This is a genomic window from Pseudomonas sp. (genome assembly GCF_049300855.1).
Lineage (GTDB): Bacteria > Pseudomonadota > Gammaproteobacteria > Pseudomonadales > Pseudomonadaceae > Aquipseudomonas.
Genome location: NZ_JBAQKH010000008.1, coordinates 114,694 through 170,053 on the forward strand (window position 1 = coordinate 114,694; position 55,360 = coordinate 170,053).

Annotated in this window: 53 protein-coding genes (1 of these 53 cut by a window edge); 31 read left to right on the forward strand and 22 right to left on the reverse strand. The window is 59.8% G+C overall.

Annotation, left to right across the window (positions count from 1 at the left end):
- Window positions 1–274 carry the final stretch of a PepSY-associated TM helix domain-containing protein gene (locus tag WA225_RS02580; protein ID WP_422606752.1) on the forward strand. It extends 1,106 nt beyond the left edge of the window, so only the last 274 of its 1,380 coding nucleotides appear in the window; its start codon lies beyond the left edge, outside the window; it ends in the stop codon at window positions 272–274.
- Between the two features lie 103 nt (window positions 275–377).
- On the opposite strand, the gene WA225_RS02585 is transcribed toward WA225_RS02580, so the two are convergent.
- Window positions 378–5,072, reverse strand: a complete 4,695-nt coding sequence (locus WA225_RS02585) for a DUF4329 domain-containing protein (RefSeq protein ID WP_422606753.1) — start codon at window positions 5,070–5,072, stop codon at window positions 378–380.
- Between the two features lie 310 nt (window positions 5,073–5,382).
- Here WA225_RS02585 and urtA point away from each other — a divergent pair, with 310 nt between their 5' ends.
- The 11 genes from urtA (at window position 5,383) to ureC (ending at window position 16,063) form a co-directional block, all read left to right on the forward strand.
- The gene (gene urtA, locus WA225_RS02590) at window positions 5,383–6,648 is read left to right on the forward strand and encodes an urea ABC transporter substrate-binding protein (RefSeq protein ID WP_064117243.1); all 1,266 of its coding nucleotides are present in this window, start codon (window positions 5,383–5,385) and stop codon (window positions 6,646–6,648) included.
- A 329-nt stretch (window positions 6,649–6,977) separates the two neighbouring features.
- Entirely contained in the window at window positions 6,978–8,480 is a 1,503-nt protein-coding gene (gene urtB / locus WA225_RS02595) for an urea ABC transporter permease subunit UrtB (protein WP_422606754.1), read from the forward strand.
- Window positions 8,480–9,559 (forward strand): urea ABC transporter permease subunit UrtC, encoded by a 1,080-nt coding sequence (gene urtC, locus WA225_RS02600; protein ID WP_422606755.1) that lies wholly within the window; start codon window positions 8,480–8,482, stop codon window positions 9,557–9,559. Before urtB ends, urtC begins: the two co-directional genes overlap by 1 nt.
- The gene (urtD, locus tag WA225_RS02605) at window positions 9,556–10,425 is read left to right on the forward strand and encodes an urea ABC transporter ATP-binding protein UrtD (RefSeq protein WP_007918913.1); all 870 of its coding nucleotides are present in this window, start codon (window positions 9,556–9,558) and stop codon (window positions 10,423–10,425) included. The genes urtC and urtD overlap by 4 nt, the downstream gene beginning before the upstream one ends.
- Window positions 10,426–10,559: 134 nt before the next feature.
- A complete protein-coding gene (gene urtE, locus WA225_RS02610) occupies window positions 10,560–11,258 on the forward strand; it encodes an urea ABC transporter ATP-binding subunit UrtE (protein WP_242208463.1) in 699 nt (232 codons plus the stop codon).
- Window positions 11,259–11,301: 43 nt separating this feature from the next.
- Window positions 11,302–12,141 (forward strand): urease accessory protein UreD, encoded by an 840-nt coding sequence (locus WA225_RS02615; protein ID WP_422606756.1) that lies wholly within the window; start codon window positions 11,302–11,304, stop codon window positions 12,139–12,141.
- Between the two features lie 330 nt (window positions 12,142–12,471).
- Window positions 12,472–12,774: an urease subunit gamma gene (ureA, locus tag WA225_RS02620; RefSeq protein WP_008085431.1), complete on the forward strand. Its 303-nt coding sequence runs from the start codon at window positions 12,472–12,474 to the stop codon at window positions 12,772–12,774.
- A 9-nt stretch (window positions 12,775–12,783) separates the two neighbouring features.
- Window positions 12,784–13,317 carry a GNAT family N-acetyltransferase gene (locus tag WA225_RS02625; RefSeq protein ID WP_422606757.1) on the forward strand — a complete coding sequence of 178 codons (534 nt, stop codon included), beginning with the start codon at window positions 12,784–12,786 and terminating at the stop codon, window positions 13,315–13,317.
- 5 nt (window positions 13,318–13,322) lie between these two features.
- Entirely contained in the window at window positions 13,323–13,856 is a 534-nt protein-coding gene (locus WA225_RS02630) for a GNAT family N-acetyltransferase (RefSeq protein ID WP_422606758.1), read from the forward strand.
- A complete protein-coding gene (locus WA225_RS02635; protein WP_422606759.1) occupies window positions 13,856–14,161 on the forward strand; it encodes an urease subunit beta in 306 nt (101 codons plus the stop codon). Before WA225_RS02630 ends, WA225_RS02635 begins: the two co-directional genes overlap by 1 nt.
- 201 nt (window positions 14,162–14,362) lie before the next feature.
- Complete coding sequence (ureC, locus tag WA225_RS02640; RefSeq protein ID WP_422606760.1) at window positions 14,363–16,063, forward strand: urease subunit alpha; 1,701 nt, start codon at window positions 14,363–14,365, stop codon at window positions 16,061–16,063.
- A gap of 46 nt (window positions 16,064–16,109) precedes the next feature.
- Here the strand turns inward: ureC and WA225_RS02645 are convergent, their stop codons facing one another.
- The 3 genes from WA225_RS02645 to WA225_RS02655 all read right to left on the reverse strand — a co-directional run bounded on the left by WA225_RS02645 (window position 16,110) and on the right by WA225_RS02655 (window position 18,919).
- On the reverse strand, window positions 16,110–17,501 hold the full coding sequence (locus tag WA225_RS02645; RefSeq protein ID WP_422606761.1) for a hypothetical protein: 1,392 nt from the start codon (window positions 17,499–17,501) through the stop codon (window positions 16,110–16,112).
- A 138-nt stretch (window positions 17,502–17,639) separates the two neighbouring features.
- Window positions 17,640–17,945: a chaperone modulator CbpM gene (locus tag WA225_RS02650; protein WP_422606762.1), complete on the reverse strand. Its 306-nt coding sequence runs from the start codon at window positions 17,943–17,945 to the stop codon at window positions 17,640–17,642.
- Between the two features lie 23 nt (window positions 17,946–17,968).
- Window positions 17,969–18,919, reverse strand: coding sequence for a DnaJ C-terminal domain-containing protein (locus WA225_RS02655; RefSeq protein ID WP_422606763.1), 951 nt, complete (start codon window positions 18,917–18,919; stop codon window positions 17,969–17,971).
- 291 nt (window positions 18,920–19,210) lie between these two features.
- On the opposite strand from WA225_RS02655, the gene WA225_RS02660 reads away from it, so the two are divergent.
- Entirely contained in the window at window positions 19,211–20,485 is a 1,275-nt protein-coding gene (locus WA225_RS02660; RefSeq protein ID WP_422606764.1) for an Hsp70 family protein, read from the forward strand.
- Between the two features lie 133 nt (window positions 20,486–20,618).
- Here WA225_RS02660 and WA225_RS02665 read toward each other — a convergent pair whose 3' ends face one another.
- From WA225_RS02665 to WA225_RS02675, 3 genes are all read right to left on the reverse strand, one after another.
- Entirely contained in the window at window positions 20,619–21,632 is a 1,014-nt protein-coding gene (locus WA225_RS02665) for an AI-2E family transporter (protein ID WP_064117232.1), read from the reverse strand.
- A 304-nt stretch (window positions 21,633–21,936) separates the two neighbouring features.
- Window positions 21,937–22,242 carry a PsiF family protein gene (locus WA225_RS02670; RefSeq protein ID WP_007915930.1) on the reverse strand — a complete coding sequence of 102 codons (306 nt, stop codon included), beginning with the start codon at window positions 22,240–22,242 and terminating at the stop codon, window positions 21,937–21,939.
- Window positions 22,243–22,305: 63 nt separating this feature from the next.
- Window positions 22,306–23,100, reverse strand: coding sequence for an AraC family transcriptional regulator (locus tag WA225_RS02675; protein ID WP_422606765.1), 795 nt, complete (start codon window positions 23,098–23,100; stop codon window positions 22,306–22,308).
- 96 nt (window positions 23,101–23,196) lie between these two features.
- Here WA225_RS02675 and WA225_RS02680 point away from each other — a divergent pair, with 96 nt between their 5' ends.
- The gene (locus tag WA225_RS02680) at window positions 23,197–24,084 is read left to right on the forward strand and encodes a DMT family transporter (RefSeq protein ID WP_422606766.1); all 888 of its coding nucleotides are present in this window, start codon (window positions 23,197–23,199) and stop codon (window positions 24,082–24,084) included.
- Between the two features lie 119 nt (window positions 24,085–24,203).
- On the opposite strand, the gene WA225_RS02685 is transcribed toward WA225_RS02680, so the two are convergent.
- The 3 genes from WA225_RS02685 to WA225_RS02695 form a co-directional block, all read right to left on the reverse strand.
- The gene (locus WA225_RS02685) at window positions 24,204–25,082 is read right to left on the reverse strand and encodes an alpha/beta fold hydrolase (protein ID WP_422606767.1); all 879 of its coding nucleotides are present in this window, start codon (window positions 25,080–25,082) and stop codon (window positions 24,204–24,206) included.
- Window positions 25,083–25,173: 91 nt separating this feature from the next.
- Window positions 25,174–25,479: a DMT family transporter gene (locus tag WA225_RS02690; protein WP_422606768.1), complete on the reverse strand. Its 306-nt coding sequence runs from the start codon at window positions 25,477–25,479 to the stop codon at window positions 25,174–25,176.
- A complete protein-coding gene (locus WA225_RS02695; protein ID WP_422606769.1) occupies window positions 25,480–26,118 on the reverse strand; it encodes an FMN-dependent NADH-azoreductase in 639 nt (212 codons plus the stop codon).
- Window positions 26,119–26,227: 109 nt separating this feature from the next.
- Here WA225_RS02695 and WA225_RS02700 point away from each other — a divergent pair, with 109 nt between their 5' ends.
- Together WA225_RS02700 and WA225_RS02705 are read left to right on the forward strand one after the other, a co-directional pair.
- A complete protein-coding gene (locus tag WA225_RS02700) occupies window positions 26,228–27,178 on the forward strand; it encodes a LysR substrate-binding domain-containing protein (protein WP_422606770.1) in 951 nt (316 codons plus the stop codon).
- Between the two features lie 98 nt (window positions 27,179–27,276).
- Window positions 27,277–27,810, forward strand: a complete 534-nt coding sequence (locus tag WA225_RS02705) for a ferritin-like domain-containing protein (protein WP_007915920.1) — start codon at window positions 27,277–27,279, stop codon at window positions 27,808–27,810.
- Window positions 27,811–28,049: 239 nt separating this feature from the next.
- Here WA225_RS02705 and WA225_RS02710 read toward each other — a convergent pair whose 3' ends face one another.
- Window positions 28,050–30,125: an AsmA family protein gene (locus WA225_RS02710; RefSeq protein ID WP_422606771.1), complete on the reverse strand. Its 2,076-nt coding sequence runs from the start codon at window positions 30,123–30,125 to the stop codon at window positions 28,050–28,052.
- Window positions 30,126–30,510: 385 nt separating this feature from the next.
- Between WA225_RS02710 and WA225_RS02715 the strand changes: the two genes are divergently transcribed.
- From WA225_RS02715 to WA225_RS02745, 7 genes are all read left to right on the forward strand, one after another.
- Window positions 30,511–30,927, forward strand: a complete 417-nt coding sequence (locus WA225_RS02715; protein WP_008086187.1) for a hypothetical protein — start codon at window positions 30,511–30,513, stop codon at window positions 30,925–30,927.
- Between the two features lie 168 nt (window positions 30,928–31,095).
- Window positions 31,096–31,728, forward strand: coding sequence for a TetR family transcriptional regulator (locus WA225_RS02720; protein ID WP_422606772.1), 633 nt, complete (start codon window positions 31,096–31,098; stop codon window positions 31,726–31,728).
- A gap of 300 nt (window positions 31,729–32,028) precedes the next feature.
- Window positions 32,029–32,529, forward strand: a complete 501-nt coding sequence (ureE, locus tag WA225_RS02725) for an urease accessory protein UreE (protein WP_160055397.1) — start codon at window positions 32,029–32,031, stop codon at window positions 32,527–32,529.
- On the forward strand, window positions 32,526–33,200 hold the full coding sequence (locus WA225_RS02730; protein ID WP_422606773.1) for an urease accessory protein UreF: 675 nt from the start codon (window positions 32,526–32,528) through the stop codon (window positions 33,198–33,200). Before ureE ends, WA225_RS02730 begins: the two co-directional genes overlap by 4 nt.
- Window positions 33,201–33,211: 11 nt before the next feature.
- Window positions 33,212–33,826, forward strand: a complete 615-nt coding sequence (ureG, locus tag WA225_RS02735) for an urease accessory protein UreG (protein WP_135843456.1) — start codon at window positions 33,212–33,214, stop codon at window positions 33,824–33,826.
- A 27-nt stretch (window positions 33,827–33,853) separates the two neighbouring features.
- Window positions 33,854–34,426, forward strand: a complete 573-nt coding sequence (locus WA225_RS02740) for a HupE/UreJ family protein (protein ID WP_422606774.1) — start codon at window positions 33,854–33,856, stop codon at window positions 34,424–34,426.
- A gap of 200 nt (window positions 34,427–34,626) precedes the next feature.
- Window positions 34,627–35,760: an AGE family epimerase/isomerase gene (locus WA225_RS02745; protein WP_422606775.1), complete on the forward strand. Its 1,134-nt coding sequence runs from the start codon at window positions 34,627–34,629 to the stop codon at window positions 35,758–35,760.
- A 137-nt stretch (window positions 35,761–35,897) separates the two neighbouring features.
- Here the strand turns inward: WA225_RS02745 and WA225_RS02750 are convergent, their stop codons facing one another.
- The 9 genes from WA225_RS02750 to WA225_RS02790 all read right to left on the reverse strand — a co-directional run bounded on the left by WA225_RS02750 (window position 35,898) and on the right by WA225_RS02790 (window position 46,986).
- Window positions 35,898–36,803 carry a cation diffusion facilitator family transporter gene (locus WA225_RS02750; protein ID WP_422606776.1) on the reverse strand — a complete coding sequence of 302 codons (906 nt, stop codon included), beginning with the start codon at window positions 36,801–36,803 and terminating at the stop codon, window positions 35,898–35,900.
- Window positions 36,804–36,978: 175 nt separating this feature from the next.
- Entirely contained in the window at window positions 36,979–37,743 is a 765-nt protein-coding gene (locus tag WA225_RS02755) for an SDR family oxidoreductase (protein ID WP_007915905.1), read from the reverse strand.
- A gap of 840 nt (window positions 37,744–38,583) precedes the next feature.
- Window positions 38,584–39,300 carry an ABC transporter ATP-binding protein gene (locus WA225_RS02760; protein WP_008078275.1) on the reverse strand — a complete coding sequence of 239 codons (717 nt, stop codon included), beginning with the start codon at window positions 39,298–39,300 and terminating at the stop codon, window positions 38,584–38,586.
- Window positions 39,297–40,169, reverse strand: a complete 873-nt coding sequence (locus WA225_RS02765) for an ABC transporter ATP-binding protein (RefSeq protein WP_422606777.1) — start codon at window positions 40,167–40,169, stop codon at window positions 39,297–39,299. The genes WA225_RS02760 and WA225_RS02765 overlap by 4 nt, the downstream gene beginning before the upstream one ends.
- Window positions 40,166–41,467, reverse strand: a complete 1,302-nt coding sequence (gene livM, locus WA225_RS02770) for a high-affinity branched-chain amino acid ABC transporter permease LivM (protein WP_422606778.1) — start codon at window positions 41,465–41,467, stop codon at window positions 40,166–40,168. The genes WA225_RS02765 and livM overlap by 4 nt, the downstream gene beginning before the upstream one ends.
- Window positions 41,468–41,470: 3 nt before the next feature.
- A complete protein-coding gene (locus WA225_RS02775) occupies window positions 41,471–42,385 on the reverse strand; it encodes an ABC transporter permease subunit (protein ID WP_422606779.1) in 915 nt (304 codons plus the stop codon).
- 242 nt (window positions 42,386–42,627) lie between these two features.
- Complete coding sequence (locus WA225_RS02780) at window positions 42,628–43,761, reverse strand: branched-chain amino acid ABC transporter substrate-binding protein (protein ID WP_422606780.1); 1,134 nt, start codon at window positions 43,759–43,761, stop codon at window positions 42,628–42,630.
- Window positions 43,762–44,129: 368 nt separating this feature from the next.
- Window positions 44,130–45,413, reverse strand: a complete 1,284-nt coding sequence (locus tag WA225_RS02785) for an NAD(P)/FAD-dependent oxidoreductase (RefSeq protein ID WP_422606781.1) — start codon at window positions 45,411–45,413, stop codon at window positions 44,130–44,132.
- Window positions 45,414–45,495: 82 nt separating this feature from the next.
- The gene (locus tag WA225_RS02790) at window positions 45,496–46,986 is read right to left on the reverse strand and encodes an aldehyde dehydrogenase family protein (RefSeq protein WP_422606782.1); all 1,491 of its coding nucleotides are present in this window, start codon (window positions 46,984–46,986) and stop codon (window positions 45,496–45,498) included.
- A gap of 162 nt (window positions 46,987–47,148) precedes the next feature.
- Here WA225_RS02790 and WA225_RS02795 point away from each other — a divergent pair, with 162 nt between their 5' ends.
- Window positions 47,149–48,045, forward strand: a complete 897-nt coding sequence (locus WA225_RS02795; protein WP_422606783.1) for a LysR family transcriptional regulator — start codon at window positions 47,149–47,151, stop codon at window positions 48,043–48,045.
- Between the two features lie 51 nt (window positions 48,046–48,096).
- Here the strand turns inward: WA225_RS02795 and WA225_RS02800 are convergent, their stop codons facing one another.
- Window positions 48,097–48,906: a helix-turn-helix domain-containing protein gene (locus WA225_RS02800; RefSeq protein ID WP_422606784.1), complete on the reverse strand. Its 810-nt coding sequence runs from the start codon at window positions 48,904–48,906 to the stop codon at window positions 48,097–48,099.
- A 174-nt stretch (window positions 48,907–49,080) separates the two neighbouring features.
- On the opposite strand from WA225_RS02800, the gene WA225_RS02805 reads away from it, so the two are divergent.
- The 5 genes from WA225_RS02805 (at window position 49,081) to nadE (ending at window position 53,301) form a co-directional block, all read left to right on the forward strand.
- Complete coding sequence (locus WA225_RS02805; protein WP_422606785.1) at window positions 49,081–50,547, forward strand: alanine/glycine:cation symporter family protein; 1,467 nt, start codon at window positions 49,081–49,083, stop codon at window positions 50,545–50,547.
- Window positions 50,548–50,678: 131 nt separating this feature from the next.
- Window positions 50,679–50,948, forward strand: coding sequence for a hypothetical protein (locus tag WA225_RS02810; protein ID WP_422606786.1), 270 nt, complete (start codon window positions 50,679–50,681; stop codon window positions 50,946–50,948).
- The gene (locus WA225_RS02815; RefSeq protein WP_422606787.1) at window positions 50,941–51,195 is read left to right on the forward strand and encodes a hypothetical protein; all 255 of its coding nucleotides are present in this window, start codon (window positions 50,941–50,943) and stop codon (window positions 51,193–51,195) included. The genes WA225_RS02810 and WA225_RS02815 overlap by 8 nt, the downstream gene beginning before the upstream one ends.
- A 50-nt stretch (window positions 51,196–51,245) precedes the next feature.
- Window positions 51,246–52,469 (forward strand): nicotinate phosphoribosyltransferase, encoded by a 1,224-nt coding sequence (gene pncB / locus WA225_RS02820; protein WP_422606788.1) that lies wholly within the window; start codon window positions 51,246–51,248, stop codon window positions 52,467–52,469.
- A 4-nt stretch (window positions 52,470–52,473) separates the two neighbouring features.
- Window positions 52,474–53,301, forward strand: a complete 828-nt coding sequence (gene nadE, locus WA225_RS02825; protein WP_422606789.1) for an ammonia-dependent NAD(+) synthetase — start codon at window positions 52,474–52,476, stop codon at window positions 53,299–53,301.
- Between the two features lie 198 nt (window positions 53,302–53,499).
- Here the strand turns inward: nadE and azu are convergent, their stop codons facing one another.
- Window positions 53,500–53,943: an azurin gene (gene azu, locus WA225_RS02830; RefSeq protein WP_008078296.1), complete on the reverse strand. Its 444-nt coding sequence runs from the start codon at window positions 53,941–53,943 to the stop codon at window positions 53,500–53,502.
- Window positions 53,944–54,283: 340 nt separating this feature from the next.
- Here azu and WA225_RS02835 point away from each other — a divergent pair, with 340 nt between their 5' ends.
- Both WA225_RS02835 and WA225_RS02840 read left to right on the forward strand, forming a co-directional pair.
- Entirely contained in the window at window positions 54,284–54,871 is a 588-nt protein-coding gene (locus WA225_RS02835; protein WP_422606790.1) for a TIGR00730 family Rossman fold protein, read from the forward strand.
- Window positions 54,872–54,938: 67 nt separating this feature from the next.
- Entirely contained in the window at window positions 54,939–55,136 is a 198-nt protein-coding gene (locus WA225_RS02840) for a hypothetical protein (RefSeq protein ID WP_122593797.1), read from the forward strand.
- Window positions 55,137–55,360: the final 224 nt, after the last annotated feature.

The window sequence follows — 55,360 nt, forward strand, 5'->3', positions numbered from 1 at the left end:
CAACCAGATCGTCGTGCTGCTGATCTGCCTGATGATTCTGCTCAGTGCCGTCAGTGGCGTGGTGATCTGGTGGAAGCGCCGGCCACAGGGCAAATTCGGCGTACCACCGCTGCGCCATGACCTGCCGAAATGGAAAACCGGTGTGGTGATCATGCTCGCGCTGGCGGTGGTGTTCCCGTTGGTCGGCGCGTCGCTGGTGGTGGTGTGGTTGCTGGATCGACTGTTGCTCTCGCGCTTCGGTGGCGAACGGGAGTCAGCACCGACTTCATCATGAGCCAGGCGCCGGCAGCCCCAGGCAATGACGCGGCTTAAAGGCTGCCTCTAACCCGCAGCCTTGGGCTGCGGGTTTGATCCCGGCGCTCAGCACACTGCGGGCATTACAGCTCGTCCCGTTCTGCAACCACCTCGAAGTCTTGGGCTTGCTGACGACGCGTTCGCCACGCAGAGCCCATTTGCCCGACCTGCTTCCAGTAATGCCCGGCGACCAACACCCGCAAGTCCCCCTGCTCCATCAACCGGGAAACAAACGCGCCGGGGCTCAACCGACCGACCCACCTGCCGCCCTGAAACACCACCGGTTTGGTCAACAACAGTCGTCTTTCCGCCGGCGTATACACAGGCGTGTACTTGAGCAGCGCGCCGTCGGGGGACGAGAAGTAGCAGTCGCGTATCCCGAAACCCTGGGCTGTCAGTTCATGGGTGTGTGCATGGACCTGAGCGGGCGCCGGGAAGTAGCCATTGATCGCCTCCGGGTCCGGCGCCAGCGTCGTATTCCCCGACAGGTGAAATTGATGGCTGGCCACCAGCGAATACCCCTCAGGGTAGCGCGGTGCCGGATGGCGCCAATTGCTCGAAGGGTCATTGGCTTTGCGAAAGATCCGAATCGCCGGGCTGTCTGCAAACGCCGAATAAGCCAGCGGTTCGAGCGGGATAAATCGATCGCTGGCCAGTTGCGCGAGGATTGCCCCTGCATAACCGGTCTCGACATCCGGTTCGCTGCCGATGCGCTGCTGCGCATAGCGCGCGGCATCGTCACTGTGATGAAACACCGGCCCCAGCGCCGGCTCGTGGCTGGCTACCCATTGCTCCTCGCTGGAGGCCTCGGCCATACGCGGCTGCCAGCGCTCATCGATGCGGCCATGGCGCGACCAGTAATGGCTGGTCTCGATCACTTCTAATTTACCTGCCAACGCCATCCGCCGCACGTAGGCGGGGAAGTCGAACGTACCGTTGGCGAGTTCACGTTCATCGTCAGCGGCCTGCGCAAGAGCAACAAACGCGTTGGGCCGCAGTTCGATCTGGCCGAAACGGTCGTAAAACTCACCCGGTTCGAATGCATGCAGTTCCAGACGCAAGAGCGCACCGTCGGCGCAGGAAAAGTAGATCGGCAAATATCCCTGCGGCGTGTTGGCGCGTACACAGGCCTGCTGCACGTCGTTCGGCGGGATACAGAAATGCTGAAAATCATCGTTCGGCGCGCCCGGAAACAGCAGCGCCGCGCGCAGATAAATCGAGTGCAGGGCAAACCCGGCAGTGAGCTGGCCTTGCGCGTATACCCGATCCAGCGCCAGCAGCGAACCTTGCACCTCGACCGCCAGACTGGCGATGTACACGGCGTCCCGCGAGCGGCAGATGAAACCGAAGGTCTGGGTCTCTCGACTCACCGCGGCTTGATGCACATACCGCGCGGCCGCATCGGCCTGAATGAAGGCAGGACTGCAGGCCGGGGCACCCGTGGCTTTGCTGTAAGGCGACGCGGACGGCAAGACGATCGCCGGGGTTACCCATGCATCCACCGTACGCGGCGCGCCCCACAGCGGGCTGCCGGTCACAACGTAAAGATGACCACTCTTGGCCAGCGCATCGACCCAGGCGGCGGGCTGCAATTCGCCACTGCGTATGCACTGTTTGATTTTCTTCGCATCGAAGGACTCAGGCACCGCCTGGTACTCCGTCAGGGTGAATAGAAAATCAACGAACAGTTGCTCCCAAACGCCGGCGTCGTAGCGAATGAACGAGCCGTCAGGCGCGAACAGGTATTCACTCAAATGCTGTTCCCGCAGGCGAGTGAAGGCCGAATACAGCGTGTCGACCGACAGCATGTTCAGGTAGAGCTGCTTCTGCACGGGCGACAACAGCACGGAAAACTCTCTGGCGACTCTTGATCGATAGCGCGCAATCACTTCGCAGCCGGCCGGAAACAGAGCAGACGCCGGATTGTCATCAGGGAAAATTTCGCTAATGTCGAAATCCTCGCGGGAAACTTCGATGGGGGCAGTGGCGACATACCAGCCATCGGCCCTTTTCAGGATCACGCCGCCCTGGGTCGCTTGCGTCAGGTGCGGCACAAGCCCTCTGGCATACACCGCCGCATCATCGGGACTTTGAAAAACCGGCGTCAGTTCGCGGCGTTGCGGGTGTGCAGCCGGTTGCCAGTCCATCGTCACCCGCCCCGTGCGGTCCCAACAGCGACTGGTGCGCATGACCGCAAGCTCGCCACTGGCAGCGACCATCCGCACGAACTCTTCGGGCAACAGCTTGCCGGCTGCGAGATGGCGCTTGATGGTTTCCAGTGTCAGCTCGGGGGTGTAGTCATCGAACAGTTTGCTGGCGCTGTGCATTTCATATTTGAGCAGTGCGCCGTCCTGGGTGGACAGGTAAAGCGCAACCAGCGCCCGGGATTCTGCGACCGGCCGGCGGCGCGCGTAGTACACCGAGATGGCCAGGTCTTGCGGCGCAATAAAGTACTGCGCCAGCCAGGCCGCGGCGCCTTCTGCCGCAGACTCCACGCGCTGGCACGAGTACACACAGGCATGCGGAAAAAAGCCGTCAGGAAACTGATACCACGGCGGTGAACGTCGAGCACCGAAGACCGCTTGCAGTTGAAAAACGTTGTTGCGCTGATCGCTGACGCCCACCAACTCCGTGGCGACATAGTCGTCGCGATCCTTGTGCTTGAGGATAAAACCGAACCGCACACGCGCCTGATCATGCCGTCGGTTATCGCGCGAATACTGGTTGTGCGCCGCTTCGTCCGCCGACGCAAACACCGCGCCGAACATCAGCGGCTCCGGGCGTCGGCTCGGCATGACCGGCGCCGGCACTGCCCAGGTCGGGAGTACCTGCCCGCGCGCGCCCCACATATCGTGGTCGATCACAATCATCAAACGCCCCGCCGCCGCCTGCTGGCGGATGAACTCTGCGGGCCGTGTGGCGCCGCTACTCAACGCCACAGCCAGTGTCCCCGGATGTTTGTCGGTGCCCAGGCGATTGGCAAGGTCCTGAGCGGCCTTGCTCTGCGCAGGCTCATAGCGCAGCAGGCTGTTCTGCGCACCGGATAAGTACAGGGCAATGCCGTCGATCAGACCCTGCCTCGTTTCCTCGACACTGAGCATTTGCTGGCTCAGCAAGGCCTCCTCCCGCGTCCACTGCAAGCGTTCAACCGTTAATGGATCAAGCCGCGACAGGGCTTCGTGGCAGACATACCGCGCGTGCAATACATGGTCATCGGGAAACACCGCCCGGCCGTTATTGTCACTCGGCAAAAACGTTGCGTGGCTGAGCGCCGCAATGCCACCCTCCAGGGGCTCTGTGACGACAAAACGGCCGTCGCTGCGTTGCAACACATAACCTGCGTACTGACGATCGCGGCGTTTGTCGATCTGTTCGTGGGCATGCCGGGCCGCATCATCGGCGGACAAAAAATCCCGACTGAGTGGCGGCCAGGTAAAGTTGGCGAACGGCGTCCACTCCAGATCCAGCCCCCCCAGCCGCGCCCACAGCGGGCTCCCGCGCAAGACCTGCAGCTTGCCCGCCAGCACCAGCGTGGTGAAAAAATCACGCGGGCGCATCGCTCCGTTCAGCAGTCGGGTTTGTAGGCCACCGTCGCCAATTGTTCCGTCGGGTTGAGGGACACTCAGCGCCGCTTCGATCTGACTGCCGCTGAAGGTGTACTTCAAGAGCGCAGCGTCCCTGGCCAGCATGTACAACGACAGGGGTTCGCCAGCAGCAGACAACGCCTGACTGTTGCCACGACAGGCGATGGCCCAGGCCATTTCCTGCGGCGAGAAGAAGTTTTCGTAGAGCCAATGCTGGGTCGGCGCAAAGTGCGCCGGGTCCGGTCGGGAGGCGTAGTAAAAACCCTCCAGCACATAGCCTGCGGGCAACTTGAGTGACCCGTCCGTGCCGCGCGGAAACAGCTGCGCCGGATCCCAAGACGCCAGCCCGGCCGGGCGCGCCAGGGTCGCGACGTATTCGTCGCCGGCGCGATTGCGCAGCAGCAGACCCGAGGTCTGCGCCCCTTTGGGCTTCAACGCCGCCAGCACCGCCCGCTCGGCAGAAGGACAAACGCGGGTCATCAATGACAATTCGGTCACCACGCCCCTGGCAAACGCCTGACCCGGTCGCCAGTGCGCAGGCACACGACCGACGTCATGGCCCCAATCAGCACTTGAGACAATCACCTTCAGCTCACCGACGGCGGCAAACCTGGCGATGATCGCTGGCACGTCGTAAGTCCCGTGCGGATGATCGGGCGGTGAGCCCGCCTCGTGCCAGCGGTAATAGTCGAACTCCGCCGCGGAACCGCTGGGCGAATATTTCAACAAGGTGCCGTCGGGGCCGGACAGATAAGCGCTGGGAAAGACCTCCTGCCCGGCGACATCACCGATGAAATCGCTGCTGGAGAAAAAGTTGATGAACCGCCGCAGGTTGGTTTCGTCGAGATCCGGATAGAGCTTGCGATAAACATCGTGGCGGCGCGGATGGCTGTGAAGGTTCGCGGCAAAGGTGTAGCCCTTGGGCGCGATAAGGTGACCCGATGCGTCGATCCCGACAATCGTGCTCAAATCAAAACTGCTGACCTCGCCGGGTATCGGTGCAGTGGCAACGAATTTGCCGTCCGGGCGCAGCAAAATCACACTTGCGTACTCCTTGTCGACGTTGTCCGGGATGCGGGCGTGAACCCAATAAGCGGCGTCCTCTTCCGTCAGGAAGGCCGGGCTCAATGCGGGTAGCCGAGGCTTTTTGGCGGGGATTGCGGCACGGGCGAACCGCCCTGGCTGGTCATTCATGATTAAAGTCCTGCGCTGATAAATCGGGATATCTGTCGATCGAGTGTCCCTTTGCGCAGTCCGTCACAGGTGGTGCAGGGTTATCGTTTTTGTATCCACGTCTGATTCAGCGCTGGCGCCCCAATCTGGCGCACCTACACGCACCACTGCCGGCAGGATGTCCGTTACTGGTGCAGGCAATTACCCCGCAACGCCTCTGGAACACGACTTCGCGGCCCGATCCCGACCGGGCACAGCCCTTGCAAAACACACCTTCAGTCGTCCGCATCTGCCAACCAAAAAAACTTCAAACGTTCATGGAGATCGCACAATGAAGCGTCGCAGTTTGATCAAGGCTTTCACACTCACGGCATCCATTGCCGCGATGGGCATGACCTGGACTGTCCAGGCCGCCGAGACCATCAAGGTCGGGATTCTGCATTCGTTGTCCGGCACCATGGCGATCTCCGAAACGTCGCTAAAAGACATGGCGCTGATGACCATCGATGAGATCAACGCCAAGGGCGGCGTCAACGGCAAGATGCTTGAGCCGGTGGTGGTTGACCCGGCATCGAACTGGCCACTGTTCGCCGAAAAGGGTCGGCAGTTGCTGACGCAAGACAAGGTGGCCGTGGTGTTCGGCTGCTGGACTTCCGTATCGCGTAAATCGGTGCTGCCGGTGTTCGAAGAGCTCAACGGCCTGCTGTTCTACCCGGTGCAATACGAAGGCGAAGAGATGTCGCCGAACGTCTTCTACACCGGCGCCGCGCCGAACCAGCAAGCGATTCCGGCGGTTGAATACCTGATGAGCGAAGAAGGCGGCAGCGCCAAGCGCTACTTCCTGCTCGGCACCGACTATGTCTACCCGCGCACCACCAACAAGATTCTGCGTTCGTTCCTGCATTCCAAAGGCGTCGCCGACAAGGACATCGAAGAGGTCTACACGCCGTTCGGTCACAGCGACTATCAAACCATCGTCGCCAACATCAAAAAATTCTCCGCTGGTGGCAAGACTGCCGTCATCTCGACGGTTAACGGTGACTCCAACGTGCCGTTCTACAAAGAACTGGCTAACCAGGGTCTGAAAGCCACCGACGTACCGGTTGTAGCGTTCTCGGTTGGCGAAGAAGAACTGCGCGGCATCGACACCAAACCGCTGGTGGGCAACCTCGCGGCGTGGAACTACTTCGAATCCGTCGAGAACCCGGTGAACAAGAAGTTCGTCGATGACTGGAAAGCCTACGCGAAGAAACACAACCTGCCGGGCGCCGACAAAGCCGTGACCAACGACCCGATGGAAGCCACTTACGTCGGCATCCACATGTGGGCGCAGGCAGTTGAGAAAGCCAAATCCACTGACGTCGACAAGGTGCGTGAAGCGCTGGCCGGGCAGACATTTGCCGCACCGTCGGGTTATACGCTGACCATGGACAAGACCAACCACCACCTGCACAAACCGGTGATGATCGGCGAGATTCAGGCTGATGGTCAGTTCAACGTGGTATGGCAGACCGAAGGGCCGATCCGTGCGCAACCGTGGAGCCCGTTCATTCAGGGCAACGACAAGAAGCCGGATTATGCGGTGAAGAGCAACTGAGGCGGATTCAGTTTTTGAGGTGGGCTTTAGATTTCCCCCCTCACCCCAGCCCTCTCCCTCAGGGAGAGGGGGAAAGGGAGCCGAGCTTCATGCTTTTCAAAGCCTGAGTTCGACTCGAATTCGCAGGTCGCAGCACATCGTCCAAACACCTCGGTCAGTCCCCTCGTTTTCAAGAGGGAGAGGGGGAAAGGGAGCCGATCTTCGTGCTTTTCAAAGCTTGAGTTCGACTCGAATTCGCAGGTCGCAAAATATCGTCCAGACACCTCGGTCAGTCCCCTCTCCCTCCGGGAGAGGGTTAGGGTGAGGGGCGGTTGAACAGGACACCACCAATGCCCACTGCTCTCTACCGCTTTATCTGTGCCATCGCACTATTGCTGCCGATGCTGTCCCACGCCGGCGATGCCGAAGACTTCGTCGCGGCCAATCCCGTGCAACAGGCCAAACTCCTGGAAACCTGGGCCGCGCAGCCCGATCCGGCGCGTATCGAACTGATCAACGCCCTGCAACAAGGCGAATTGACCATCGACGGCCAACCGAAAACCCTGCGCCTGAATAACCGCTTGCGGGGTCTGATCGACACCGCCATGGCCAGCCACCAATTGCTCGCCGCCGACGCCAAAATCCGTCTGACTGCAGCGCAGCAATTGCAGAAAAGCGCGAAACCCGCGCAGCTGAAATTCCTCGACCAGCAACTCGCTGGCGAAAAAGATCAAAGCGTCCACGCCGCCCTGAGCCTCGCATTGGCCAATCTGCAACTGGTCGACACTGACCCTGCCGTGCGCCTCGCTGCAGTACGATTGCTCGGCGAAACCGGCGATCCACTGGCGCGCACGCGCCTCGAAGGTTTGCTCGAACCCGGCGTCGAAGCCGATACCAATGTGCGCACCGCCGCCGAAACCAGCCTCGCCCAGGTCAAACGCAAACTGCTGATCGGCGAGATCCTCGGTCAAGCCTTCAGTGGCATGTCGCTCGGTTCGATCCTGCTGCTGGCGGCGCTCGGTCTGGCGATCACGTTTGGCCTGCTCGGCGTGATCAACATGGCTCACGGCGAGATGCTGATGCTCGGCGCCTACTCGACGTACGTGGTGCAGTTGATGTTCCAGCGTTACGCGCCGCAAGCGATTGAGTTCTATCCGTTGATCGCCCTGCCGGTCGCGTTCTTTGTCACGGCCGCAATCGGCATGGCGCTGGAGCGCACGGTGATTCGTCACCTCTACGGCCGACCGCTGGAAACCCTGCTCGCCACGTGGGGCATCAGCCTGATGCTGATTCAGCTTGTCCGTTTGTTGTTCGGCGCGCAGAACGTTGAGGTCGCCAACCCGGCATGGCTGTCCGGCGGCATTCAAGTGCTGCCGAATCTGGTGCTGCCGTACAACCGCATCGTGATCATCGCTTTCGCCTTGTTTGTGGTGGTGCTGACCTGGCTGCTGCTGAACAAAACCCGCCTCGGTCTCAACGTCCGCGCCGTCACCCAGAACCGCAACATGGCGGCCTGCTGCGGTGTGCCGACCGGTCGCGTCGACATGCTCGCCTTTGGCCTCGGTTCGGGCATCGCCGGCCTCGGTGGTGTGGCGCTGAGCCAGATCGGCAACGTCGGCCCGGACCTTGGCCAGAGCTACATCATCGACTCGTTCCTGGTGGTGGTGCTCGGCGGCGTCGGCCAGTTGGCCGGTAGCGTGCTCGCAGCCTTCGGCCTGGGCATCGCCAACAAGATTCTCGAACCGCAGATCGGTGCGGTGCTCGGCAAGATCCTGATCCTCGCGCTGATCATTCTGTTTATCCAGAAACGTCCGCAAGGCCTCTTCGCACTGAAAGGACGGGTGATCGACTGATGAACCAGCCTCTGTTAGTCACGGCCACGCAAAAGGCCGGCCCAAAAATCACCATCGCGGTCGGCGCGGTGATTCTCGCGTTGCTGATCGCCCTGCCGCTGTTGTCGTTGTTGCCGGCGGAAAGTGCACTGTCGGTCTCGGCGTATACGCTGACACTGGTCGGCAAAATCCTCTGCTACGCCATCGTCGCCCTGGCGCTGGACCTGGTCTGGGGTTACGCCGGTTTGCTGTCGCTGGGCCACGGTCTGTTCTTCGCCCTCGGCGGTTATGCGATGGGCATGTACCTGATGCGTCAGGCCGCCGGCGATGGCTTGCCGGCGTTCATGACCTTCCTGTCTTGGAGCGAATTGCCATGGTACTGGACTGGCACCAGCAGCTTCGTCTGGGCCATGTGTCTGGTGGTGCTGGCGCCGGGTTTGCTGGCGCTGGTGTTTGGTTTCTTCGCCTTCCGCTCGCGGATCAAAGGCGTGTATTTCTCGATCATGACCCAGGCCCTGACCTTCGCCGGGATGTTGTTGTTTTTCCGCAACGAAACCGGGTTTGGCGGCAACAACGGCTTCACCAATTTCCGCACGATTCTCGGTTTCGGCATCACTGAGCCGGGCACGCGCGCGGTGTTGTTTCTGGCCACGGTGTTGTTGCTGGTCGCGAGTCTGTTCATCGGCTGGCGCCTGGCGCAGAGCAAGTTCGGTCGCGTGCTGACCGCGCTGCGCGATGCGGAAAATCGCTTGATGTTCTGCGGCTACGACCCGCGCGGTTTCAAGTTGTTCGTGTGGGTGTTGAGTGCGGTGTTGTGTGGTCTGGCCGGGGCGTTGTATGTGCCGCAAGTCGGCATCATCAACCCGAGCGAAATGTCGCCGACCAACTCGATCGAGGCTGCCGTGTGGGTTGCCCTTGGCGGCCGTGGCACGCTGATCGGCCCGCTGCTCGGCGCCGGTGTGGTCAACGGCATGAAGAGCTGGTTCACCGTGGCGTTCCCGGAGTACTGGCTGTTCTTCCTCGGCGCACTGTTCATCGTCGTGACGCTGTACTTGCCCAAAGGCGTGATCGGTCTGCTGAAGAAACGAGGTGAACAATGAGAGTCACGGCGAGCGCTGAATTCATGCTGGAACCGGCCTTCTTTCCCGTCGAGCCGAACAAGGATGCCGGCACCAGCCGCGACTCGATCGGCCTCGGCCAGCGCGTAGGCCCGGGCCTCGACACCCGTCACGGCACGATCCTCACCCTGGAAGACATCAGCGTCAGCTTCGACGGCTTCCGCGCGCTGAACAATCTCAACCTGTACATCGGCGTCGGCGAATTGCGCTGCATCATCGGCCCCAACGGCGCGGGCAAGACCACGCTGATGGACGTGATCACTGGCAAGACTCGACCGAGTCACGGCAAGGCGTGGTTCGGTGAAACCCTGGACCTGACGCAGATGAGTGAAGTGCAGATTGCTCAGGCTGGCATCGGTCGCAAGTTTCAGAAGCCGACAGTGTTCGAAGCGCTGAGCGTGTTTGAAAACCTTGAGCTGGCGCAAAAGACCGACAAGTCGGTGTGGGCCAGTTTGCGTGCGCGCTTGAGTGGCGAACAGAAAGACCGCATCAGCGAAGTGCTGGAGACGATTCGCCTGACCACCTCGGTCAATCGTCAGGCTGGTCTGCTGTCCCATGGGCAGAAGCAGTTTCTCGAGATCGGCATGTTGCTGATGCAGGACCCGCAACTGCTGCTGCTCGATGAGCCGGTGGCGGGGATGACCGATGCGGAAACCGAGTTCACCGCTGAGTTGTTCAAGAGCCTGGCGGGCAAGCATTCGCTGATGGTGGTGGAGCATGACATGGGCTTTGTCGGCTCGATTGCCGACCACGTCACGGTGTTGCACCAGGGCAGCGTGCTGGCCGAAGGGTCACTTGAGCAAGTGCAGGAAAACGAGCGCGTGATCGAGGTTTACCTCGGCCGCTGAAGACTCAGATCGTTCCCACGCTCTGCGTGGGGATGCCGCCATGGACGCTCTGCGTCCGCCGTTATGTGACGCGGAGCGTCACGGGATACGTTCCCACGCAGAGCGTGGGAACGATCACCGGGGAGACTTTTGACATGCTGCAAGTCGACAAGCTGCACCAGTACTACGGCGGTAGCCACATCCTGCGCGGTCTCTCGTTCGACGTGAAGGTCGGTGAAGTCACCTGCCTGCTCGGCCGTAACGGCGTGGGCAAGACCACCCTGCTCAAATGCCTGATGGGCCTGCTGCCGGCCAAAGAAGGTGCGGTGAACTGGGAAGGCAAAGCGATCACCACGTTCAAGCCGCACCAGCGTGTTCACGCCGGAATTGCCTATGTGCCACAGGGCCGCGAGATCTTCGGACGCCTGACCGTGGAAGAAAATCTGTTGATGGGTCTGTCACGGTTTCCCGGCAGCGAAGCCAAAGAAGTGCCAAGTTTCATCTACGAACTGTTCCCGGTACTGCTACAAATGAAGCAGCGTCGCGGCGGTGACCTCTCCGGCGGTCAGCAACAGCAGTTGGCGATCGGCCGCGCCTTGGCCAGCCGTCCGCGTTTGCTGATCCTCGATGAGCCGACCGAAGGCATTCAACCCTCGGTAATCAAAGAGATCGGCGCAGTGATCAAGAAACTCGCGGAACGCGGTGACATGGCGATTTTGCTGGTCGAGCAATTCTACGATTTCGCCGCGGAGCTGGCCGATCAATACCTGGTGATGTCGCGGGGCGAGATCGTCCAGCAGGGTCGCGGTGAAAATATGGAGGCCGAAGGTGTGCGCGGGCTGGTAACGATCTAGTACAACGAACTAATCTGTAGCTTCCTAACGATAATTACAAACCATGAATTCGACTGTTGCACCTGCCCTGTTTACCCCGAGCTGGCACGCCGCGCTGGAGCTCGCCTACGCCCGTTTCGGCGACTGCACGCGCCCGGTTCTGCGTCGCCATCTCGGCCCGCTGCGGGTGCAAAAGCACCTGTATGCCGAAGGCCCCGAAGTGTGTCAGCACATCATCGTCCACCCGCCGGGCGGGATTGCCGGTGGTGATCGGCTGGACATCAGCGCGCGCGTCGAGCAAGACGCCTGGGCACAGATCACCAGCCCCGGCGCGGCCAAGTGGTATCGCGCCGGTGGGCCGGCTTATCAGAAGCTCGACTTGCAGGTGGCGAACGGGGCGACGCTGGAATGGCTGCCGCAAGAGACCATCGTCTACAGCGCCGCGCAGGCTGAACTCACCACTTCGATCGATCTTGAAGGTGACGCGCGGCTGTTCTATTGGGATGTGGTGGCGCTGGGTCGCCCGGCCAGTGGCGAGCGTTTCGAGCGTGGGCACTTTCAGGCGCATCTGGACATTCGCCGCGACGGTCGATTGCTCTGGCATGAGCGCCAGCGCATTGTCGGCGGCGATGGCTTGCTTGATTCGCCGATCGGCCTGGATGGCAATCCGGTGTTTGCGACGTTGCTGGTCACCGGCGAGATTGAGGCTGAATTGCTGGAGCGTTGTCGTTCGCTGGGTCATGAGGTGCGTGGGGATTTGACCCAGTTGCCGGGCCTTTTGGTCGCCCGTTGTCTGGCGTCTGAAGCACTGCTCGCCCGCGCCTGGCTTATCGATTTATGGCGCTTGCTCAGACCGGCCCTGCTCGGGCGTGACGCGATTTCTCCCCGAATATGGAGCACCTGAAAAAGCCCCTCCCCCCCCCGCCCTCTCCCGGAGGGAGAGGGAGCCTGACCGAGTCGTTTGAAATGATTCAACTGCCTGAACGAATACTGCTGACTGAACCGGCCACTGAAGACAACCGAGATCAGTCCCCTCTCCCTCGAAGGAGGGAGCCTGACCGAGTCGTCTGAAATGAATTCAACTGCCTGAACCAATACTGCTGACTGAACCGGCCATTGAAAACAACCGAGTTCAGTCCCCTCTCCCTCGGGAGAGGGTTAGGGTGAGGGGCTGCTGCAACTGGCACCCCGCGCCCGCAAGAACCTCACAAATCTGCCCTGATGGAACCCCCCAATGGACCTGACCCCACGCGAAAAAGACAAGCTGCTGATCTTCACCGCCGGCCTCGTCGCCGAGCGGCGTTTGGCGCGCGGCGTGAAACTCAATTACCCGGAAGCCATGGCCTACATCTCCGCCGCCCTGCTTGAAGGCGCGCGTGACGGCCGGACGGTGGCCGAGCTGATGCACTTCGGCACTACCCTGCTCAGCCGCGAACAAGTGATGGAAGGCATCCCGGAAATGATCCCGGAGATTCAAGTCGAAGCGACGTTCCCCGACGGCACCAAACTGGTCACCGTTCACCAACCGATCGTTTGAGGCCGCGCCATGACTTACTCCATTCGCGATGCCGTTCACGCCGATCTGCCGGCGATCCGCGACATCTACAACGACGCCGTGCTCAACACCACGGCGATCTGGAATGAACAGGCCGTCGACCTCGGCAACCGCCAGGCGTGGTTCAGCGCCCGCCAGGCCCAGGCTTATCCGATTCTGGTGATCGTCGACGCCGACAACAGTGTGCTCGGCTACGCTTCCTTCGGTGACTGGCGGCCGTTCGACGGTTTCCGCCACACCGTCGAGCACTCGGTCTACGTGCGCAGCGATCAGCGCGGCAACGGCCTCGGCCCGCAACTGATGACCGCACTGATCGAACGGGCGAAGACCTGCGGCAAACACGTGATGGTCGCCGCCATTGAAAGCGGTAACGCCGCCTCGATTCGCCTGCACGAACGCGCCGGTTTCAGTATCACCGGGCAGATGCCGCAAGTCGGCACCAAGTTCGGCCGCTGGCTCGACCTGACCTTTATGCAATTGCCCCTCAACCCCGGCGCGGAGCCGCCAGACGCAAACAAGGAGTGACATTGATGAACGCCGCCCAGCTGCGCCGCGTCAACGCTGAAAGTTTTGCGCATTACCGTCAGGGCCTGATCGACCTGTTGCTCGATGCCGTGGGTTACGGCGCCAGCGTCGGCTTCATGGCCGACCTCGATGCCGCGCAGGCGCGCGCCTACTTCGATGAAGTGCAGGACAACGTCAGCAAGGGCAGTGTCCTGCTCTGGGTGGTGGTCAAGGACGAACAGGTATTGGCCAGTGTGCAACTGGGCCTGTGCCAGAAGGCCAACGGCCTCAATCGTGCCGAGGTGCAGAAACTGCTGGTGCGCGAACACGCGCGGCGTCGCGGCCTCGGCCAGCAATTGATGACCGCCCTGGAAGTCGAAGCGCCCAAGCACAAGCGCGGCATGCTCTATCTCGACACCGAAGCCGGTTCGCCCGCCGAAGATTTCTACAAGGCGTTGGGTTACACCCGCGCGGGAGCCATTCCCGATTACGCCTGCGACCCACAGGGTACATACCGCCCGACCGCCCTCTATTACAAGATTCTGCAAGGAGCCCAGTGATGATTCCTGGCGAATACCAGATCCAGCCCGGCGACATCGAACTCAACGTCGGCCGCCGCACCGTCCGCCTGAAAGTCGCCAACAGCGGCGACCGGCCAATTCAGGTCGGCTCGCACTATCACTTCTTTGAAACCAACGACGCGCTGACCTTCGATCGCGCGGCCAGCCGTGGCATGCGCCTGAACATTGCGGCGGGGACGGCGGTGCGTTTTGAACCGGGGCAGAGTCGCGAAGTCGAGCTGGTGGATTACGCCGGGCATCGGCGGGTGTTCGGCTTTGCCGGGCGGGTCATGGGTGACCTCTGACATCGGCGTGCACCGCTGCCCCTCACCCCAGCCCTCTCCCGAGGGAGAGGGAGCCGATCACCGATAACCGGCCCACCGCGTACAGTCCCCTCGCCGAAGCTGATCACCGAAGCCGCTCCACCGCGATCAGTCCCCTCTCCCTCTGGGAGAGGGCCAGGGTGAGGGTCGATGGCTCACCACTATTTTCCTGAAGGACGCCGCATGAAGATTTCCAGACAAGCCTACGCCGACATGTTCGGCCCCACCGTCGGCGACAAGGTGCGCCTGGCCGACACCGAGCTGTGGATCGAAGTCGAAAAAGACTTCACCACCTACGGCGAAGAAGTGAAATTCGGTGGCGGCAAAGTCATCCGCGACGGCCAGGGCCAAAGCCAACTATTGGCCGCCGAAGTGGTCGACACGCTGATCACCAACGCGCTGATCATCGACCACTGGGGCATCGTCAAAGCCGACGTCGGCCTCAAGGACGGCCGCATCGCCGCGATCGGCAAGGCCGGCAACCCCGACGTGCAACCCAACGTGACCATCGCCATCGGCGCCAGCACCGAAGTGATCGCCGGCGAAGGCATGATCCTCACCGCTGGCGGCATCGACACGCACATCCACTTCATCTGCCCGCAGCAGATCGAAGAAGCGCTGATGAGCGGCGTCACCACCATGATCGGCGGCGGCACGGGACCGGCCACCGGCACCAATGCCACCACTTGCACCTCCGGCCCATGGCACCTGGCGCGCATGCTTCAGGCCGCCGACGCCTTCCCGATGAACATTGGCCTCACCGGCAAGGGCAACGCCAGCCTGCCCGAGCCGTTGATCGAGCAGGTCAAGGCCGGCGCCATCGGCCTCAAGCTGCACGAAGACTGGGGCACCACCCCGGCGAGCATCGACAACTGCCTGAGCGTCGCCGACCAGTTCGACGTGCAGGTGGCGATTCACACCGACACCCTCAACGAGTCCGGTTTCGTCGAAACCACCCTCGGCGCGTTCAAGGGCCGCACCATCCACACCTATCACACCGAAGGTGCCGGTGGCGGTCATGCGCCGGACATCATCAAGGCCTGCGGTTTTCCCAACGTGCTGCCGAGTTCGACCAATCCGACCCGGCCATTCACGCGCAACACCATCGATGAACACCTCGACATGCTGATGGTCTGCCATCACCTCGACCCGAGCATCGCCGAAGACGTCGCCTTTGCCGAAAGCCGCATCCGTCGCGAAACGATTGCCGCCGAAGACATCCTCCACGACCTCGGCGCCTTCTCGATGATCAGCTCCGACAGCCAGGCCATGGGCCGCGTCGGCGAAGTCATCACACGCACCTGGCAGACCGCCGACAAGATGAAAAAGCAGCGCGGCCCACTGCCGCAGGACGGCGCCGGCAACGACAACTTCCGCGCCAAACGCTATATCGCCAAGTACACCATCAACCCGGCGATCACCCATGGCATCAGCCATGAAGTCGGTTCGGTGGAAGTCGGGAAATGGGCGGATCTGGTGCTGTGGCGTCCGGCGTTCTTCGGCGTGAAACCGACGCTGATTCTCAAGGGCGGCGCGATTGCCGCGAGCCTGATGGGCGATGCCAACGCTTCGATTCCAACCCCGCAACCGGTGCACTACCGCCCGATGTTCGCCAGCTACGGTGGATCGTTGCACGCCACCAGCCTGACCTTCATCAGTCAGGCCGCCGAGGCCGCCGGGTTGCCCGAAACGCTGGGGCTGAAGAAGAAAATCGCCGTGGTCAAAGGTTGCCGCGACGTGCAGAAAACCGACCTGATCCACAACGATTATCTGCCGAACATCGACGTCGACCCGCAGACCTATCAGGTCAAGGCGGACGGCGTATTGCTATGGTGCGAACCGGCCGAAACGCTGCCGATGGCGCAGCGTTACTTCCTGTTTTAACGACCCGGTTTGAACACGGGCAGCACCGCCCGTGTTCAAACGTCGGTCATGGAAATATCCAGGATATTTCTTCATCCGAGTAGTTGTAGCTCCAGCGCAACTCCGTGCCCGCCGGAATATCCCTGGACGCAAACAAGGTGTTCAACGCGTACGGGCGCCTGGCTGTTTTGCCGCCCAGCGGCATGTCCGCTTCGACCTTAAAACTGACCATGACCACGTTGTAACCTTCCGGCGCCTGGCGGATGGGTTTGCCGTTGGCGTCGTATTCGAAGTGGGTGTTGATTCTGGAGAGAATGTTATCCCCGATAATAACGATCGGGTCGGGGGTGAAGTTGCCACCGCCGTAACGCATGTGCGCCCCGGCACTCATGGTGAAGGTTTGCTCACTGCGGCTGATGAAGCGCAGTGGCGTCAGCACCCCGCCATAGACACCGACCGTTTCGCCTTTGCCGATACGCCGGTTGGCCACGACCATGTACTGCCCGATCAGGCTCTTTTCCCCGGCCACTTTCACATCCGCTTCGGTGAAGAGGCGCAGTTGCAGTTTTTCCTCATAGAGCCGGGCGACGTCTTCGTAGCCTTCAAATTTTATGTAGGGTTTTATCTGCTCGGAGGTGTATTTGTCGCCGGTTTCCAGGGTCACTCTGCTTTCGAGTGTGCGAATCCGGATCGGTCGCCCCGCCGTATCCCTCATCGGATACTTGCCATTGTTGACGCGATTGTAGGTACCCAGCTGATTGCCGCGAAAGGAATAGGGTTGTGCCAGCCGCATGTCGTTCAGCTCTTGTGCGCTAAACGGTTTGATCGGCATTGATTCGGACGCCAGATAAAACCGCTCCGGCGAACCGTCGAACGTGCCCGGCAGTTCCTCGAGTGCCCAGTCGTAGTCATCGCCGCTGTGCCGTTGGGCCTGCGCGCCCTTTCGAACCGCAGTGGCATCGGCGGCGAAATCTTCCAGCGGATACCACAACTGGCTGACTGGATCGTGCGCCAGCACCGGCCCGGAAGCTTGCAACTCGCTCGACCGCTTGGCGCGGTGCAGGCCCGATTCCGGATCCACGCCGATCAACACGCGGCCACCGCCCTGGACATCGGCGTACTGGCGGCCCTTGTGCGTCCGCAGTCCCTGCGCATCGGCGTCCGGCAGAGCGATGGCCGCCGGGATCAAGTACTGCTGCAGCAGGTTCGGTTCAACGCTGGAGAACACCGTTGATGTGGATGCTGTGGGCTGGACATTGACCCTTGGGGGCGAACCAGCAATCTCTGTGTGCGGCGTGCTCCCGCCAGGCTCAATACGGCCCGGGGTTTTCACGGCAAACGGATCAGGCGCGGCATGCCGTGGAGTGTCGCTTCTCCAATGGCTCGAGTCAGAGGGCGTTCGCGCAGGCGCAACAACATCGACGGTGGCTTTGGCTGGCGGCTTGGGTTTTGCGGGCATCAATACGTTTCCTTGTAGTGTTCCTCAGCACCGACCGGCATGGCCGGCACTGCGGGGACCGGCATCCATTGCCGCGTCCATTACCGGAAAAGCTATCAGACCCGCGAGCCCGTTCAAACTCAGGAAATACCTGCACAACTATTCAACCACCAGGCGCCCCAGCCGCTGGCGCAACATGCGGTTTTCCGCGCGCAGTTCCCGCACTTCTTCGAGTAGATCCAGCGCCAGGGCGACGCCTTCCCACTCAAGTTCCAGATCGCGCCGCAACTTGGCGGCGCGTTTGGCCAGGGTCAGTTCGTAGTCGGTGAAGCGCCATTCCCGGGGCTGCGCGCCCTGAGGTTCGAGGATGCCGTGCTCGACGATTTCGATCACGTAGACGTCCGACAAGTCGGCTGCCTCACAGAATTCTGCCAGGTCCAGTTGAACGATCAGGGGGCTGCTCATGATGGGCTACTCCGTCGTCAAATTCAGAAGTTCTCGCGTGGGTTGAACGCGGCTTTCTTCGCCAGCTCCTGCCACAGTGCCTTGACCTCATCATCGGACGCTTTCGGCATCACGGCTTTGAGTTGCACGAACAGGTAACCGCGCTCGCCTGCCTTGTTTTTCAGACCATGTCCCTTGGCGCGCATGCGCTGGCCGTTCTGGCTACCGGCAGGCACCTTGAGGTTGATCTTGCCGGTCAGGGTCGGCACGGCCACTTCGGCGCCCAGCGCCAGCTCCCACGGCGCCAGCGGCAAAGTGATGATGAGGTTTTCACCTTCGACATCGAATTTCGGGTGCGGCGCAAACCGAATGGTCAGGTACAGATCGCCACTCGCCCCGCCACCGATGCCCGGTGCGCCCTGGCCTTTGAGGCGGATGCGCTCGCCGTCGGTCACACCCGCCGGGATCTTCACGTTCAGGCTCTTGCTGGTGTTGCTGACGTGCTGGCCGTTAGCGTTGTATTGCGGCACCTGGAAGGTGACCTTCTTCGATTCGTTCGAAAGCGTTTCTTCGAGGAAGATCGGCAGTTCCATTTCCACGTCTTGCCCTCGGCGGCCTGCACTGCGTTGTTGCCGACCTTCGCCGCCACCGAAACCGGGGCCGCGATTGCCGAAGATCGAACTGAAGAAGTCCGAGAAGTCACCGCTGTCGCCACCGCCGCCGCCAAAGCCGCCACGGCTCTGCCAGCCCGGTGGTCCCTGGAACGGCTGACCGTGCTGGCCATAGCGGCGCAGCTCGTCGTATTCGGCGCGTTTGTCGGCGCTTTTCAGCGCTTCATAGGCTTCCGAGGCGTCTTTGAACTTGGCCTCGGCGTCTTTTTCCTTGCTGACATCGGGGTGGTATTTGCGCGCCAGCTTGCGATAGGCAGCCTTGATTGCCTTGTCGTCGGCTGTCGGCTCCACGCCGAGTATCTTGTAATAGTCTTTGAAGTCCATTGAAGGAATCACCATCCGTTATCGATTTCGCGCCGATGCCAGCATGCGCCGATTCGCGCGTGCCAGGTTGACCGATCTCAAGGTTGTGACCGGGTGGCGCAGCAGAAGTTTATCGGCAGTGGACGGCGGTTCTTGTGACCGCCGGTGGTTCTGCCGGCCCATGCCAGCAAGTTTGGGGCAAAGCTGCGAGTTTCAAGCAGTTTAGACACGAAATAGCAGATGACCGGCCTTCGATTCTGGCGCGCACTGACATACACTGCGCGGCCGTTTTTTTGACCGGAACCGAAAGACATGAAAGACGCCTCTCCAGCCCGTGCCTGCGGCATCGACTTCGGCACGTCCAACTCCACCGTCGGCTGGCTGCGCCCCGGCATGGAAACGATGATCGCGCTGGAAGACGACAAGATCACCCTGCCGTCGGTGGTCTTCTTCAACATCGAGGAACGCCGCCCGGTGTACGGTCGTCTGGCACTGCACGAGTACCTGGAAGGCTACGAAGGCCGGCTGATGCGCTCGCTGAAAAGCCTGCTCGGTTCCAAGCTGATCAAGCATGACACCAGCGTGCTCGGCACGGCGATGCCGTTCAAGGACTTGCTTGGCCTGTTCATCGGCCAACTGAAGAGCCGTGCGGAAACCGCCGCCGGTCGGGAATTCGAGCAAGTGGTGCTCGGGCGTCCGGTGTTCTTTGTCGACGACGATCCGCTGGCGGACCAGGAGGCCGAAGACACGTTGGTCGATGTGGCGAAGAAGATCGGTTTCAAAGAGGTCTCGTTCCAGTACGAGCCGATCGCCGCTGCATTCGACTACGAGTCGACCATCGAAAAAGAAGAGTTGGTGCTGATCGTCGACATCGGCGGCGGTACCTCCGACTTCTCGCTGGTGCGCCTGTCGCCGCAGCGGCGTGGTGTCGATAACCGTCACGATGACATCCTCGCCACTGGCGGCGTGCACATCGGCGGGACCGACTTCGACAAACAGTTGAGCCTGCAAGGCCTGATGCCGCTGTTCGGCTACGGCAGCCGCATGAAGAGCGGCGCCTACATGCCGACCAGTCACCACATGAACCTGGCGACCTGGCACACCATCAACTCGGTGTACTCACAGAAATCCAGCCTGGCGCTGGGCAGCATGCGTTACGACATCGAAGACACCGGTGGCATCGACCGGTTGTTCAAGTTGATCGAACAGCGCGCCGGGCACTGGCTGGCGATGGAAGTCGAAGAGACCAAGATCCAGCTGACCCACACCGACAGCCGCCATGTGCCGCTGGACCGGATCGAGGCCGGGTTGAGTGTGGAGCTGAGCCGCGCGCTGTTTGAATCGGCGATCGATGCGCTGCTGGAGCGCGTGCGCGGCAGTGTCACGCAGCTGTTGAACGATGCCGGTGTGGCGGTCGATCAGGTCGACACGGTGTTCTTCACCGGCGGTTCGAGCGGGATTCCGGCGCTGCGCAACAGCGTCTCGGCGATGCTGCCGAATGCGCGGCACGTTGAAGGGAACATCTTTGGCAGCATCGGTAGCGGTTTGGCGATTGAAGCGATGAAACGCTATGGCGCAATGAACTGACCTGATACCGAGTTGCCCCTATCGCTGGCAAGCCAGCTCCCACAGGATTAACGCCACTTTCAGAAGCGGCGCATGACCTGTGGGAGCTGGCTTGCCAGCGATAGCATTAGATCAGGCAACACAGATCCATCGGTTAGACCATCCCGCCCAGCTTCAACTCGCTCTTCAGGTACGCGTAATAAATCGGCCCCGCCACCACCCCCGGCAAGCCGAACGCGGCCTCGAACACCAGCATCGCCAGCAGCAACTCCCACGACTTGGCACTGATCTGCCCGCCGACAATGCGCGCGTTGAGGAAGTATTCCAGCTTGTGGATAACGATCAAGTATCCCAACGCCGCCACTGCCACCCAGATCGACAGCGACAGGCCGACGATGGTGATCAGTGTGTTGGAAATCAGATTGCCGATCACCGGCAACAGACCGAGCAGGAAGGTCAGCACGATCAGGGTTTTGGTCAGCGGCAGCTTGACGCCGAACATCGGCAGGATCACCGCGAGGAAAATCCCGGTGAAAAACGTGTTGAGCAAGGCGATCTTGATCTGCGCGAAGACGATATTGCGAAACGCCTGAACCAGCAGGTGCAGTCGATCGAACAGCGCCGCCGCCAGTGGTTTGCGCTTGGTGACGTCGGGCACACGCTGCAGGGCGATGATCGCGCCGAGCACCATGCCGATCAGCAGCGTCACAAACATGTGCGCCGCATCTTTACCCACCAGTTGCAACTCGGAGAGGTGCTTGCTCAGCCATTCGCCGATCGCCACGCGAAATTCGCCGGCACTGGCCGGTAGATAAGCGTCGATGAACGGCGGCAGTTGCCCACGGGCGCGATCAACCACGCCCATGAATTTATCCAGCGAGGCACCCGGGTTTTCCGCTTCGTGCAGGAGGAAACTGATCGCGCCGGCGAAGATCAGCGCCAGCACACTCACCACCAGTGTGCCGAGCAAAGCCACCGCCAGCCAACGCGCGCGCCGGCCTTCGATCAGCCGTTGCAGTTGCGGGGTGAGCATGTTGACCAGTTCATAGACCAACAATCCGGCCAACAGACTGGGCAACAAGCGCAACGGCAGCACCAGCAGCAAACCGCCGAAAATGATGATGCAACTGACCCAGAACACTACATGACGCTCAGAAAACGTTGGCATACAGCCTCAAAACGAACGGCGTAAAAGGATTGGCAGTCTGCCAGCGATCCGGGGTGAGCACTAGGTATATGCGGTGTTTCAGCCCCCTCACCCTGGCCCTCTCCCAGAGGGAGAGGGAACCGATTGGGGAATGCTCGGGATATCCACTGACCTGGAACAGCGCCATGGAATCCATAATCAACCGGATTTCTCAGGCGACGAATACCTTGAGACAACACGGTCAGTCCCCTCTCCCTCCGGGAGAGGGTTAGGGTGAGGGCAAATCTCAAGCGGACGCGTCGACCAGTTACCCCACCCAATCAAGTTATTTTTTCTTCAGGCAATCACTCATGAATGTCTTGCGCGCATCGCCGGTCAGGGCTTTGGTTTTCGCGTCGGCGTTGCAGGTTTTCATTTTTTCCTGCTGCGGGGTCAGGGCCTTGGCATCGTTGGCCGCTGGCGTTGCCTTGAGGCAGGTGCTCATGAAGGTTTTGCGCTCATCGCCTTTCAGACTCTTGGCGGTCGCATCGGCATTGCAGGTGGTCATTTTGTTCTGTTGCGCCGTCGCGGCGAAACCCTGGGAACACAGGAGCAAACCAATCATCAACAAAGGCACACGCAACATCTTCATGGAGTTTTCTCCTTGTCGCCGCACCGAGGGGGGCGGCCTCTGCTGGAGTGTAGCCAAATCTTGTTACACCTTCCTGCCTTCCAGATGGCTACGGCGATACTGCTCCGGCGTGCAACCGGCCTGGCGCGCGAACATGGCGATAAATGCCGAGCCGCTGCTGTAACCGAGGTCGAAGGCAATTTCCTGCACACTGCGTGAAGTTTCCAGCGCCTCGATCGCGGCGAGGTAGCGCAAACGCTGACGCCACTCACCGAAACTCATCCCCAGCTCACGGACAAATTGCCGCGCCAGCGTGCGTTCACTGACGTGCACTTGCAGCGCCCAATGCGCCAGCGGCTGATTGTTGCCCGGCTCGGCCTGCAAGGTTTCCAGGATCGCCAGCAAACCGGGGCTGCTCGCGTAGGGCAGATAACACTCATGCACCGGCGCCTGCTGCAGTTGATCGACCAACACCTGTGCCAGACGCTGATCGGCATCGAACTCGGGAATCTTCACATCACGGGCGGCGAAGTCCTTGAGAATCGCCTTGAGGATGTCGCTGATCGCCAGGGTACAGGCGCGCTTGGGCAGTCCGGTGCAGACCTTGGGGTCGAGGCACACCGCGCGATAGTTGACCGGTTGATGGCTGTAGAAACTGTGTTCGACCTGCGGCGGCACCCACACCGCGTATTGCGGCGGCGACATGAAACGGCTGCCGTCGACATCCATGTGCAGCACGCCGTGGGCCGCGTATTCCAAAGTGCCCCACGGATGCCGGTGCGGCGCGGCGTATTCATGGGCATTGAAATCGGCGTAGCGGAAGTACACCGCTGACGGCAGTTCGCTGAAATCCAGCAGATCGATGTGTTTGCTGTTCATGCTGTCCGGTTTCAGAGGCAGGTTGTCCGGTTCGAAGTATAGGCTTGCATCCAGACAAGGGATAATCGCGCTTCATCAACGTACTGGTTTCAACTCATGCAATACGCGTTTCCGCTGCTGGCGATTTTCATCTGGGCCGGTAATACCGTGATCAACAAACTGGCGGTCGGGGCGATTTTCCCCGCCGAGATCGGTTTCTACCGCTGGCTGCTGGCCGGTTTGCTGTTCACCCCGTTCATGCTCAAAGCGGTGATCGCGCACTGGCCGCAGATTCGTCCCAATCTGGGCAAGATTTTCGTCCTTGGTGTGCTCGGCATGGCGGTGTATCAGAGCCTCGCCTACTTCGCCGCGACCCTGACCACCGCCACCAACATGGGCATCATTCTGTCGCTGATGCCGTTGATGTCGCTGGCCATGGCGATTATCAGCCTTGGACAGCGCCTGACGGCGGGTGCGCTGGTCGGTGCGGTGTTGTCGTTTGCCGGTGTGCTGGTGGTGGTGTCGTCCGGCAGCCTCGGTGCGTTGCTGCAACACGGGCTGAACATGGGTGACGCGATGATGCTGATCGCCACCCTGGCCTACGCGATTTACAGCACCCTGCTGAAGAAATGGCAGCTGCGCCTGCCGCCGTTGGTGCTGCTGTATCTGCAGGTGCTGGTGGCGATTGTCGTGTTGTTTCCGCTGTATGCCGCTTCGCCGAAAACCGGGCTGACCGTGCAGAACATCCCGCTGGTGTTGTATGCGTGTTTGCTGGCGTCGATGCTTGCGCCGCTGGCGTGGATGCAGGCAGTGCAGCGGTTGGGGCCGAGCCGCACGACGCTGTTCTTTAACTTGCTGCCGTTGATTACCGCGCTGATTGCGGCGGTGGTGTTGAAGGAGCAACTGGCGATGTATCACTTGGTCGGTGGATTGCTGACCTTGGGCGGGGTGATTTTGTCTGAGCGCTGGACCACCGTGTTGGGCCGCCGGATCAGCGTTGCCTGACCGGGCCCCATCGCTGGCAAGCCAGCTCCCACAGTGATTTGGGCGTTCACAAGATTTGTGTTCGATCCCCACCTGTGGGAGCTGGCTTGCCAGCGATGAGCGATAACGCGGTGTGCCAGTTAAACCCCCGCAGCCTCAAGCCGCGCCGCATGCTCGACAAACAGCCGCACCGGATCCGCGCCCTTGCCGACCAACCCCAGCGACTGATTGACGATGTCGAAGTGATCCAGCGGATAGTCGTCACCAATCACCGTGCCCAGATGCGAACTGTAGCGCCCGACCATCCCGTCGCACTGCCCCGGTTCACGCACGAAGGTTTTCGCAAACAAGCGACAGCTGCGATTGGTCCCGTCAAACAGGTTGCCACCACGATCGGTCTTGCCCGGTTGCAACGTCCCCGACCACGAGTAATAACGCACGCCGTTAACTTCCTCCGGCCCGTGCCCGCCCCACGTCTCGGGCAGGCCCTGTGGATAACGCTGATTGAACAGCGCCACACCCTCAGTCGTCAGCGATTGGTGCGAGGCATGAATATCCACCGGCAGTTTCGGCCCGTGATAACCGGTCTCCAGCACTGCCATCAACCAACTGACGAAACGCAACAGCGCCTCAAGGATCCGTCCTTTGGCACTGTCCGCCGGGTAATGTTTCGCCAGGTAGTCAGCCAGCTCCGAACCATGATTAGGTCCGGCCACCGACGTCACCGAAGCCACCCGATCCGGCCGTTTCGCCGCGGCATAGCGCGCCGTCAGCGAGCCCTGACTGTGGCCGAACAGGTTGACCTTTTGCGCGCCGGTCTCGCGCAAAATCTCATCGATGCGCGCCAGCAACTGCTCGCCGCGCACCTCGGTGGAATTGAGCGGCGACACCTGCACCGCAATCACCGTCGCACCACCCCGGCGCAATGCCTTGATGATGCCGTACCAATACGGATAGACAACCAGCCGGATAAACCCGAGCATGCCCGGCACCAGCACCAGTGGATAACGCGTCGACATGGGCAAACATCCTTGTGGTCGGTGAGTGGATGCCAGACGTGCAAAACGCCCGCCAAGCATCCTCCCTGATGATGACAACTCATCGACCAGCCTACTTCAGGCCCACCACCCCCGCCACAATCAGCCCTACCGAAAGCAGTTTGACCAGCGTCAGGCTCTCGCCCAGCAAGGCGAAACCGAGAAACACCGTGCCCAGCGAACCCAGCGCCGTCCAGATCGGGTAGGCAACGCTCAACGGCAACTCGCGCATCGCCAGGGTCAGAAAATAAATCCCGCCGATCGCTGCGACCACCGTGATCAGCGAGGGCCAGAGCCGGGTGAAACCTTCGGCGTACTTCATACCCATGGCGAACGTCACTTCAAACCCGGCGGCGATCAGCAGGAACAACCAGGCCACCTAGAACGCCCGGGCGAGGTCGAGCAAGCGCTGCTCGGCTTCGGCCACCGACACCGCGAAGGTGCGCTCAGCGGATTCTTCGCCCTCGGCGGCGACCACGGTGACGTCATTGATGCCGACAAACCCCAACGCCGTGCGCAGCCATGGGTCGGCATGGTTCAAGGCTTCCAGCTCGCCACCCGGACCGAAGCCGAAGCCGCCGCGACTGGTGACGATCAGCGCCTTTTTGCCCTGCAACAGCGGGGTGTACTGGGCGACGCCGTTGTCCAGCGTGTGATCAAAGGTCAAGCCCAGACGCACAATCTGATCGACCCAGGCCTTGAGGCCGCTGGGCACGCTGAAGTTGTACATCGGTGTGGAAATCAGCAGCAGGTCATGCTCGAACAATTCGCCGACCAGTTGATCACTCAATGCCAGATCGGCCTGCATCGACAATGGACGCACCTCAGGCTGCGGATGAAATGCGGCGGCAACAAAGGCCTCGTTGACCGCCGGAATCAGCGCACGGCCGACTTCGCGACGGGTCACCTGCGCCTGTGGATGACGGACCTGCCAGGCGCTGAGAAAACTTTCCGCCAGACGCCGTGAATGCGACCGGTCGCCACGTGGGCTGGCATGAATCGCAAGAATCTTACTCATCTGTAAATCCTCCGGACTAGAATCAAACTGCTTGTGGCTTGCAGCTTGCGGCTCGTTACGGCGCCTCTTCAAATGAGCAAAAATCAGTCGGGATGAGTTCATTTCATCCATGGAGTTTTCAATGTTCGCCTCGCTGCCCCTCACCGCCCTGCGCGCCTTTGAATCGGCTTCGCGGCTATTGAGTTTCAAGGCTGCCGCAGAAGAACTGGCGGTGACGCCGACGGCTATTTCGCACCAGATCCGTTCGCTGGAAGACTGGCTCGGCGTCGCCCTGTTCGAACGTCTGCCGCGCCAGGTGCGCCTGACCGAGGGCGGCGAACGGCTGTTTCGCAGCCTGCACGGCGCGTTTCTGGAGGTGGCGCAAAGCGTCGACAGCCTGCGCCCGCAGCGCAACGCCAGCACGCTGACGCTGTCGACCACCGCCGCGTTTGCCGCGTTGTGGCTGGTGCCGCGCCTCGGGCGTTTTTACGCGCAGCACCCGAACATCAACGTGCGCCTTGATACGCATTGCGAAGTCATCGACCTGCACCAGGACGCCAGCGTCGATCTGGTGTTGCGTTATAGCCTCGACGATTACCCGAACCTGTATGGACTGTGTCTGTTCGATGAATCGTTCGGTGTGTATGGCTCGCCGGAACAAGTCGCGCTGGCGGCCCGGCGCACGCCGACCCTGATCAGCGTGCGCTGGCACAACTCGAAACTGTATGCCCATGGCTGGCAAGCATGGTGCGCCAAGGCCGGCGAACTTTGGCTGAATCAGCACCCGGTCAACCGCGAATACGACGAGGAACATTACGCCCTGCAAGCGGCGATCGCCGGGCAAGGGTTGGTGCTGGCGAGCAATATTCTGGTCTCGGAGAGCGTCGCCAGCGGTTTGCTGCTGCCGTACAAGGGCGAGGTTCAGGTCGACGGCGCTGGGTATAGCGCGTTGTGTGTGCCGGGCCGTGAACGGCATCCGCCGGTGCGGGCGTTCTTTCAGTGGTTGCAGGAAGAGGCGGTGCTGTCGGGGCTGCTACCACGCTCGCAGGCTGCGGCAACGTCGACGGAGACGCCTGCGTAAATCGATAAAACTTTTTCCTTCGCTCATGACTCACAACTTGGGTAGTGACCACGTCCGCAGAACGTGGCGCCCATCGGATTAGCCTCCTGGAGATTAAAATGAGCGACGACCTGCATCTTTCAGATGTCCAAACCCTGCGCGACCGCGCGCGCCAACACGTCGAAAACGGCGCCGTCACCGAGGGCTACAGCGCCGACCGTGAAGAGGTGCTGCGCTTGCTCAATGAATCGCTGGCCACTGAACTGGTCTGCGTGTTGCGCTACAAACGCCACTACTTCATGGCCAATGGCGTGAAAGCCCATGTGGCCGCTGAAGAGTTTCTCGAACACGCCACCCAGGAAGCCGAACACGCCGACCGATTGGCCGAGCGCATTGTGCAATTGGGCGGCGAGCCTGAGTTCAACCCCGACCTGCTGTCGAAAATGTCCCACGCGCAATACGTGGCCGGCAACACCCTCAAAGAGATGGTCTACGAAGACCTGGTGGCCGAGCGGATCGCCATCGACAGCTACCGCGAGATCATCCAGTACATCGGCGAGAAAGACCCGACTACCCGACGGATCTTCGAAGATATCCTGGCGCAGGAAGAAGAGCATGCCGATGACATGGCTGACATCCTGAACGACCTGTAATCCCTGACGACTGATCGTTCCCACGCTCCGCGTGGGAATGCAGCCCGGCACGCTCCGCGTGCCTTTTTATTGCCGAACGCGGAGCGTCCGTTGAGGCATTCCCACGCAGAGCGTGGGAACGATCAGGAAAACCGCCTTCGCGAGCAGGCTCGCTCCCACACTCGACCGCATTCACCTTAAAGAATGCGGCCCCCCTGTGGGAGCGAGCTTGCTCGCGAAGGGGTCGTTACGGGCACCGGCTATTTGGTCGGCTTAACGGTGACCGGCGCCTTGCCCGCCTTCATCTGCTCCAGCAACGGCGCACACTGATTCGGCTCGCCGCCACTCGGCGCCACCAGCGCCAACAGCCCCGCCGCCGGTGCTGCGATCACACCCAATGCCACCATCCCCGCCCCGCGCAACATCAGCGGCACGGCCTTCACGCCGGCATCCGGCTTGATGAACTTGCCGCGTACGTACAGCGGCGAACGCAGGGAAATCAAACGCCAGCCCTTGGACTCCGGCGTCACCGTCAGGTCGAGTTGCTCGGTGGCCATGTTCGCCGTGCCGTCGATATAGATGATCGCGTTCTCGGTATCGAAGACAAACAGCCGTGTGGTCGCCAGACCGGTCTTGATATCGAAGTCCGCCGCCGCACAGTTGATCTTCACTTCCTTATCGCCAAAGATCTTGCCGACCACGTAGTTGCCGACGTTGAGCCCGGCCAGCTCCATCAACTCACGGCTGATCGCGCCGTCATTGATCACCATCTTCAGATTGCCGTTGGCCCCGCCCAGCAGCTTGGCCACCGAGTTGCCACGCCCACTGATATCGGCGTCGCCGTTGAGCTCACCGAAACTGGTCTTCATCGGTTCAAAGGTCGGGAACAGCTCCTTGAGCTTGAATTTGCGCGCGGTCAGTTTTGCCCGGCCTTCCAGCGGCTCGGTACGACCGTTGAGGCGGATCTGTGCATCAAGATTGCCGCCCGCCACGCCAAAGCGCAGTGGCTCCAGGCTGAGCTCGCCATCGTTAAGTTTCAGATGGGTATAGAGGTCGTTGAACGGCAGCTTCTCGCTGTGGACGATGCGCTTGCCGGTGAACTCGACATCAGCGTCCATCGCACGCCAGCGATCGGTCTTGAACTCTTCCACCGGCAGGACTTTGTCGGCCGGTTGTTTGCTCTCGCCGCCGCGAGCCTTCTGCTTGTCATTGGAGTCAGCGCCGATCAATGGCGCGAGGTCAGCGAACAACAGTTGATTGGAGAGCAGCGCGCCGCTGAGTTTTGGCCGAGGCTGACTGGCGACGTAGGTCAGGTCGCCGTGAATATCACTGCTGCCGATCTTGCCGTTGAATTGCTCATAAGTGAATTTCGCCCCGGCCTCGTCATGCAGCTTGGCGATCAAATGGCCGTCGGTGGAGTACGGCGGCGTGTCCGGCAGGGTCACGCCAGTCAGCGGATAAAGATTGCCGAGGCTGGCGCCAGCCAGCTTCAGGCGCAGATCGAGCGCGCCAAGATTCAGTGGATCGGTCAGCGTGCCGGCCAGTTCGATACCGGTGTCGCCGATCTTCGCCTGGGCCTGCAACGGGAACGGCTTGCGCGCATCCTGCAACGCCAGCAGCCCGCCGATCTTGCCTTGGCCGGTGAGGTTCTGGCCGTGGTATTGGCCTTTGACCTTCAGGGCAAACGCGTAATCCTGTGGCGCACCGCCCTTGTCCTGCGCGCTTTTCGCGGCTTTGTCGCCGACGATGTCGCTGTACGGGATCGGCTTGCCCAGTGGGTCGATCAGCACATCCAGATTGGTTTTCAGGGTCTGATCATCAAGGGTGACGTGGCCCTTGTCGAAACCGATGGCGCCGATGTCGACCACCCAGCTCGACGGTTCGGCATTCGGGTCTTTCGGGTCGAATTTGAACGTCCAGTTGGCGCGGCCATCGGCCAGACGCTGCAGCTCGGCGTTGGGTTCGGTCAGGTCGATGCGCGGAATCACCACCCGTTGCGCCAACAATGCCAACGGCGAGATGCGCAACTCGACGCGCTTGAGCGTGACCATCTGTGGCTTCTTCGACCAGTCCGGGTTGCCCAGGCTCAAATCCTCAGCGACCACGTGCGGCCACGGCACCCACGCGCGCCAGCCGCCCTCGTCCGGCTCGCGCTGCCAGATCACCGCGAGGTTGCCGTTAATAGCAAACGGTCGGTGCAGTTCTTCCGAGACTTTGGCGTTGAGCGGCGGTTTGATCCGGTTCCAGTCGAAGAACACGATGATCAACACCAGCACGGCCAGTAGCAGCACGAGGATGGCGAAGGTCCAGCTGAAGATTTTTCCAGTGCGCGTCATGCACAAAGCTCCTGATCACGACCGCACGCAAAGACTGCGGCGCACGGCTGAAACGGCGGGCCGAAGCGGCCCTCATGAAATCTACGACTGGTAAACGAGCCGCAGGTTTAATCGAAAGGTCGATTAAGGCGCAAAAAGTCGCGCGAAATCTGACCGATCAGTCGAACAGTGTTACCGCGACCCGCACTTTTGCGAGGCGCGAGTGAGTCGGAAATACCCACCTCGGTGCAAAACCGCTGCTCTGAAAGGCCCGATCTAGAGCCTCCCGGCAGAACAATCAATTCTGTTGATTATTACCATTGCGTTTATGAACTTTTATATCGACTTATCGAGAGTAGCATTGCCCTCGTACCCACTTTATCGCCCTCCCAAGGAGCAACCCATCATGAAACGCCAATTACTGCTTAGTCTTACCCTCTCGATGCTGGCCAGCACTGCTTTCGCCCTGCCTGCTGCCGATCAAGCCACTCCCCAAGTCAAAACCAGCTACTCGGTGTTCAGCCAGACCGTAGCCGCTGATGGTTCCGACCACACCAAAGGCACCCTCGCTGAAGATGGCTACGACAAAACTCCACAAGGCCAATCGGTAGCGGAAAACGGTCGCAACCGTCTGGAAGAAAAAGGTCTGGTCGAAGACGGCTACGACAAAACTCCACAGGGCCAGGCTGTCGCCGAAAACGGTCGCAATCGCCTCGAGGAAAAAGGTCTGGTTGAAGACGGCTACGACAAAACCCCACAAGGCCAGGCTGTTGCCGAAGGTGGTGGTGACCGTGTGATCGAACGCAACAGCGCTGTGAGCTGAGCCCATGGTGGCCCAGAAAAAAAGCCCAATCGACGGATTGGGCTTTTGACTTTTCAGGTTCTGGTAAGAACCCCGTAAAAACCCTCGCTTTACTGCCCCGCCGTTCGACGCCGACAAAGCCGATTTGCTAGAGTGCGGCGCTTGTCCTGCCGAAGAACACACTCTGCGATGCTGCCCCGCGCCGAACAGAAACAACAAACCCGCAACGCCCTGATGGACGCTGCCCGCCACTTGATGGAGAGCGGCCGAGGATTCGGCAGCCTGAGCCTGCGCGAAGTGACGAAAACCGCCGGCATCGTGCCCACCGGTTTCTACCGGCATTTTGCCGATATGGACGAACTCGGGCTGGTGCTCGTCAGCGAGGTCGGCCAGACCTTTCGCGAGACCATTCGCCTGGTGCGCCACAACGAATTCGTCATGGGCGGCATCATCGATGCGTCGGTGCGGATCTTTCTCGATGTGGTCAGCGCCAATCGCTCGCAATTCCTGTTTCTTGCGCGCGAGCAGTACGGCGGCTCGCTGCCGGTGCGTCAGGCGATCGGGCGGCTGCGCGAGAACATCAGCTCCGACCTTGCTTCGGACCTGACGATGATGCCCAAACTGCAGCATCTGGACGCCGCCGGCCTGAGCGTGGTGGCCGACCTGATCGTCAAATCGGTGTTTGCCACCCTCCCCGACATCATCGACCCACCGCCCGAAGCCTTGCCGGAGCATCTGACGCCGCAGGCGAAGATCACCCAGCAACTGCGCTTTATCTTTATCGGCCTCAAACACTGGCAAGGGCTGGGCAGTACCGAGTAATTTCCCTTCGATTACTGACTCACCCTAATCCCCTGTGGGAGCGAGCTTGCTCGCGAAGGCGTCGTGTCAGTCAACATATATTTCTGACCCACTGCATTCGCGAGCAAGCTCGCTCCCACATTTGGTTCGGCGCATCGGCCTCCATTTGGTGCATGTAAAAATCTTCACGCACCAAAACATTTCAAAATTCCGCAACATCTTGAAACATCCACTACGCTCCGACAGGGATTTCCTACATCTCGTCCGATTGGCAAGCCCCTTGCTCTAACCCAATCATTGTCCATAGCTGGAAGTTTTCCGATGCTGGTGATTCACCGCAGAATCGACCCTCAACCCGTCTGGGCCGCCGAGTTGCACCTGACCTTCGAAGCGCGGAGCAAAAGCCGTCTGCGCTGTTTCAGTGCCGAGAGCGAAGACGTCGGGTTGTTTTTGGAGCGCGGCCAGCCGCCGCTGTATGACGGCGAATGCCTACAGGCTGAAGACGGCCGCATCGTCCGCGTCTGCGCCCGCCCCGAGCAATTGCTGCACGTCACCTGCGCCAACGCCTTTGAACTGACCCGCGCCGCCTATCACCTGGGTAACCGTCACGTTGCCCTGCAAGTCGGCGATGGCTGGTTGCGCCTGCTCGACGATTACGTACTCAAAGCGATGCTCGAACAGCTTGGCGCACAGGTCGAAGCCATTGAAGCGCCGTTCCAGCCGGAACACGGTGCTTACGGCGGCGGCCATCACCATTCACGCCACGGCGACGAAGACTTCAATTACGCGCCGAAACTCCATCAGTTCGGCGTACGCCTGTGAATCCGGCCTGGGCGCTGCTGCGCCTGGCCAGTCCGCAGTTGCCGATTGGCGGCTACAGCTATTCGCAAGGTCTGGAAATGGCGGTGGATAACGGCCGCGTGAACAATCCCGACAGCGCCCGGCGCTGGATCAGTGATCAATTGCTGCTCAACCTCGCCCGTTTCGAAGCGCCGCTGTTGCTGGCGCATTGTCAGGCCGCCGCCGACGAACAGTGGGCCGAGTTGCTCAGCCTCTGCGAAAGCCACCGCGCCAGCCGCGAGACTCGCGAACTGCATCTGGAGAGCCGGCAGATGGGCTACTCGTTGCAGCAACTGCTCAACGGCTTGCCGGAACTCGACGCGCCCGCCCGTGACTTTCTCGATCAATGCACTGAACCGCATCTGGCCCTGTGCTGGGCGCTGGCCGCGCGCGCCTGGGGCATCAGCCCGCAAGACGCGCTCGCCGCATGGCTGTGGAGCTGGCTGGAAAACCAGCTCGCGGTACTGATGAAAACCTTGCCGCTGGGCCAGCAAGCCGCCCAGCGCCTGACCAGCGAACTGCTGCCACTGCTGCAACAGGCGCAGCAGGACGCCAGCCGAATCCGTCCCGAACACATGGGCAGCGCCGCGTTCGGCCTGTCCCTGGCGTGCATGGCCCATGAGCGCCAGTACAGCCGTCTCTTTCGCTCTTAGGAGAAACAACCATGAATACCCAACCTCTGCGCGTCGGCATCGGCGGCCCGGTCGGTTCCGGCAAAACCGCGTTGACCCTGGCCCTGTGCCTGGCCCTGCGTGAGCGCTACAACCTCGCCGTGGTCACCAACGACATCTACACCCGCGAAGACGCCGATTTCCTCGTGCGCAACGAAGCCCTCGCGCCGGAGCGGATCATTGGCGTGGAAACCGGCGGCTGCCCGCACACGGCGATCCGCGAAGACGCCTCGATCAACCTTGAAGCGGTCGATCAACTGAACCGGCGCTTTCCGGGACTCGACCTGATTCTGGTGGAATCCGGCGGCGACAACCTCTCGGCGACCTTCAGCCCGGAGCTGTCCGACCTGACCATCTATGTCATCGACGTTTCCGCCGGCGACAAGCTGCCGCGCAAGGGCGGGCCGGGTATCTGCAAGTCCGACCTGCTGGTGATCAACAAGATCGACCTGGCGCCGCTCGTAGGTGCCTCACTGGAAATGATGGACAGCGATACAAAACGCATGCGCAACGGCAAGCCGTTCGTCTTCAGCAACCAGAAAACCGGTCAGGGCCTTGATGCAATCATCGCCTTCATCGAACGCCAGGGCCTGCTGACCGCAGCCTGATTGACTGATCAACAAGGAAGCTTATTCATGACACTTAAACGCATTCTGGGCGCCGTGGCGCTGCTGCTGACCCCCGCGCTGGCCTTCGCTCACCCGGGGCACGGCGACAGCGGTTTGATCGCCGGCATCAGCCATCCGATCGGCGGCCTCGACCATTTGCTGGCGATGGTGGCGGTGGGTTTGTGGGCCGCGCAGCAGCAAGGCGCCGCGCGCTGGGCGCTGCCGTGCACGTTCGTCGGCACCATGTTGATCGGCGGCATGCTCGGTTTTGAAGGGCTGGAGTTGCCGGCACTGGAAAGCGGGATTGCTGCGTCGGTATTGGCGTTGGGTCTCGCGGTGGCATTGGCTGTGCGTCCGCCGTTGGTCATGGCGGTGGTGGCGACGGCGGTGTTTGCGTTGTTCCACGGTGTGGCGCATGGCTTGGAGCTGCCGGACATGAGCAGCCCGTGGGCGTATGCCGCTGGCTTCGTTGTCGCTACCGCAGCCTTGCATGCGGCCGGTTATGCCGTGGTGCGTTTTCTGCCTCAGGCCGCTGCACCATTGGTGCGTCTTGCAGGTGCGGCTTCGGCAATCACAGGCGCCTGGCTGCTGGCGGGCTGATCTCTATCGCCTGGGGCGGCCTCATCGCTGGCAAGCCAGCTCCCACAGGTTATTGGGTAAGTCCACAATTGTGTGAACACCCAATATCCTTGTGGGAGCTGGCTTGCCAGCGATGACGGCCGATCAGACACCAAACCTCTAAAGCCCGCCGCTCTGCTACCATGTCGCGCAATCGCCCCAGCCCGTGACGACGTCCGCCCATGCCCCACGCTTCCCGCTCCACCACCCTGCCCGAATTGACCACCCTGTTCGATGATGTGCAACAGCACTTCGTCAACGTGATCGTGCCGCTCTGGCAAGGCCCGGGCTGGAACGCCGACATGGCGTTGCCCTTTGAGGCGCTGGACGCCACGCACCAGCCACTGCCACCGCAACGCTATCGGGCGATGGCCTGCGCTCGGCAGCTGTACCTGTTTTCCAGCCTGATCGGGGTTGTGGATAACGCTGAAGTCCGTGCGGCGGAGCTGTTCCGATCGCTGCAACGGCACTTTCATGATGCCGAGCATGGCGGCTGGTTCTACAGCATCGATGCGCAGGGCAAGCCGCTGGATCAGCGCAAAGACCTGTACACCCACGCGTTCATTCTGTTCGCCTGCGCGCATTACTGGGACAAGTCCCGCGATGCGCTGGTCGAGTCGACACTGAATGCAGCGCTGGAAATCATCGGCCGACGCTTTGCGACCGGCGATGGTTTGTACGAAGCTTGTCTGGAACGTGACTGGATCACTCTCGAAACCGGCCCGCTGCAGAATCCTCTGATGCATTTGGCAGAAGCATTCCTCGCCACGCTCGCCGTACGCGAAAATACCCAGACGCAAACCGCGTTGCTGGCGTTATGCACAGCCATGCACAAGCACTTCGTCGATCCGCAGCATGGCGTATTGATGGAGAAACCGCTCGGCGCTGTGGATAACTGGTATGAGCCGGGGCATCAGTTCGAGTGGTATTTCCTGCTCGAATCGTCGCCGTTGCTGCGTGGTTCGAAATTGCATGCGGCGCTTGATCGGGCGTTTGCGTTTACCGAGCAATACGGTGTGGTGCAGCCGTCCGGCGCCGTGCGGGCGATGCTTGATCTGGAACTGGACGGGCGCCCGAAAGATTCGACTCAGCGGATCTGGGCTCAGGCGGAATACCTGCGCGCGCTGACCTTGCGGCCGAACAGTGAAGCAGTGGTGCTGCGCCAGTTGCAGGCGTTGCAGCAGCGGTTTCTGCATGCCGGTGGCTGGCATGAGTGCCGCGATGAGTTGGGGGAGGTGAGCCGCAAGGACATGCCATCGACTACGCCGTATCACTTGGCGACTTGTTACCACGGTCTGGCTGAATATCTTCGCTGACTTATAGATCGCTTTCGCGAGCAAGCTCGCTCCCACAGTTGATTTGTGCTGCTCACAAATAGTGTGTTCGGCGCAATTCCAATGTGGGAGCGAGCCTGCTCCGGGCGGCGATCCGACGAATGGCCGTTATGCGGTCGCTAGGCGATCCACTTCTTGTCCCCGGTAAAGCTGATGGTCAACCAGCGCGCGGCATCCGGCTTGCCCAGCTTCGCCGAAATCTCCTCACGCAACGCATCCAGTTGCCCGACATGGCTCAGCGCATAATCCGCCGGCAACACCACATGAATCTCGATAAACCGCGCCCGCCCGTGCTTCTGCACGTACGACACGTAATCGTCGAAACCGTGTTCGGCTTGCGCCGCGTCCATCACCTGCCGTACCTGATCATCCAGCGTGTCCGGCGCGATCCCCAGCACATCGCGCAAGGCCGGGCGAAGGATCTTGAACGCTGGTGGCAACATGGTCAGGGCCAGCACGATCAGGATCAGCGGGTCGACATACACCGCCCACTGGCCATAACCCTGAGACTTGAGCAGCAACGCCGCGAGGAAACTGATCAACAGGCCCACGGACAGCATCGCGTCCACCAGCCAGCTGATGTTGTCGAACTGGATCAGGCTGGATTTGAGCGTGCGATTACGGTGGCGGACGTAGAAGAAGTAGGCGAATTCGACCACGGTAAACACCGCCGCATAAATGATCACCAGACCCAACTCGATCTCGCGGCCACCGTTGATGATGCCGAACACGCCATTGAGAAACGCGTAGATCGCAATCAGCATCAGAAAGCTGCCTTCGATCAACAGCACCATCGGCTCCAGGTGCCAGAAACCGAACTGGAAACGGTGGTTGCTTTGCTTGGCGATCAGCTTGGCGGTGATCAGCATCAACACCTTGATGAACGTTGCGATCAGCGAGAAAAAACCATCGAACAGGATGGATTGCGAACCTGAAACAAAACCGGTGACGATCCCGGCAATCGCCACCGCCAACATCAGAATGGTCGATTGTTTGAGCAGTGCCTGCTCACCTCGGTTACTCACTTTGACTCCTCGAAAAACCTTGAAAACCGCGGGGTGCGGTTGGGTTGTTGCAGGAGGAGTTTACCTTATCGGGATTTATTGCCTGTTATGGCCCCTTCGCGAGCAAGCTCGCTCCCACATGAGACCGCGATCAAATGTGGGAGCGAGCTTGCTCGCGAATGGCTTCAACGCGGTCTTAAGCCTTGTTCCGCTCAATGGCAAAACCAGCCCAGGTCTGGCTCACCGGCATCAATTCCAGGCTATTGATGTTGATGTGCGCCGGCGCATTCATCACCCAGAAAATCGTCTCGGCGATGTCCTGCGGCTGGATCGGCTCAGCCCCTGCGTAAGTCGCGTTGTAACGCTCCTGATCGCCGGCAAAACGCACCAGCGAGAACTCGCTTTCGCACAGGCCTGGCTCAATGTTGCTGACGCGCACGCCGGTGCCTTGCAAGTCGCAACGCAGGTTCAGTGAGAACTGTTTAACGAACGCCTTGGTCGCGCCATACACGTGGCTGCCCGGATACGGATAGTTACCGGCGATGGAGCCGAGATTGACGATACCGGCGCCACGGCCATGGGCGATCAGGCGCGGTAGCAGCAGGCGGGTTGCGTACATCAGGCCTTTGACGTTGGTGTCGACCATGGTGTCCCAATCGTCCAGATCGCACTTCGGCGCCGGGTCCACGCCCAGCGCCAGACCTGCGTTGTTGATCAGGCCACGCAGCTTGGCGAACGATGGCGGCAGGTTGGCAATCGCCTCCTCCATCGCCTTGCGATCACGCACATCGAGCACCAGACCATGCACTTCGGTCTGTTTCGACAGCTCGGCGCACAGCGCGTTAAGGCGTTCTTCACGACGACCGGTCAGCACCAGTTTCCAGCCTGCCTCGGCAAAACGGCGGGCACAGGCTTCACCAAAACCGGACGTCGCGCCGGTGATAAACAGGGTGTTGGACATCGTGTTCTCCTTGCTTCGGCCACCGGAGCAGCCCTTGGAATAGAAAATCAGCAGGCAGCATGCCCGGCCCGGCACTCACGGGCAACTGCTACAAAGTGTACAAAAAACAACCAACCCCGCCGACACCATAGCCACCGTGGCCTGTAGCCATGTGCACGCATGTTATCCACAGTCCCTTCCACAGTTTCCGGGGGCAACTGGAAACGTGCAAAGCCGCGCCACACAAGGCTTTGCGGGGAAAATAGAAAGTTTTTTGCTTGACCCTGAAGTGGCGGATGTGCCGGAGATGGCATCTTGCACGACTGCCCGGTCAGCACAGTGATTGCGCAAGGCCAGTCATTACGGCCCTCAGCGCAGTCTTTCCAGAGTTTAGTCACAGACTTATCCACAGGCTTGTTCACCCGGAAGCGCTGCTGTCCGCGGCCCTATAAAAAGGTTGACAACATTGACTTCAAGCCCCGCCAAAATGCCTGATCAAAAAACAACCACGCACTTGCAGGCCACGTTTTATATGGCGTGCAGCCACATACACCCACGTTATTCACAGCCAGCTCCACAGCAAACGGGGACAAGTCAAAACTGTGGAAAAACAGCCATTTGCAGCGTCTATATGTCGCGCTTTGGCAGCTTGGGGAATTTGTTTTCCACAATTCCACTGAAGGTCACCGTTTGACCTGTGGGAGCTGGCTTGCCAGCGATGGGGCCGTCACTCCCTGCATCAGGGTTGAATGATCAACCGCTATCGCTGGCAAGCCAGCTCCCACAGGGATTGAGGTGGGTTTGAGATGCAAAAAGCCCCGGGACTCGCGTCGCCGGGGCTGTGTATAACGCTGGAAAAAATCAGTGCCCGCCCAGATAGGCGTTACGCACCTCCTCATTCACCAACAGTTCTTTACCCGTACCGGTCAGGCGAATCTCGCCGTTGACCATCACGTACGCCCGGTCAGACAGCTTCAGCGCATGGTTGGCGTTCTGCTCGACGAGGAAAATCGTCATGCCGGTTTTCGCCAGTTCACGCAGGGTCGCGAAAATCTGTTTCACCACGATCGGCGCCAGGCCCAGGCTCGGCTCGTCGAGCAGCAACAGCTTCGGCCGGCTCATCAACGCGCGCGCAATCGCAAGCATCTGCTGCTCACCGCCGGACATGGTCATCGCCCGCTGTGTGCGCCGCTCCTCCAGCCGTGGAAACAGCGTGAACATGCGCTGCATGTCCTCTTTGGCGTACTTGTCGCCAATCGGGATGGTGCCCATCAGCAGGTTTTCCTCGACGGTCATGTCGGGGAACACCCGCCGCCCTTCCGGCGATTGCGCGATGCCGTGGGAGGCGATGTAGTGCGAAGACTTCTGGGTGATGTCGACGCCCTGATAAATAATCTGCCCGCCGGCCGCCCGTGGCTGGCCGAAAATCGACATCAGCAACGTTGATTTACCGGCGCCGTTGGAGCCGATCAGGCTCACGGTCTCCCCCTCGTTGATCTGCAGCGAAACACCTTTGAGCGCCTGGATCGGTCCGTAGAACACGTCGAGGTCTTTGAGTTCGAGGATCGGTTGCGTCATACCAGTTCCTCTTCGTCGGCGCCCAGATAGGCGGCAATCACTTTCGGGTCGTTACGGATGGCTTCAGGCCCGCCTTCGGCAATCACAATACCGTGGTCCAGCACCACGATGTGGTCGGAAATACTCATCACCATGCCCATGTCGTGTTCAATCAGCACCACGGTCAGATCGTGCTCGTCGCGCAGCAGCCGGATCATCGCGCTCAGCGCTTCGGTTTCCTGAGGGTTGAGGCCAGCGGCCGGTTCGTCGAGGCAGATGATCTGCGGCCGCGTGCACATGGCCCGGGCGATTTCCAGACGGCGTTGCTGGCCGTAGGAAAGTTCACCGGCGAGACGGTTGGCGCAGTCGACCAGATCGACCACTTCCAGCCAGTAGAACGCGCAGTCCAGCGCATCGCTTTCAGCCTTGCGATAGCCCTTGGTGTTGAGGATGCCGGCGAGCATGTTGCGGTTGACCCACATGTGCTGCGCCACCAGCAGGTTTTCCAGCACCGACATTTCCTTGAACAGGCGAATGTTCTGGAAGGTCCGGGCCAGGCCTGCGCGGTTCACCAAATGTGTGCCACCGAACATCTTGTAATACAGACGACTGAGGAAGGATTTCGGCGAGACGAAGTCGGTCGGTTTGAACGACTCGCCCAGCAACTGGATGACGTTGGTCTGCTGGCCACGCACGTTGAGTTCGATCTTGCCGCCAGTGGCTTTGTAGAACCCGGTCAGGCAGTTGAACACCGTGGTTTTGCCGGCGCCGTTGGGGCCGATCAGGGCGAAGATCGAGTTGCGTTTGACCTTCAGGCTGACATCGCTCAAGGCCTTGATGCCGCCAAAGTGCATCATCAGTTTTTCAACAGAGAGTACGACTTCACTCATGGCGCAGTCCTCTCATAGTGAATGGCACCTTTGCGTGGAGTGACCCCGGTACGGCTGATGCGGATCAGCCCGCGTGGTCGCCAGATCATCATCAAGACCATCAGGATGCCGAACAGCAGCACGCGATATTCGGCAAAGCCGCGCAGCAGTTCCGGGGCGACGGTGAGCACGAATGCCGCGATCACCACGCCGATGGTCGAGCCCATGCCGCCGAGTACGACGATGGCGAGGATCAGTGCCGATTCGAAGAAGGTGAACGAGGTCGGGTTGACGAAGCCTTGGTAGGTGGCGAAGAACACCCCGGCCAGACCCGCCGTCGACGCACCGATGGTGAACGCCGAAAGCTTGACCAGCACGTGGTTCAGACCCATTGAACGGCAGGCGATCTCATCTTCACGCAAGGCTTCCCAGGCGCGACCGACCGGCATTTTCACCAGCCGATGCTTGATGTAGAGCACGGCCAGCACCACCAGGAACAAGACTGCGTAGATGAAGTAGTACTTCACGTCCGGGTTGTAGGCGATGCCGAAGAACTCATGGAACGGCACCCCGCCATCCTTCGCCCGCTTGCCGAACTCCAGACCGAAGAACGTCGGCAGTGGCGCCGGCATGCCGTTCGGGCCGCCGGTCAGGGATAGCCAGTTGTTGAGGATCAGGCGAATGATTTCACCGAAGCCCAGGGTCACGATCGCCAGATAGTCGCCATGCAGGCGCAACACCGGGAAACCGAGAATGCAACCGGCCAGCCCCGCAGTGATCGCCGCCAGCGGCAGCACGGTCCAGAAACCCAGACCGAGGTATTGATAACCCAGCGCCAGACCGTAGGCGCCGATGGCGTAGAACGCCACGTAACCGAGGTCGAGCAGGCCAGCCAGACCGACCACGATGTTCAATCCCAACCCCAGCAACACGTAGATCAACCCGAGGATGACCACGCCCAGCAGATAGGAGTTGGAAACGAACGGCACGATGACCGCCAGCACAATCAGCAGCGGGATGATCCAGCGCAGGCTCGATTTATGGTCGCTTGGCAGTACATGCACACCGGAACCGGTGCTCTCGAATCCGTCGAGAATTTTCAGCCCCTTGGGCGTTTGCAGGAACAGGCTGAGGAGGAAACGGCCAATCATGACGATGCCGATGATCCACGCCACGCGGGTCGGTTCGAGATTGAAGCTGTACCCCTCAAGGACGACACCGACAATCGGCCCGAAAACGATCAGGGCAATCAGGCCGGCAAGAATCGCCTCAACCAGGCTTTTTTTGACATCAATGCTTTTTTGGGTGGTTGAAGACATCGCTTACACCTTCGACACAAGAGGACGGCCCAACAGGCCCTGCGGCCGGAAGACCAGAACAAGTACGAGCAGCGAGAAGCTGAACACGTCTTTGTAGTCGGAGTTGACCAGACCGGAGAACAGCGACTCGGAGATGCCGAGGATGATCCCGCCCAGCATCGCGCCCGGCAGCGAACCAATCCCGCCGAGTACCGCGGCAGTGAAGGCCTTGATGCCGATGACGAAGCCTGCGTAGAAGTCGAACGTGCCGTAGTTCATGGTGATCAGTACGCCGGCCAGCGCCGCCATGGCTGCACCGATGATGAACACGTAAGAAATAACACGGTCGGTGTTGATCCCCAGAATCGAGGCCATCTTGCGATCTTGTTGGGTGGCGCGGCACATGCGGCCGAGTTTGGTGTACTTGATGATATAGGTCAGCAGGCCCATGCCGACGAACGCGGCGACCAGAATGAACACCTTGGTGTAGGTGAGCTGGACGAAACCGGTGCCGATGTCGATGCGCCAGGCACCGGTGAGCAGCGTGGGAACACCCTGTTGACGGGCGCCCTGGCTGATCTGGGCATAGTTTTGCAGAATCAGGGAGATACCGATGGCGCTGATCAGCGGTGCCAGTCGGGTGGAATTGCGCAGGGGTCTGTAAGCGATGCGTTCGATGACCCAGCCATACACCCCGGTGACGATGATGGTGAAGACCAGTGTGCCGAGCATCAGCAGCGGAAAGGATTCGATACCGAAGTAAGCCAGCAGAGCGAGACTGATTGCCGCCAGGTAAGCGGAAATCATGTAAACCTCGCCGTGGGCGAAGTTGATCATGCCGATGATGCCGTAGACCATTGTGTAGCCGATGGCGATCAGGCCATAGACCGACCCGAGGGTCAGGCCGTTGACCAGTTGCTGCAGGAAAATACCATCCATAACGCAATCTCACGCAGTGAGAACCTGCACACCTGTGGGCGTGCGGCTCTTCTAGGAAAAATACAGATTTACGTCGGAGCAATGTCAGAGCGCGATTTACCCGATCACCCCAAACCCTGTGGGAGCTGGCTTGCCAGCGATAGCGGTGGATCAGCCGAAATGAGTGTCGACTGAGCTGACGCCATCGCGGGCAAGCCCGCTCCCACAGTTACTGATGTGGGATCAGTTGATCGCGTCAGCCCTTACTTCTGTTTTTCCAGCTGGTGGTATTTGCCGCTGGCGTCCCACTGGTACACCACGTAATCAGAGACTTTCAGGTCGCCCTTCTTGTCCCAGGCTTTCTCGCCCATGACGGTTTTCACCGGGTTGGCTTTCAGCCACTCGGCGGCTTTCTCGCCACTGTTGGACTTGGCGCCATTGAAGGCGGCGGCCAGGGTCTGCACCGAAGCGTAGGCGTACAGGGTGTAGCCTTCAGGCTCGGTGCCGGCTTTGCGGAAGGCATCCACTACCGTTTTACTTTCTGGCAGCAGACGCGGGTCGGCGCCGAAGGTCATCAGCACGCCGTCAACGTATTGCGGGCCGCCAGCAGTGGTCACCAGTTCGTCGGTAACGATGCCGTCATCGGACATGAATTTCACGTCTTTCAGGCCTTCGGTACGCAGTTGTTTAACCAGTGGACCGGCTTCCGGGTGCAGACCGCCGAAGTAAACGACGTCGGCACCGGCGGCGCGGATTTTGGTGACCAGGGCGCTGAAGTCTTTCTCGCCACGGGTCAGGCCTTCGTAGATGACCGGGGTCACGCCGCGCTTGATCAACTGCGCCTTGGTGGCATCCGCCAGGCCTTGGCCGTAGGTGTCTTTGTCGTGGATGACCGCGACTTTCTTGCCCTTGAGCACATCGACGATGTAGTCGCCGGCGACGATGCCTTGCTGATCGTCACGCCCGCACATACGGAACATGGCGCCCAGGCCACGCTCGGTCACTTGTGGGTTGGTGGAACCCGGAGTGATCGCGATGACACCGGCTTCGTCATAGATTTCCGAGGCCGGGATGGTGGAAGAAGAGCAGAAGTGACCGACTACGCCAGCGACTTTCTGGTTGACCAGGTCCTTGGCGACCGTCACGGCCTGCTTCGGTTCGCAGGCGTCATCGCCCTTGACCAGTACGATTTTTTCCCCGTTGACGCCGCCTGCCGCGTTGACCGCATCCGCCGCTGCCTGTGCACCCTTCATGTACTGCTCGCCAAATGCCGCGTTGGCGCCAGTCATTGGACCCGCTACACCGATTTTCACATCAGCTTGAGCAAACGCAGAAACACCCAACGCAGTAGCCACTGCGAGGGCCAGAAAGCCTTTCTTGTAAAACGTCTGGGACATGAGGTGGTGCTCCAAGGTTTTTTTTAGTTGGCACTGCGACTTCACTTCAATGAATGCTGTGAGCAAGGGCCGTGCCATCGGTTTTTTATTCTTCAAAAAGTCGCTGCTTTCTTGTTATTTCGACTGTTTCGTTCCCATTTTCATTGGGCGTGCAACCGTCTAAACCGCGGAAGGTGAAACCATTTATTTTTTCAGGCGCAACCCGCACGCGCCATCATTGCAACCGCGGCGCCAAACGACGTGCAACCAGCCTGTAACAGCCCGCGTCACCGAACTGCACACTGCTGGTGCGGGACTGCTACAACCCGCACCATTACAGGCTAGTCGCTACGTGAAAAAGCGCCGCTTCCGGCAACATATTTCAACACTCAAATCACAATGCGCAGGCACTGGCCCGCGTGATACAGCGAGAACCCGGCCTCGTACAGGCAACTGCGCAGACCCACACCCGCCAAGGGCTGCATCGGTGCAAAAGGAATCGGCAGGGCCTGTGGATTGCCGTTACACAAGTAGTCGGCGAAGGCTTTGCCAACCACGGTGCCAGTGGTCACGCCCCGGCCGTTGTAGCCGGTGACGGCCACCAGTCCCGGCGCCGGTTCGAACAGGCGCATGAGGTGATCGGGGGTAAATGCAATTCGCCCGGTCCAGGTGCATTCCCACTCGACGGGTTTCAGATTGGGGAAGTAATGCTGCTGCACGCGATCGGCCCAGGCCTTGAGAAACCAGGTCGGTTTCTGATTGCCGTTGCCCAAGCTACCCAGCAATAACCGCCCTTCTTTGTCGCGGCGGATGCTGCTCAGCACTTGCCGCGTATCCCACGAACCTTGCCCGCCCGGGAGGATTTCCTGCGCGGCGTCTTCGGTCAGCGGCACCGAAGCGACCTGATAGTAGTAACCGGGGAAGAAGTTGCGCTTGAGTTCGGTCCAGTCGCCTTCGGTGTAGGCGTTGGAGGCGATGACCACTTGCTCGGCCAGCACCGACCCGTGCTCGGTCTGCACCGACCATTTTGCGCCCTGACGTTCAAGGCGAGTGACCGGGGAGTGATCGAACATTTGCCCGCCGAGACCGATCACAGCATTGGCCAGCCCGGTGACATAAGCCATCGGGTTGAGCGTGCCAGCGCGACGGTCGAGCAACGCAGCGGCGATTTTTTGCGTACCGGTGGCCTGTTCGCACGCCTTGCCGGTGAGCAGTTCAACCGGTGCGCCACGGCGTTTCCATTGCTGTTCACGACTGCGCAGATCCGCCTCACCCTTGGCGTTGTGCGCCATGTGCAGCGTGCCTTCGCGGCGCAACTGGCAATCGATGTTGTACTTGTCCACAAGGCTGAACACCAGTGCCGGCGCCGCCCCAAGCATGCGGTTGAGCTGACTGCCGACCGCTTCGCCGAAACCAGCCTCGATCTCGTCGGGCGGGATCCACATGCCGGCGTTGACCAGCCCGACGTTGCGTCCGGACCCGCCATGGCCGGCGCGATGGGCTTCCAGCACGCAGACGCTTTTGCCTTTTTCCAACAGATGCAGCGCCGCCGACAACCCGGTGAACCCGGCGCCGATCACGCAGACATCGACGTTGACTTCGCCCTTGAGCGCGGTGTTATCCGGCCTTTGTGGCGTGAGTTTTTCCCACAGACATTCTTCGCGTAACGGCATTGCCAGACTCCAACAGAAACCTAACAAACACTGCAAAATGATCGTTCCCACGCTCTGCGTGGGAACGATCGATCTCCACCAGTCAGTCGAAGGTGATGCCCTGCGCCAGCGGCAGTTCCAGCGAGTAGTTAACGGTGTTGGTCTGGCGGCGCATGTACGCGCGCCACGCATCGGAACCGGACTCACGACCGCCACCGGTTTCCTTCTCGCCACCAAACGCGCCACCGATCTCGGCACCGCTCGGACCGATGTTGACGTTGGCGATGCCGCAGTCGCTGCCGACTGCCGACATGAACTGCTCGGCTTCGCGTACATCGGTGGTGAAGATGCACGACGACAAACCTTGCGGCACCGCATTGTTCAGGCGCAACGCTTCCTGGAAATCACTGTAACCAACCAAGTACAGAATCGGCGCGAAGGTTTCGCTGCAGACCACGTCGCTCTGCTCAGGCATTTCAACGATGGCCGGCGAAACGTAATAAGCATTGGGGAACTGATCTTCGAGCTGACGCTTGCCGCCGAACACCCGACCGCCCTCGCTCAACGCCTGCTCCAGTGCGTCCTGCATGTTTTCGAAACTGTGCTTGTCGATCAGCGGGCCGACCAGATTGCCTTCCAGCGGGTTGCCGATGCGCACTTTCGAGTACGCAGCTTTAAGGCGGGTGACGATCTCTTCCTTGACCGACTCATGGGCGATCAACCGACGTAATGTGGTGCAGCGCTGACCCGCAGTACCGACGGCGCTGAACAGAATCGCGCGTACCGCCATGTCGAGATCGGCGCTCGGGCCGAGGATCATCGCGTTGTTGCCGCCCAGTTCGAGAATGCTGCGGGCGAAACGTGCGGCGACTTTCGGCGCCACTTCACGGCCCATGCGCGTGCTGCCGGTGGCGCTGATCAGAGCGACACGCGGGTCGTCGACCAGTGCTTCACCGGCATCGCGACCACCGATGATCACTTGGCAAAGGTTCGCTGGGGCATCGGTGAAGTTCTTCACCACACGGTCGAACAATGCCTGACAGGCCAGTGCGGTCAGTGGGGTTTTCTCCGACGGTTTCCACACCACCGGATTGCCGCAGACCAGCGCCAGCGTGGTGTTCCACGCCCACACCGCGACCGGGAAGTTGAACGCGCTGATCACCCCGACCACGCCCAGCGGATGCCAGGTTTCACGCATGTGATGGCCAGGGCGCTCGGAGGCGATGGTCAAACCGTACAACTGGCGGGACAGGCCGACGGCGAAATCGCAGATGTCGATCATCTCCTGCACTTCACCCAGCCCTTCCTGAGTGATCTTGCCAGCCTCCCACGACACCAGTTCGCCCAGATCAGCCTTGTATTCACGCAACACTTCACCGAATTGACGCACCAGTTCGCCGCGACGCGGCGCCGGCACCTTGCGCCACTGCTCGAACGCATGATCTGCGCGACTGATGTGCTGCTCGACTTCGGCCGGGCCTTCCCAGTTGACGGCGGCAATACGGCTGCCGTCAATCGGCGAATGCACCGGCACTTTGCCGTTCTGGTAAAGGGCCGGGTTCACCCCTAGACGATCAAGCAATGCGGCAACCATGGGTCACTCCTCAAGCAAAAAACTGAAAGTGTGCGGACGCTTTTTCGCGCCCGGGCAGGCCTTTAGTTGTAGCGTCACAATGGCGAGGCAACAAACGACCTTTACGCGAGATATCATTCCGTTTATTCATGCAGCGCTAGAAAGACAAGAAAAGGATCGGTCATGCTGAACAAACGCCACTTGCCTTCGATCACCGCCCTGCAGTGCTTCGAGGCCGTGACCCGGCACTTGAGTTTCACCCGCGCCGCCGAGGAACTGAACCTGACCCAAAGCGCGGTGAGCAAGCAGGTCGCACAGCTTGAAGAACTGCTGCAGCACCTGTTGTTCCGCCGCGTGCGCCGGCGTTTGCAGATGACCCCGGCCGGGGATTTGTACTTGGTTGAAGTACGAAAAATTCTCTCGCAAGTGGAGATGTCGACGCATTACCTGCGTTCCTACGGCGGTGAGACTGAAGTCCTGCGCGTATCGACGCCATCGACCTTCGGCGCGCGCTGGCTGGTGCCGCGCCTGAAAGGCTGGCGGCTACGTCATCCTTCCATTCATTTGGACCTGTGCAACGAGCAGGAAGCCGATGATCTGCTGCAAGGGCGCAGCGATCTGGCGTTCTATTTCGGTCAGGGCTCGCGGCCCGGCACTGAATGCCTGAAATTGTTTGGCGAAGAGCTGGTGCCGGTGTGCGCGCCGGGCAGCCTGCCGGATAAGCCGTTTACTGATCCGACGCAACTCACCGATCTGGTCCTGCTGCAAAATGCCTCGCGCCCGCAGGCCTGGCACGACTGGTTCGACAGCCAGGGTTACCAGACCGAACACAGCTACCACGGGCCACGTTTCGAAACCTTTTATATGTGCATCCGCGCCGCGCAGGTAGGTTGTGGTGTAGCGCTGTTGCCACGGTTTCTGGTGGAAGAGGAATTGGCTGACGGCAAACTGGTCATTCCCTGGGAGCATGCAATGCCCAGTTCCGACGCCTATTACCTGGCGTACCCGGAGCATGCGGCGGAAGTGCCGAAGGTGCGGGATTTTGTGAAGTGGATGCTGGAGCAGATCGACAATCCCTGACTTCTCTGGAGGAGCAGCCTGGTTTCACTCGACATCGAATGCGCGAGTTTATCAGCCGATAACAAACAGGCCGTCAACAATCTGAGCCTGGCCGAGACGAGCGCGCAAATCGTCATCGATAGCGCAATCATCAGGCGCGTACAACCGAACGCGGCGATAGGCGTCTATCCGATCGATTTCCTGTCCCAGATATTCCCATACAACCCTCGAGCACGCGGGGGCACGATGATCCGCAGCAGACACACCCATCTTCAAACCATTGAGTCGTGTAATGCAGCTTTTGAAACTTGGGATGAGAATGGTCTGGCTGATTTCGTTGGACGTATGCGATTCATAATCAATGAAAAACAAACGGTCCCGCAGGTAGTAAGCAATACCCAAATATTGATACTGCTCAAAGCCCGCCACTGCTCCAGCTATCTGTAAGCGCTCGTTTCGTTCATAGATCACGTCATCGCCCTCCCCCCGCACATGCACAAGCGAGCACAGAATGGAGCCGGGGTCGGTCATTGCGTGGTAATACTCGTAGTAATAGCCGATATGTGCTTTCAGCTCTGCTGACGATTTTTGGCGGAGATGCTCATGCATCATCTGTGGTGCCGTCACTTTACCCAACGCCTGATTCTTACTGTTCTTAATGCCTATCAGTGTGATGAATTGCTCACTCGGCAGTCCGATTTCAAATTCTTCCACACCAAAAAAATCGCAGATCCTCTTTAAATTAAAAGGTGTCGGCGTACTTTTCCCACAAAGATACTTATTGAATTGCCCACGATTAATTTGAATATTCCTACAAACATCCGCGACAGATCTGTAGTGACTACACAGCAGTCTCAAATTCGCCGATAAAAACTCACACATACAACGACCTAACATAAATCAAGAAGCGCCAACCATAGCAGCAACTCGCATCACATTTAAGCAACTTGCGAAATTGCATCGAATGAAATATCACTGGATATTACGACTCCTGAATGACTTCAGGACTGACGACACTATTAATTCGCCAGCACTCTAAATAGCAAGGAGCTTTGAATGCTAGACGTCATCAATGACTTTCTCTCGGGCAAGGTATTAATACCTTTAGTGCTTGGGCTAGGGAGCTATTTCACTGTCCGGTCAAGATTTGTCCAGTTCAGATACTTCTCCCATATGTTCGGCGTTTTACACGGCAGTTGGCGCGCAGGCAGCCATCAATTGAGTTCATTTCAGGCACTGACACTCAGCCTTGCAGGACGTGTGGGTACTGGCAATATCGTTGGCGTCGGGATCGCAGTCAGCATGGGTGGGCCTGGCGGCGTATTCTGGATGTGGATGACTGCGCTGTTGGGCATGTCGAGCAGCCTTTTCGAATGTACGCTGGGTCAACTCTACAAGCGCAGCGATGGTAACGGTCTCTATAGAGGGGGGCCATCGTGGTACATCCAACACGGTCTGGACAAGCGCTGGCTCGGGATGATCGCCGCTGTGCTTCTGCTGGTGACCTTCGGGTTCGCAATCAATGGCCTCGAGTCCCACGCGGTAGCACACTCGCTCAAGGATGCGTTTGGTCTGCCGCCCATGTACTCAGGACTCGCGCTTTCTTTGATGCTGGGAGTCGTCTTCATCGGCGGGATAAAGCGCATAGCAACAGTTGCCGACCTTCTCGTTCCGCTTAAGGTTCTCGCCTACATCGGCGTGACCGTCTATGTGCTCGTTCTGCAATTCGATCAAGTTCCGGCAATGCTGATCACCATTGTCAAAAGCGCATTCGGTCTGGATCAGGCGTTCGGCGGCCTGGTTGGCAGTGCAATCATCATGGGCGTCAGACGCGGAGTATTTTCCAACGAAGCAGGCTTGGGCAGCGCCCCTAATGTTGCGTCAGTCGCGAAGGTCGGCCACCCGGTTGCGCAAGGCGTCGTACAGGCATTGAGTGTTTTCATCGATACATTCGTCATCTGCACATGCACTGCACTACTGATTTTGCTATCCGGTTTCTACACCCAGGGATTTGAAGGCGACGGGATTGCTCTGGCACAAAACTCGCTGGCAGCCGTCGTGGGGGAATGGGGACGAATGTTTATAAGCGTGGTACTGGCGTTGTTCGTATTCACGGCAATGCTTTACAACTATTACTTGGGAGAAAACAGCTTACGATTCATGTTCGGCGCTCCGAAAAAGTCGTTGATTATCTATCGTCTGCTGGTTTTGTTTTTAGTGTTCTGGGGCTCCATCGAAGATCTGTCCACTGTTCTGGCTTTTGCAGACATAACCATGACCTTACTGGCACTTGTCAATCTGATAGCGATGGCGCTGCTGTTCAAGATATGCCTGCGTCTTTTGCAGGATTACGACGAACAACGTCGCGCTGGAATCAAGGCACCTGTTTTCGATTCCAGTCTGTTTCTTGATCTGGACCTGGACCCTGAAGCGTGGCCACCACGGACTGCCGGCCCAGGAACGACGAGCAATAGCCAGCCCGCTCCCACCTCGGGAGTCATCAAGCCGCCAGTTAAAGCTTAAACAGTATAAATACAGAGCCATTCACCCAGTGGGGGCTCTGCATACTTCAAATAAAAAAATCTCCACTGTTTCATTTAAAGAACAATAGATTCTTCGACCTATCACATCTAAAAACCAAAGGATGTTATTCCATGAATCGTTTCTATCCGCTCAAAGCGAACGCAACCATTATCCCTACCTTTTTTATAGACTCACACGCCGCACCTGATCAGTTATTTGAAGACGCTTGTTTCAGAATCCGCGCCGCCACCCGTCTTTTGGAGACTTACACATCAGTCACGATCAAAGACACCAACGACTCTGACTTTTACCGACTGATACTACCTGCCTATGTTTTACTTCAGGACGGCGTTGATACGCTGGAACAGATCTCCTTCAAGGGCGGTCTCCTCCATGTATAAGATTGCCACTCAAGAGATGATCAGAGCAGCGATGATCAAAGCGGTTGAAACAAAGCTGATCCCAAGACACACACTACTCGCCGAGTATTTAAAGAGCTGGGAGCAACTTGAACAAATCCTTCACGCCGCGCTCGCAGTGCAACCGAAAATGAATAATTTTTGCGGGTTGAGATGTATGGCCACAGAGGATCTTTCACCCGAGAGCAAAAAAGCGCTGGCAATCCCCACCGTTGATATGCGCCACTAGCGCCATTGATTGAGACCGCGCACAGGCGCGGCGCACCTGGAGACCCCGTTATGAGCGAGAGTGTGTTTGCCGATCGCATCGTGCAGAACCTGCTCGACACCGACTTCTACAAATTGACGATGATGCAGGCGGTGCTGCACAACTACCCTAACGTCGAAGTCGAATGGGAGTTTCGTTGCCGTAACAGTGAGGATCTGCGCCCGTACCTGGCCGAGATCCGCTATCAGATCGAGCGTCTGGCCGAGCTGAGCCTGAGCGCCGATCAATTGAGTTTTCTTGAGCGCATCAGCTTCCTCAAGCCGGACTTCCTGCGTTTCCTCGGGCTGTTCCGCTTTAACTTGCGCTACGTGCACACTGGCATCGAAAACGGCGAACTGTTTATCCGCCTGCGCGGGCCGTGGCTGCATGTGATCCTCTACGAAGTGCCGCTGCTGGCGATCGTCAGCGAAGTGCGCAACCGCTATCGCTATCGTGAAACCGTACTGGAACAGGCGCGCGAACAGCTCTACCGCAAGTTCGACTGGCTGACCGCCAATGCCTCGGCCGACGAATTGTCGCAACTGCAAGTAGCCGATTTCGGCACCCGACGCAGGTTTTCCTACCGCGTGCAGGAGGAAGTGGTGAACGTGCTCAAGCACGACTTCCCCGGGCGTTTCGTCGGCACCAGCAACGTGCATCTGTCGCGCGAACTGGACATGAAGCCGTTGGGCACCATGGCCCACGAATGGATCATGGCGCACCAGCAACTCGGCCCACGGCTGATCGACAGTCAGATCGCCGCGCTTGATTGCTGGGTTCGCGAGTACCGCGGTTTGCTGGGGATCGCCCTCACCGACTGCATCACCACCGACGCGTTCCTCGGCGATTTCGATCTGTTCTTCGCCAAGCTGTTCGATGGCCTGCGCCATGACTCCGGCGATCCTGTGGTGTGGGGCGAAAAGTGCATCGCGCACTATCACCAGCTCGGCATCGACCCGATGAGCAAGACCCTGGTGTTCTCTGACAGCCTGACCTTGCCCAAGTCACTGGAGATCTTCCGCGCGCTGCATGGTCGGATCAATGTCAGCTTCGGCATCGGTACCAACCTCACCTGTGACATTGCGGGTGTTGAACCGATGAGCATCGTGCTTAAAATGACTGCCTGCAACGGCCAACCGGTGGCGAAGATCTCCGACGAGCCAGGCAAGTCCCACTGCAAAGACCCGAATTTCGTCGCCTATTTGCGACACGTGTTTCAGGTTCCTGCCGATCCCCGTCTATCTAGCAAGGAGTGAATTCATGCAAGCCGTACAGCGTGAGATTGCGCAGCAGCTCAAGGTGCAAGCGCCGTTCGCCGACTACAAAGCGCTGCAAGCCGAAGTCGCCCGGCGCATTGCCTTTATTCAGGATTGCCTGGTCAATTCCGGGCTCAAGACGCTGGTGCTGGGCATCAGCGGCGGCGTCGATTCGCTGACTGCTGGCCTGTTGGCCCAGCGCGCGATGCGTGAGCTGCGCGACCGGAGCGGCGACAACAGCTACAAATTCATCGCCGTGCGCCTGCCGTATGAAACTCAGTTCGATGAACACGACGCTCAGGCCTCGGTGGATTTCATCGCTCCAGACGAACGCCACACGGTCAACATCGGCCCGGCGGTGAAATCGCTGGCCAGTGAAGTCGCAGCGTTTGAAGGCAAGCATGCGGTGTCGGTGGACTTTGTGCTCGGCAATACCAAGGCGCGGATGCGCATGGTCGCCCAGTACACCATCGCCGGCGCGGCGCACGGTCTGGTCATCGGCACCGACCATGCGGCGGAAGCGGTGATGGGCTTCTTCACCAAGTTCGGCGACGGCGCCTGCGACCTGGCACCGCTCAGCGGTCTGGTGAAGAATCAGGTTCGCGCGATTGCCCGCAGCTTTGGTGCGCCGGAGTCGCTGGTCGAGAAAATCCCGACGGCGGATCTGGAAGACCTGTCGCCGGGCAAACCCGACGAAGCGTCCCACGGCGTGACGTATGCCGAGATCGATGCGTTCCTGCATGGCGAACCGGTGCGTCAGGAGGCGTTCGACATCATCGTCGCGACCTACAACAAAACCCATCACAAACGCGTGATGCCGTTTGCGCCGTAAGCGCTGATGGCATGAAAAAGCCCGCTGAGGAGTGATCCTCAGCGGGCTTTTCTTTGGCCATTGCATTCACTGATGCCGATGGCTCCTTCGCGAGCAAGCTCGCTCCCACATGGTTCGCTGTCGGACACAGCATTTGTGAACAACTGAAACCTGTGGGAGCGAGCTTGCTCGCGAAGAACGATGACGCGATTGGCCTGCTTACTTAACGGTAATGGTGCCTTTCATCATCGAGATGTGGCCAGGGAACGAGCAGAAAAAGCCGTAGCCGCCATCAGCAATCTTCGCCACGTCAAAAGTCAGCGAGTCGGTTTCCTTGGCGCCAATGATCTTGGTGTGAGCGATGATGCGCGCGTCACCTTCCGGCAGGTAGTTCTTGTCGATACCGGCGGCCAGGCCTGCGGTAGCGATCGGCTGCATGTCAGCTTCTTTGCTGATCACCAGGTTATGGCCCATCACGTTCTTCGGCAGGCTGCCGGAGTGGGTCAGTTCGACGGTGAAAGTCTTGCAGCTCTTGTCGATCACGATTTCCTTGGTGTTGAAGGACATCTGATCGGTGGAGTCAACGGTGGTTTTGCACTCGGCAGCCATCAATTGGCTGCTGGCCAGCGCCAGCAGGGATACCGCAACAACTTTGGAAAACATGGTGAATCTCCAAGGCAGGGTTAACAAAAACACGAATGGTAGAAAGACTGCCTGAAATCTTCGCAAGTTCCTATGACTTGAGTCAAAAATTGTATACAACTTTCAGGCTATGACACTCATCGACACAATCTAACGGCCAGCTTCCCCGGCCCGCTCTATGATCGGCGCATCTACTGAGACGGAGTGCCTGTCATGTTCTTTAACGGTCTGTTGTGCAGTTTGCTCGCCGCCTACGCCTGTGGCGCCAGCGGTACCTTTGAATCACCGGAACGCGAAGTTTAGCCCTTGGATCGAGGCGTGCCAGCCATTACCCTGTGACGGATTGACCCAGGAGGAAGGCATGTCTCTGAAATCCGTTTGTGTATTTTGCGGTGCCAACGCCGGCACCATCCCGGCGTATACCGAAGCGGCCGTCGCCCTTGGCCGGGCCTTGGCTGAACGCAAGTTGACCCTGGTCTACGGCGGTGGTGCTGTGGGCTTGATGGGCATTGTGGCCGACGCCGCGCTGGCCGCTGGCGGCGAAGTGATCGGCATCATCCCGCAGAGTCTGATGGACAAGGAAATCGGCCACAAGAGCCTGACGCGTCTGGAAGTGGTCGATGGCATGCACGCGCGCAAGGCGCGGATGGCGGAGCTCAGTGATGCGTTCATCGCCCTGCCCGGCGGCCTCGGCACGCTGGAAGAGCTGTTCGAAGTCTGGACCTGGGGCCAGCTCGGCTATCACGGCAAACCACTGGGTCTGCTCGAAGTGAACGGTTTTTACAGCAAACTCACTGCTTTTCTTGACCACATCGTCGGCGAAGGCTTCGTTCGCGCGCCACACCGTGACATGCTGCAAGTGAGCGAATCGCCGCAAACGCTGCTCGATGCCCTGGATAACTGGAAGCCGACCGTCACGCCAAAATGGGTCGACCAAAAACCCGGCTAACCACCGGGCACCGATACAGGGCAGAATACGCGCCGCTCAACCTCACCTTCGACCAAGAGGAACGCCCATGGCCAAACCCAATTACTCCTTCGCCAAACGTCAACGAGACCTGGCAAAGGAACAGAAGAAAGAGGAAAAGCTTCAGCGCAAGAAGCAAACCGCTGAAGAAGCAGCACTGAACCCTGAGGGTGAAGTGGCAACGGAAGACGATGTTGATGCAACTGAAGCAACCGATGCACCGAAAGATCAGGCGCCTGACGCCTGAGCCCCACCGGGTTTGATGATCGAATCAGACCCAGCGGATTTGTGACGGGGCTGGCGGTTTCACTGCCGGCCCTCACAGCCCTTGCCTCGAGTACACCCCAAATCCCTTGCAGGAGTGAGCCTGCTCGAGAAGGGCACCCCCCATTCCAAAATTGGAAAAGCAGGCATAAAAAACCCGGCCGACAATGGGCCGGGTCAAGAAGACGGTGGCTATATCACTTTTGT

Bases quoted from the DNA above. Each gene is read 5' to 3' on its own strand.
- WA225_RS02585 (WP_422606753.1), bottom strand. From the start codon at position 5,072: ATGAATGACCAGCCAGGGCGGTTCGCCCGTGCCGCAATCCCCGCCAAA.
- urtA (WP_064117243.1), top strand. From the start codon at position 5,383: ATGAAGCGTCGCAGTTTGATCAAGGCTTTCACACTCACGGCATCCATT.
- urtB (WP_422606754.1), top strand. From the start codon at position 6,978: ATGCCCACTGCTCTCTACCGCTTTATCTGTGCCATCGCACTATTGCTG.
- urtC (WP_422606755.1), top strand. From the start codon at position 8,480: ATGAACCAGCCTCTGTTAGTCACGGCCACGCAAAAGGCCGGCCCAAAA.
- urtD (WP_007918913.1), top strand. From the start codon at position 9,556: ATGAGAGTCACGGCGAGCGCTGAATTCATGCTGGAACCGGCCTTCTTT.
- urtE (WP_242208463.1), top strand. From the start codon at position 10,560: ATGCTGCAAGTCGACAAGCTGCACCAGTACTACGGCGGTAGCCACATC.
- WA225_RS02615 (WP_422606756.1), top strand. From the start codon at position 11,302: ATGAATTCGACTGTTGCACCTGCCCTGTTTACCCCGAGCTGGCACGCC.
- ureA (WP_008085431.1), top strand. From the start codon at position 12,472: ATGGACCTGACCCCACGCGAAAAAGACAAGCTGCTGATCTTCACCGCC.
- WA225_RS02625 (WP_422606757.1), top strand. From the start codon at position 12,784: ATGACTTACTCCATTCGCGATGCCGTTCACGCCGATCTGCCGGCGATC.
- WA225_RS02630 (WP_422606758.1), top strand. From the start codon at position 13,323: ATGAACGCCGCCCAGCTGCGCCGCGTCAACGCTGAAAGTTTTGCGCAT.
- WA225_RS02635 (WP_422606759.1), top strand. From the start codon at position 13,856: ATGATTCCTGGCGAATACCAGATCCAGCCCGGCGACATCGAACTCAAC.
- ureC (WP_422606760.1), top strand. From the start codon at position 14,363: ATGAAGATTTCCAGACAAGCCTACGCCGACATGTTCGGCCCCACCGTC.
- WA225_RS02645 (WP_422606761.1), bottom strand. From the start codon at position 17,501: ATGCCCGCAAAACCCAAGCCGCCAGCCAAAGCCACCGTCGATGTTGTT.
- WA225_RS02650 (WP_422606762.1), bottom strand. From the start codon at position 17,945: ATGAGCAGCCCCCTGATCGTTCAACTGGACCTGGCAGAATTCTGTGAG.
- WA225_RS02655 (WP_422606763.1), bottom strand. From the start codon at position 18,919: ATGGACTTCAAAGACTATTACAAGATACTCGGCGTGGAGCCGACAGCC.
- WA225_RS02660 (WP_422606764.1), top strand. From the start codon at position 19,211: ATGAAAGACGCCTCTCCAGCCCGTGCCTGCGGCATCGACTTCGGCACG.
- WA225_RS02665 (WP_064117232.1), bottom strand. From the start codon at position 21,632: ATGCCAACGTTTTCTGAGCGTCATGTAGTGTTCTGGGTCAGTTGCATC.
- WA225_RS02670 (WP_007915930.1), bottom strand. From the start codon at position 22,242: ATGAAGATGTTGCGTGTGCCTTTGTTGATGATTGGTTTGCTCCTGTGT.
- WA225_RS02675 (WP_422606765.1), bottom strand. From the start codon at position 23,100: ATGAACAGCAAACACATCGATCTGCTGGATTTCAGCGAACTGCCGTCA.
- WA225_RS02680 (WP_422606766.1), top strand. From the start codon at position 23,197: ATGCAATACGCGTTTCCGCTGCTGGCGATTTTCATCTGGGCCGGTAAT.
- WA225_RS02685 (WP_422606767.1), bottom strand. From the start codon at position 25,082: ATGTCGACGCGTTATCCACTGGTGCTGGTGCCGGGCATGCTCGGGTTT.
- WA225_RS02695 (WP_422606769.1), bottom strand. From the start codon at position 26,118: ATGAGTAAGATTCTTGCGATTCATGCCAGCCCACGTGGCGACCGGTCG.
- WA225_RS02700 (WP_422606770.1), top strand. From the start codon at position 26,228: ATGGAGTTTTCAATGTTCGCCTCGCTGCCCCTCACCGCCCTGCGCGCC.
- WA225_RS02705 (WP_007915920.1), top strand. From the start codon at position 27,277: ATGAGCGACGACCTGCATCTTTCAGATGTCCAAACCCTGCGCGACCGC.
- WA225_RS02710 (WP_422606771.1), bottom strand. From the start codon at position 30,125: ATGACGCGCACTGGAAAAATCTTCAGCTGGACCTTCGCCATCCTCGTG.
- WA225_RS02715 (WP_008086187.1), top strand. From the start codon at position 30,511: ATGAAACGCCAATTACTGCTTAGTCTTACCCTCTCGATGCTGGCCAGC.
- WA225_RS02720 (WP_422606772.1), top strand. From the start codon at position 31,096: ATGCTGCCCCGCGCCGAACAGAAACAACAAACCCGCAACGCCCTGATG.
- ureE (WP_160055397.1), top strand. From the start codon at position 32,029: ATGCTGGTGATTCACCGCAGAATCGACCCTCAACCCGTCTGGGCCGCC.
- ureG (WP_135843456.1), top strand. From the start codon at position 33,212: ATGAATACCCAACCTCTGCGCGTCGGCATCGGCGGCCCGGTCGGTTCC.
- WA225_RS02740 (WP_422606774.1), top strand. From the start codon at position 33,854: ATGACACTTAAACGCATTCTGGGCGCCGTGGCGCTGCTGCTGACCCCC.
- WA225_RS02745 (WP_422606775.1), top strand. From the start codon at position 34,627: ATGCCCCACGCTTCCCGCTCCACCACCCTGCCCGAATTGACCACCCTG.
- WA225_RS02755 (WP_007915905.1), bottom strand. From the start codon at position 37,743: ATGTCCAACACCCTGTTTATCACCGGCGCGACGTCCGGTTTTGGTGAA.
- WA225_RS02760 (WP_008078275.1), bottom strand. From the start codon at position 39,300: ATGACGCAACCGATCCTCGAACTCAAAGACCTCGACGTGTTCTACGGA.
- WA225_RS02765 (WP_422606777.1), bottom strand. From the start codon at position 40,169: ATGAGTGAAGTCGTACTCTCTGTTGAAAAACTGATGATGCACTTTGGC.
- livM (WP_422606778.1), bottom strand. From the start codon at position 41,467: ATGTCTTCAACCACCCAAAAAAGCATTGATGTCAAAAAAAGCCTGGTT.
- WA225_RS02775 (WP_422606779.1), bottom strand. From the start codon at position 42,385: ATGGATGGTATTTTCCTGCAGCAACTGGTCAACGGCCTGACCCTCGGG.
- WA225_RS02780 (WP_422606780.1), bottom strand. From the start codon at position 43,761: ATGTCCCAGACGTTTTACAAGAAAGGCTTTCTGGCCCTCGCAGTGGCT.
- WA225_RS02785 (WP_422606781.1), bottom strand. From the start codon at position 45,413: ATGCCGTTACGCGAAGAATGTCTGTGGGAAAAACTCACGCCACAAAGG.
- WA225_RS02790 (WP_422606782.1), bottom strand. From the start codon at position 46,986: ATGGTTGCCGCATTGCTTGATCGTCTAGGGGTGAACCCGGCCCTTTAC.
- WA225_RS02795 (WP_422606783.1), top strand. From the start codon at position 47,149: ATGCTGAACAAACGCCACTTGCCTTCGATCACCGCCCTGCAGTGCTTC.
- WA225_RS02800 (WP_422606784.1), bottom strand. From the start codon at position 48,906: ATGTGTGAGTTTTTATCGGCGAATTTGAGACTGCTGTGTAGTCACTAC.
- WA225_RS02805 (WP_422606785.1), top strand. From the start codon at position 49,081: ATGCTAGACGTCATCAATGACTTTCTCTCGGGCAAGGTATTAATACCT.
- WA225_RS02810 (WP_422606786.1), top strand. From the start codon at position 50,679: ATGAATCGTTTCTATCCGCTCAAAGCGAACGCAACCATTATCCCTACC.
- WA225_RS02815 (WP_422606787.1), top strand. From the start codon at position 50,941: ATGTATAAGATTGCCACTCAAGAGATGATCAGAGCAGCGATGATCAAA.
- pncB (WP_422606788.1), top strand. From the start codon at position 51,246: ATGAGCGAGAGTGTGTTTGCCGATCGCATCGTGCAGAACCTGCTCGAC.
- nadE (WP_422606789.1), top strand. From the start codon at position 52,474: ATGCAAGCCGTACAGCGTGAGATTGCGCAGCAGCTCAAGGTGCAAGCG.
- azu (WP_008078296.1), bottom strand. From the start codon at position 53,943: ATGTTTTCCAAAGTTGTTGCGGTATCCCTGCTGGCGCTGGCCAGCAGC.
- WA225_RS02835 (WP_422606790.1), top strand. From the start codon at position 54,284: ATGTCTCTGAAATCCGTTTGTGTATTTTGCGGTGCCAACGCCGGCACC.
- WA225_RS02840 (WP_122593797.1), top strand. From the start codon at position 54,939: ATGGCCAAACCCAATTACTCCTTCGCCAAACGTCAACGAGACCTGGCA.